53 protein-coding genes and 3 pseudogenes (1 of these 56 running past the window's edge) are annotated in these 54,296 nt (G+C 63.7%); 26 read left to right on the forward strand and 30 right to left on the reverse strand.

The annotated features are described in order from the left end of the window. From CC207_RS12025 to nhaA, 3 genes and pseudogenes are all read right to left on the reverse strand, one after another. Positions 1-373, reverse strand: a pseudogene (locus tag CC207_RS12025) (MFS transporter); the annotation flags it as partial. A 178-nt stretch (positions 374-551) separates the two neighbouring features. Then, positions 552-2,039 carry a SulP family inorganic anion transporter gene (locus tag CC207_RS12030; RefSeq protein WP_088852246.1) on the reverse strand — a complete coding sequence of 496 codons (1,488 nt, stop codon included), beginning with the start codon at positions 2,037-2,039 and terminating at the stop codon, positions 552-554. Positions 2,040-2,403: 364 nt separating this feature from the next. After that, positions 2,404-3,762 carry a Na+/H+ antiporter NhaA gene (gene nhaA, locus CC207_RS12035; protein ID WP_088852167.1) on the reverse strand — a complete coding sequence of 453 codons (1,359 nt, stop codon included), beginning with the start codon at positions 3,760-3,762 and terminating at the stop codon, positions 2,404-2,406. 236 nt (positions 3,763-3,998) lie between these two features. Here nhaA and CC207_RS27580 point away from each other — a divergent pair, with 236 nt between their 5' ends. Both CC207_RS27580 and CC207_RS12045 read left to right on the forward strand, forming a co-directional pair. Further along, entirely contained in the window at positions 3,999-4,226 is a 228-nt protein-coding gene (locus CC207_RS27580) for a hypothetical protein (RefSeq protein WP_088852168.1), read from the forward strand. A gap of 194 nt (positions 4,227-4,420) precedes the next feature. Beyond that, entirely contained in the window at positions 4,421-4,825 is a 405-nt protein-coding gene (locus CC207_RS12045; RefSeq protein WP_088852169.1) for an antitoxin Xre-like helix-turn-helix domain-containing protein, read from the forward strand. A 160-nt stretch (positions 4,826-4,985) separates the two neighbouring features. On the opposite strand, the gene CC207_RS12050 is transcribed toward CC207_RS12045, so the two are convergent. From CC207_RS12050 to tcmP, 3 genes are all read right to left on the reverse strand, one after another. Beyond that, the gene (locus CC207_RS12050; protein ID WP_088852170.1) at positions 4,986-6,320 is read right to left on the reverse strand and encodes a three-Cys-motif partner protein TcmP; all 1,335 of its coding nucleotides are present in this window, start codon (positions 6,318-6,320) and stop codon (positions 4,986-4,988) included. 17 nt (positions 6,321-6,337) lie between these two features. Next, the gene (locus CC207_RS12055) at positions 6,338-7,081 is read right to left on the reverse strand and encodes a phage Gp37/Gp68 family protein (RefSeq protein WP_088852171.1); all 744 of its coding nucleotides are present in this window, start codon (positions 7,079-7,081) and stop codon (positions 6,338-6,340) included. A 185-nt stretch (positions 7,082-7,266) separates the two neighbouring features. Further along, positions 7,267-8,502 carry a three-Cys-motif partner protein TcmP gene (tcmP, locus tag CC207_RS12060; RefSeq protein WP_088852172.1) on the reverse strand — a complete coding sequence of 412 codons (1,236 nt, stop codon included), beginning with the start codon at positions 8,500-8,502 and terminating at the stop codon, positions 7,267-7,269. 487 nt (positions 8,503-8,989) lie between these two features. On the opposite strand from tcmP, the gene CC207_RS12065 reads away from it, so the two are divergent. Continuing rightward, positions 8,990-9,199 carry a hypothetical protein gene (locus CC207_RS12065; RefSeq protein WP_256582074.1) on the forward strand — a complete coding sequence of 70 codons (210 nt, stop codon included), beginning with the start codon at positions 8,990-8,992 and terminating at the stop codon, positions 9,197-9,199. An 18-nt stretch (positions 9,200-9,217) separates the two neighbouring features. Next, on the forward strand, positions 9,218-9,427 hold the full coding sequence (locus tag CC207_RS12070; RefSeq protein WP_088852173.1) for a hypothetical protein: 210 nt from the start codon (positions 9,218-9,220) through the stop codon (positions 9,425-9,427). Between the two features lie 200 nt (positions 9,428-9,627). On the opposite strand, the pseudogene CC207_RS12075 reads toward CC207_RS12070, so the two are convergent. The 8 genes and pseudogenes from CC207_RS12075 to CC207_RS12110 form a co-directional block, all read right to left on the reverse strand. Then, positions 9,628-10,479 (reverse strand): annotated as a pseudogene (locus CC207_RS12075) (YifB family Mg chelatase-like AAA ATPase); the annotation flags it as partial. Positions 10,480-10,636: 157 nt separating this feature from the next. Continuing rightward, the gene (locus tag CC207_RS12080; protein ID WP_036985631.1) at positions 10,637-13,150 is read right to left on the reverse strand and encodes a TonB-dependent receptor; all 2,514 of its coding nucleotides are present in this window, start codon (positions 13,148-13,150) and stop codon (positions 10,637-10,639) included. Between the two features lie 81 nt (positions 13,151-13,231). Then, positions 13,232-14,173 (reverse strand): FecR domain-containing protein, encoded by a 942-nt coding sequence (locus CC207_RS12085; RefSeq protein ID WP_028688627.1) that lies wholly within the window; start codon positions 14,171-14,173, stop codon positions 13,232-13,234. Continuing rightward, the gene (locus tag CC207_RS12090) at positions 14,170-14,652 is read right to left on the reverse strand and encodes a sigma-70 family RNA polymerase sigma factor (protein ID WP_028688626.1); all 483 of its coding nucleotides are present in this window, start codon (positions 14,650-14,652) and stop codon (positions 14,170-14,172) included. Before CC207_RS12090 ends, CC207_RS12085 begins: the two co-directional genes overlap by 4 nt. Positions 14,653-14,913: 261 nt before the next feature. Beyond that, on the reverse strand, positions 14,914-15,273 hold the full coding sequence (locus tag CC207_RS12095; RefSeq protein ID WP_088852175.1) for a DUF2493 domain-containing protein: 360 nt from the start codon (positions 15,271-15,273) through the stop codon (positions 14,914-14,916). Positions 15,274-15,283: 10 nt separating this feature from the next. Beyond that, entirely contained in the window at positions 15,284-17,995 is a 2,712-nt protein-coding gene (gene mgtA, locus CC207_RS12100) for a magnesium-translocating P-type ATPase (protein WP_088852176.1), read from the reverse strand. A gap of 816 nt (positions 17,996-18,811) precedes the next feature. Beyond that, a pseudogene (locus tag CC207_RS12105) lies at positions 18,812-19,009 on the reverse strand (molybdopterin-binding protein); the annotation flags it as partial. A 24-nt stretch (positions 19,010-19,033) separates the two neighbouring features. Next, entirely contained in the window at positions 19,034-19,297 is a 264-nt protein-coding gene (locus CC207_RS12110) for an accessory factor UbiK family protein (RefSeq protein ID WP_028688623.1), read from the reverse strand. A gap of 406 nt (positions 19,298-19,703) precedes the next feature. Between CC207_RS12110 and glnK the strand changes: the two genes are divergently transcribed. The 3 genes from glnK (at position 19,704) to sutA (ending at position 22,185) form a co-directional block, all read left to right on the forward strand. Beyond that, on the forward strand, positions 19,704-20,042 hold the full coding sequence (glnK, locus tag CC207_RS12115) for a P-II family nitrogen regulator (RefSeq protein WP_002555808.1): 339 nt from the start codon (positions 19,704-19,706) through the stop codon (positions 20,040-20,042). 47 nt (positions 20,043-20,089) lie between these two features. After that, positions 20,090-21,424 carry an ammonium transporter gene (locus CC207_RS12120; RefSeq protein WP_028688622.1) on the forward strand — a complete coding sequence of 445 codons (1,335 nt, stop codon included), beginning with the start codon at positions 20,090-20,092 and terminating at the stop codon, positions 21,422-21,424. 431 nt (positions 21,425-21,855) lie between these two features. Beyond that, positions 21,856-22,185, forward strand: coding sequence for a transcriptional regulator SutA (gene sutA / locus CC207_RS12125; RefSeq protein WP_023632536.1), 330 nt, complete (start codon positions 21,856-21,858; stop codon positions 22,183-22,185). A gap of 114 nt (positions 22,186-22,299) precedes the next feature. Here the strand turns inward: sutA and CC207_RS12130 are convergent, their stop codons facing one another. The 6 genes from CC207_RS12130 to CC207_RS12155 are packed head-to-tail and all read right to left on the reverse strand — an operon-like array spanning position 22,300 to position 26,913. After that, on the reverse strand, positions 22,300-22,995 hold the full coding sequence (locus CC207_RS12130; RefSeq protein ID WP_028688621.1) for an HAD family hydrolase: 696 nt from the start codon (positions 22,993-22,995) through the stop codon (positions 22,300-22,302). Beyond that, positions 22,992-23,891, reverse strand: coding sequence for a tyrosine recombinase XerC (gene xerC, locus CC207_RS12135; RefSeq protein WP_028688620.1), 900 nt, complete (start codon positions 23,889-23,891; stop codon positions 22,992-22,994). Before xerC ends, CC207_RS12130 begins: the two co-directional genes overlap by 4 nt. Further along, a complete protein-coding gene (locus CC207_RS12140) occupies positions 23,891-24,601 on the reverse strand; it encodes a DUF484 family protein (protein ID WP_028688619.1) in 711 nt (236 codons plus the stop codon). The genes xerC and CC207_RS12140 overlap by 1 nt, the downstream gene beginning before the upstream one ends. A gap of 13 nt (positions 24,602-24,614) precedes the next feature. Beyond that, positions 24,615-25,445 (reverse strand): diaminopimelate epimerase, encoded by an 831-nt coding sequence (gene dapF, locus CC207_RS12145; RefSeq protein WP_028688618.1) that lies wholly within the window; start codon positions 25,443-25,445, stop codon positions 24,615-24,617. Positions 25,446-25,449: 4 nt separating this feature from the next. Next, a complete protein-coding gene (lysA, locus tag CC207_RS12150) occupies positions 25,450-26,697 on the reverse strand; it encodes a diaminopimelate decarboxylase (protein ID WP_062359926.1) in 1,248 nt (415 codons plus the stop codon). 9 nt (positions 26,698-26,706) lie between these two features. Beyond that, complete coding sequence (locus tag CC207_RS12155; RefSeq protein ID WP_050703271.1) at positions 26,707-26,913, reverse strand: lipoprotein; 207 nt, start codon at positions 26,911-26,913, stop codon at positions 26,707-26,709. A 207-nt stretch (positions 26,914-27,120) separates the two neighbouring features. Here CC207_RS12155 and cyaY point away from each other — a divergent pair, with 207 nt between their 5' ends. From cyaY to rnk, 3 genes are all read left to right on the forward strand, one after another. After that, complete coding sequence (gene cyaY, locus CC207_RS12160; RefSeq protein ID WP_028688616.1) at positions 27,121-27,453, forward strand: iron donor protein CyaY; 333 nt, start codon at positions 27,121-27,123, stop codon at positions 27,451-27,453. A 1-nt stretch (position 27,454) separates the two neighbouring features. Further along, complete coding sequence (locus tag CC207_RS12165; protein ID WP_028688615.1) at positions 27,455-27,673, forward strand: DUF1289 domain-containing protein; 219 nt, start codon at positions 27,455-27,457, stop codon at positions 27,671-27,673. 156 nt (positions 27,674-27,829) lie between these two features. Beyond that, positions 27,830-28,240, forward strand: a complete 411-nt coding sequence (rnk, locus tag CC207_RS12170; protein WP_028688614.1) for a nucleoside diphosphate kinase regulator — start codon at positions 27,830-27,832, stop codon at positions 28,238-28,240. 45 nt (positions 28,241-28,285) lie between these two features. Here the strand turns inward: rnk and CC207_RS12175 are convergent, their stop codons facing one another. From CC207_RS12175 to CC207_RS12185, 3 genes are all read right to left on the reverse strand, one after another. Continuing rightward, entirely contained in the window at positions 28,286-31,150 is a 2,865-nt protein-coding gene (locus tag CC207_RS12175; protein WP_062359925.1) for a class I adenylate cyclase, read from the reverse strand. A 166-nt stretch (positions 31,151-31,316) separates the two neighbouring features. Continuing rightward, positions 31,317-31,568 (reverse strand): TIGR02647 family protein, encoded by a 252-nt coding sequence (locus tag CC207_RS12180; RefSeq protein ID WP_028688612.1) that lies wholly within the window; start codon positions 31,566-31,568, stop codon positions 31,317-31,319. A 51-nt stretch (positions 31,569-31,619) separates the two neighbouring features. Then, positions 31,620-31,922: a hypothetical protein gene (locus tag CC207_RS12185; protein ID WP_028688611.1), complete on the reverse strand. Its 303-nt coding sequence runs from the start codon at positions 31,920-31,922 to the stop codon at positions 31,620-31,622. 146 nt (positions 31,923-32,068) lie between these two features. On the opposite strand from CC207_RS12185, the gene CC207_RS12190 reads away from it, so the two are divergent. Then, entirely contained in the window at positions 32,069-32,728 is a 660-nt protein-coding gene (locus tag CC207_RS12190; RefSeq protein WP_088852177.1) for a glutathione S-transferase, read from the forward strand. 122 nt (positions 32,729-32,850) lie between these two features. Here CC207_RS12190 and argH read toward each other — a convergent pair whose 3' ends face one another. After that, positions 32,851-34,245, reverse strand: coding sequence for an argininosuccinate lyase (argH, locus tag CC207_RS12195; RefSeq protein WP_028688609.1), 1,395 nt, complete (start codon positions 34,243-34,245; stop codon positions 32,851-32,853). 297 nt (positions 34,246-34,542) lie between these two features. On the opposite strand from argH, the gene CC207_RS12200 reads away from it, so the two are divergent. The 7 genes from CC207_RS12200 to CC207_RS12230 all read left to right on the forward strand — a co-directional run bounded on the left by CC207_RS12200 (position 34,543) and on the right by CC207_RS12230 (position 41,037). Further along, on the forward strand, positions 34,543-35,292 hold the full coding sequence (locus CC207_RS12200) for a LytTR family DNA-binding domain-containing protein (RefSeq protein WP_028688608.1): 750 nt from the start codon (positions 34,543-34,545) through the stop codon (positions 35,290-35,292). A gap of 167 nt (positions 35,293-35,459) precedes the next feature. After that, positions 35,460-36,401, forward strand: a complete 942-nt coding sequence (hemC, locus tag CC207_RS12205) for a hydroxymethylbilane synthase (RefSeq protein WP_028688607.1) — start codon at positions 35,460-35,462, stop codon at positions 36,399-36,401. After that, positions 36,398-37,165 (forward strand): uroporphyrinogen-III synthase, encoded by a 768-nt coding sequence (locus CC207_RS12210; protein ID WP_028688606.1) that lies wholly within the window; start codon positions 36,398-36,400, stop codon positions 37,163-37,165. The genes hemC and CC207_RS12210 overlap by 4 nt, the downstream gene beginning before the upstream one ends. Positions 37,166-37,211: 46 nt before the next feature. Then, positions 37,212-38,312 (forward strand): uroporphyrinogen-III C-methyltransferase, encoded by a 1,101-nt coding sequence (locus CC207_RS12215; RefSeq protein WP_028688605.1) that lies wholly within the window; start codon positions 37,212-37,214, stop codon positions 38,310-38,312. Continuing rightward, a complete protein-coding gene (locus tag CC207_RS12220) occupies positions 38,309-39,547 on the forward strand; it encodes a heme biosynthesis protein HemY (RefSeq protein ID WP_028688604.1) in 1,239 nt (412 codons plus the stop codon). The genes CC207_RS12215 and CC207_RS12220 overlap by 4 nt, the downstream gene beginning before the upstream one ends. Positions 39,548-39,838: 291 nt before the next feature. Further along, entirely contained in the window at positions 39,839-40,336 is a 498-nt protein-coding gene (locus CC207_RS12225; RefSeq protein WP_028688603.1) for a disulfide bond formation protein B, read from the forward strand. Between the two features lie 230 nt (positions 40,337-40,566). Continuing rightward, positions 40,567-41,037, forward strand: coding sequence for an Rsd/AlgQ family anti-sigma factor (locus CC207_RS12230; RefSeq protein ID WP_028688602.1), 471 nt, complete (start codon positions 40,567-40,569; stop codon positions 41,035-41,037). Between the two features lies 1 nt (position 41,038). Here CC207_RS12230 and CC207_RS12235 read toward each other — a convergent pair whose 3' ends face one another. Then, positions 41,039-41,704, reverse strand: coding sequence for an FKBP-type peptidyl-prolyl cis-trans isomerase (locus CC207_RS12235; RefSeq protein ID WP_028688601.1), 666 nt, complete (start codon positions 41,702-41,704; stop codon positions 41,039-41,041). Positions 41,705-41,928: 224 nt separating this feature from the next. Between CC207_RS12235 and CC207_RS12240 the strand changes: the two genes are divergently transcribed. Next, positions 41,929-43,011 (forward strand): AlgP family protein, encoded by a 1,083-nt coding sequence (locus CC207_RS12240; protein ID WP_088852178.1) that lies wholly within the window; start codon positions 41,929-41,931, stop codon positions 43,009-43,011. On the opposite strand, the gene CC207_RS12245 is transcribed toward CC207_RS12240, so the two are convergent. Continuing rightward, positions 42,987-43,466, reverse strand: coding sequence for a TIGR02444 family protein (locus tag CC207_RS12245; protein ID WP_062359917.1), 480 nt, complete (start codon positions 43,464-43,466; stop codon positions 42,987-42,989). The genes CC207_RS12240 and CC207_RS12245 overlap by 25 nt on opposite strands. A 50-nt stretch (positions 43,467-43,516) precedes the next feature. Between CC207_RS12245 and CC207_RS12250 the strand changes: the two genes are divergently transcribed. The 3 genes from CC207_RS12250 (at position 43,517) to CC207_RS12260 (ending at position 46,726) form a co-directional block, all read left to right on the forward strand. Beyond that, on the forward strand, positions 43,517-45,427 hold the full coding sequence (locus CC207_RS12250; protein ID WP_088852179.1) for an ATP-binding cassette domain-containing protein: 1,911 nt from the start codon (positions 43,517-43,519) through the stop codon (positions 45,425-45,427). Next, the gene (locus tag CC207_RS12255; protein ID WP_062359913.1) at positions 45,427-46,014 is read left to right on the forward strand and encodes a mechanosensitive ion channel family protein; all 588 of its coding nucleotides are present in this window, start codon (positions 45,427-45,429) and stop codon (positions 46,012-46,014) included. The genes CC207_RS12250 and CC207_RS12255 overlap by 1 nt, the downstream gene beginning before the upstream one ends. Positions 46,015-46,093: 79 nt before the next feature. Next, on the forward strand, positions 46,094-46,726 hold the full coding sequence (locus CC207_RS12260) for a LysE family transporter (protein WP_028688596.1): 633 nt from the start codon (positions 46,094-46,096) through the stop codon (positions 46,724-46,726). 28 nt (positions 46,727-46,754) lie between these two features. On the opposite strand, the gene CC207_RS12265 is transcribed toward CC207_RS12260, so the two are convergent. After that, a complete protein-coding gene (locus CC207_RS12265; RefSeq protein ID WP_028688595.1) occupies positions 46,755-47,507 on the reverse strand; it encodes a slipin family protein in 753 nt (250 codons plus the stop codon). Positions 47,508-47,510: 3 nt separating this feature from the next. Beyond that, positions 47,511-48,854 carry a nodulation protein NfeD gene (locus CC207_RS12270; RefSeq protein WP_062359909.1) on the reverse strand — a complete coding sequence of 448 codons (1,344 nt, stop codon included), beginning with the start codon at positions 48,852-48,854 and terminating at the stop codon, positions 47,511-47,513. A gap of 96 nt (positions 48,855-48,950) precedes the next feature. Here CC207_RS12270 and CC207_RS12275 point away from each other — a divergent pair, with 96 nt between their 5' ends. The 3 genes from CC207_RS12275 (at position 48,951) to CC207_RS12285 (ending at position 50,421) form a co-directional block, all read left to right on the forward strand. Next, positions 48,951-49,409 (forward strand): aminoacyl-tRNA deacylase, encoded by a 459-nt coding sequence (locus CC207_RS12275; protein ID WP_088852180.1) that lies wholly within the window; start codon positions 48,951-48,953, stop codon positions 49,407-49,409. 60 nt (positions 49,410-49,469) lie between these two features. After that, complete coding sequence (locus CC207_RS12280; protein ID WP_028688592.1) at positions 49,470-49,712, forward strand: DUF2789 domain-containing protein; 243 nt, start codon at positions 49,470-49,472, stop codon at positions 49,710-49,712. Between the two features lie 70 nt (positions 49,713-49,782). Continuing rightward, positions 49,783-50,421 carry a hypothetical protein gene (locus tag CC207_RS12285; RefSeq protein WP_028688591.1) on the forward strand — a complete coding sequence of 213 codons (639 nt, stop codon included), beginning with the start codon at positions 49,783-49,785 and terminating at the stop codon, positions 50,419-50,421. 6 nt (positions 50,422-50,427) lie between these two features. On the opposite strand, the gene CC207_RS12290 is transcribed toward CC207_RS12285, so the two are convergent. After that, on the reverse strand, positions 50,428-50,865 hold the full coding sequence (locus CC207_RS12290) for a CBS domain-containing protein (protein WP_028688590.1): 438 nt from the start codon (positions 50,863-50,865) through the stop codon (positions 50,428-50,430). A 146-nt stretch (positions 50,866-51,011) separates the two neighbouring features. After that, positions 51,012-52,742 (reverse strand): dipeptidase, encoded by a 1,731-nt coding sequence (locus CC207_RS12295; RefSeq protein ID WP_088852181.1) that lies wholly within the window; start codon positions 52,740-52,742, stop codon positions 51,012-51,014. Positions 52,743-52,968: 226 nt separating this feature from the next. Between CC207_RS12295 and CC207_RS12300 the strand changes: the two genes are divergently transcribed. Continuing rightward, positions 52,969-54,296, forward strand: partial view of a DUF3857 and transglutaminase domain-containing protein gene (locus CC207_RS12300; protein ID WP_088852248.1) — the 5' portion only. It continues 517 nt past the right edge of the window; the window shows 1,328 of its 1,845 coding nt (coding positions 1-1,328); the start codon lies at positions 52,969-52,971; the stop codon falls past the right edge of the window.

The raw sequence follows: 54,296 nt of genomic DNA on the forward strand, positions 1-54,296 counted from the left end.
ACACCGGCAGCGCCACGACGAACCAGACGTCTCGGGCACCGAAGAGAAACAGCCGTGCGGCCGAGAGGATGTTGATGGTTCGGCTCTTGGCCAGCATCTCGCGTAACTTGGGTTTGGCCTTGGCTTTGCCCAAGTCCTTTTTCAGCAGCACCAGACTGCCGATCCAGATCAGGGCCAGTACTGCCGCCATGGCCAGCACCGCCAGGGTAAAACCGAGCAACGCGAGCAGTGCTCCGCCGAGGAAAAAACCACACCTTGTAAGCGCGTTCTTCGAGCCCGTCAGGATGGTCACCCATTTGTAGAGGGTGCCTTGCTGGCTGTCCGGCACCAGGAGCTTGATGGAGCTCCTGGCGCTCATCTTGTTCAAGTCCTTACCTCGAAACACTGAAAAAGTGTTGGATCAGGACTACACTTAGGGCTCATCCATGTAGTCCCCTTGGCCGCCTTCGGGCGGTTTTTTTCGCCCGTCCGAACTCCTTCCAATCGGCCCGCTCAGTGGGCTGGCTGGCCATCTACGGGCAGCTTCGATTGAGATAACCTTGTTTCAGCGCTTAGTGGCCCATCAAACTATCGATACCATCGGGTTTATCGTGTACGCCAAAGCGATCTACCAGTGTGGCTGTCGCCCGATTCATTCCGATTACGTCCACCGCAATGCCGTTGCGGCGCAGCTTCAAGACCACCCTATCCAGGGCACCTACTGCCGTGATATCCCAGAAATGAGCTTCGCGCAGGTCGATGGTCACGGTGTCCATTTCCTCACGGAGGTCGAAGGCGTTGGTAAAGCGCTCTGCAGAGCCGAAGAAGACCTGGCCGACCACGTAGTAGGTCCGGTGCTTATGCTCTGGATCGACCTTGGAAGTAATGTCAAGGTAATGGGCAATCTTGTTGGCGAAGAACATGGCGGCCAACAACGTGCCGGCGATGACGCCAAACGCCAGGTTGTGGGTGGCGACCACGACCACCACAGTTACGACCATCACAATGTTGGTCGATAGCGGGTACTGCTTCAGGTTGCGGATCGACTGCCAGCTGAAGGTGCTGATGGACACCATGATCATCACCGCCACCAGTGCCGCCATTGGGATGCTGGCCAGCCAATCGCCAAGGAACAGCATCATCGCCAGCAGTAGCACTCCGGCACTTAAAGTGGACAGACGTGTGCGACCACCCGATTTCACGTTGATCATCGACTGGCCGATCATCGCGCAGCCGGCCATCCCGCCAAGCAGCCCTGCTGTGATGTTCGCGATGCCTTGTCCTTTGCACTCGCGGTTCTTGTCGCTGTCCGTTTCCGTCAGATCATCCACGATGGTGGCAGTCATCATCGACTCCAGCAGTCCAACGACAGCCAGCGCCGCCGAGTAAGGCAGGATGATGAGCAAGGTCTGCAGGTTCAGCGGGACTTCCGGCCACAGGAAGATGGGCAGGCTATCCGGCAGCGAGCCCATGTCGCCTACGGTGCGGATATCCAGGCCGAGGTACATCGCGATCGCCGTCAGTACCAGAATGCAGACCAGTGGTGAGGGCAACAGCTTGCCCAGAACAGGTACGTACGGGAATAGGTAGATGATCCCGAGCCCGGCAGCGGTCATGGCGTAGACCGGCCAGGTCACATTGGTCAGTTCAGGGAGCTGGGCCATGAAGATCAGGATGGCCAGCGCGTTGACGAAACCGGTCACGACGGAGCGTGAGACGAAGCGCATCAACTCACCCAGGCGCAGATATCCGGCGAGGATCTGCAGAACGCCGCACAGCAGCGTTGCAGCGAGCAGGTATTGCAGGCCGTGATCTTTGACCAAATTGACCATGAGCAACGCCATGGCTCCTGTAGCAGCGGAGATCATGGCGGGTCTGCCACCGACGAATGCGATGACCACGCAGATGCAGAAGGAAGCGTAGAGACCTACTTTCGGATCGACGCCGGCGATGATGGAGAAGGCTATGGCTTCAGGAATCAGGGCAAGTGCGACAACAAGGCCTGCGAGTACATCCGCACGGATATTTGATAGCCACGTGGCTTTAAGCTTTTCGAGCATGAATTCACCCAAGGCAAGGCGCATGCAGCCCGGACGGCAAACGTCAGGCAAGCATGAGCGTGCATTTCAATTGAGTTGTGAGATGGCTTTGGCTGCGAATATTTTTCAGGCGCAGCCGAGTACGACCGCAGCTAGAAGGCGGTCAGGTGTTGCGAGGGGGCGGGAAACTAAGGCGGCGTAGGCAGCCAGTTAGTACGAATCAAGGTTTTTCCCAGAGGTTGTCTGAAGATAGACCGGCAGCATGGTAGAGGATTTTGTCCGAGCGGATCAACCGCAGCCGCCCGGATGAGCGACCGCACTCTCGGCGCACCAGGGCAACCTGCCGGAGCTTCAATGTCCGACAGGTCGGTATACGAGGCTTGAGTTAGGCTGCTTCCGCTGAGCTGCCAGGGTGCGTCCGACGCACTTTCAGCATTCCCCAAGCAATGCCGATGACAGCAGAAATCACCGATCCGGACAGTACTCCGACCTTAGCCGCGCCGAGCAAGCTGGCGTCGGCGAACGCCAATGTGGCAATGAAGATCGACATGGTGAAGCCGATGCCGGCCAGCAAGCCGATCAAGGTAATGCCGCTCCAGCTAACTCCCGCCGGCAGTGTGCACCATCCCAGGCGGACCATCAGCCAGCTTGCACTCAAAACGCCTAGCGGCTTGCCCGCCACCAATGCAATACCGATGCCGAGCATCACCCAATGAGGCGCCTCGCTCGACAGATCGATCCCGCCCAAATTTACTCCCGCATTGGCCAGGGCGAACAACGGCATGATGGCGTACGCCACCCAGGGGTGTAGCGCACTTTGCACCCGAACCACCGGGGGCAGGAGCTCACGCTGGGCCAGGCGCAGTCGCTTCAGCGGGTCCATCAAATCAGTGGCATCTTGCTCCGTGGCCTTGGCACGACCTATCAACTCACCTGAGAACCGTGCAATGGCATCCAGCGGGCGCTCGCGCATGGGTATCGCGACGACTGGCGTCATCATCCCGAGAATCACACCTGCCAGCGTAGGGTGGGCTCCTGTCATCAGTATCCCGATCCAAGTGATGGCTCCGGGGATGACATAGGCATAGGCGGAACCAATCCCAATCTTCTGCAGACCGATAACCAGCAAGAGGCCTACCGCTGCGACCGCAAAACCTGAGTAGTCCAGACCGCCCGAATAGAAGAAGGCGATGATCAAAACAGCAATGATGTCGTCGATGATCGCGAGGGCCAGAAGGAATACACGGATGTTCGACGGAATCGACTTGCCCAGTAGAGCCAGTACACCGACGGCGAACGCAATGTCTGTGGCGGTTGGCACCGCCCAGCCGTTTTGTTGCGGTGCCTGGTGATTGAAAACGAGGTAGAGCAGCGCTGGTACGGCAACGCCACCAAGCGCCGCAGCCATTGGTAACGTCGCCTGACGTAGGCTGGACAATGCCCCTTCATGGATCTCGCGGCGAATTTCCATCCCTACCACCAGGAAGAAGATGGTCATCAGACCGTCGTTGATCCAGAAGTGCAGGGATTGCGATACGACGTACGTTCCAAAGCCGAATGACAATGGGGTATGCCAGAGCGCCTCGTAGCTGTCTGCGGCTGGGGAATTGGCCCAGATCAGTGCGCAAACGGCGACGACCAAAAGGACGATGCCACTGACGGCTTCGATATGTAGGAAACGTTCCAGGTTGGCAAAGGCACGCTCGGCCATTTGCTGGGCGCGGGGGAGCTCAGGTGTCTGCATCGGCACAGTTACTCGCGCGCGGCGGCCCGACCGGCGTTGCTTTTAACCTGCCTCACCGCCCTATGCGGCTAGCACCCAAGTGAGAGTCTACTGGAATCGCTTGGGTAGGGCTAACCGCGGACTGACGTCAAAAAAGTGCTGACTTGCCACTCATCGTTTGAACGAGCAATCTGCCTGTACTCCCGTGCCAGGTGCCGCTAGTACTGAAATAGAGAATCGACTGGGGAGGCGCCAAAATGCTACCAAGATTCGTCATCGTTCCAGCTGTTCCCGCTGAAAGCGGGCGCGTAGGCACTCGTTTCTATGCAGAGACCATTTCTGGTGGTTTCGATATATACGACAACAAGGAAAAGCAACGCCTAAAACCGAGTTATTTATCTAGGCATGAGGCAGACTATGCGTGTCAAAAAATGAACATCGAGTGGGAGGAGCCCGATTGCTACGGTGAACCACGGGCCAGATGAACATTTAGAGCTCTTATAGAACTAAGTGTAGCGATACACACGTTGCTTTCCTCAATTGGGTCCTCATCACGTAGGTCTGAGGTGAAGGGCTGAAACAGGTGAGTTGGGCAGGACATGGACGGCTGGTGCTCATCAGTTCTTCACTCATGGCATCAGAGGTAAATTGCCTGATGGCGGTAGGAGTAGGCAGCGTTATGGGCAGCGGGCGTTTCAACCAGGAGCAGTCTTCGGTAAGTCTGAAAGTGGCGCTGCGCATCATTGCCGGCTGGCAGGCCTCCCCGGCCCAAGCCTGCAGAATTCTGCGCATATCGCACTCTACATACCGTCGCGCTTCTCATGATTGCGGTGCTGGCCGAAGGCTCGATCAAGATCAGCAGCAGCGTATAGGCCTGGTGCTGGCCATCCACGCATCGTTGCGGACCACGTTTGCCAATCAGGCTAACGTCAAAGGATTCCCTGGGTTCAAAAACGAGAATGAATTCTTCGGGGGCCGCTCTCCTTTGGAGATCATGGCGCAAGGCGACATGATCTCGCTCTATGAAACCTACAAGCGCATTGATCAGTTACCGCGGATCGGCGTAGGTACGACAGCCCTCTGAAATTCCACAGTTCAGCGCAGCCGGCTGGCTGTTCACAGAGCGTTTGTAATTTCTCGATATCGACAGCTATGGGTGGGCAAGCCCGTGCAACCGCTCAGGCTTGGTCGCCGCTGGAATGAGTCTCGGTGCTGATTGCATTGATCTGGCCTTTTTCCGGTAATCAGTCGTCTTCGATCTCAGTTTTCCCCTTCTGGACCATCGAGATGGGAGGCAAGAAAAACATGGACCGCTGCGCCGCAGGCATCAAGATATCGGAGGATTTGATGCTGCTGCCTTTGCGCCGCCTGGTACCACTGTCCTTGTCGAAAACCTCTATGTCCTTGCACAGAATTGGCATGTGAAGGGCTTCACGAACGATGCTCTCGTTGGCCATCGTGCCGTTGGCCATGCTCCTCATCATCGAGCCGAACGTTTGGACAGGCTGTTGGTAGATCTGTCGGGGCAGTAGCTCTGAGAGCTCAGTCTCGATGCGTTTTCCGGTGACGCTGTCGAAGAAGTGCTCTTCACCAAAGCCAAGGTTGTGTTGATCTGTAATCTGGATATCGCGCTTGGTGTCGTAACCCACAAATAACGCGGGCGTCATGGAGTGCGAGAAGTGGTTACCGTACTTCCAATGAATTTCCTTCATCACGGCATTTGCGCGATAGCTCTTGGCGAGATGAATAAACCAGTAGGTCCTAGGGTTAGCGCCATATGGCGTTATGAAAAATACCGTCATGAACTCTGCGCCGCTTTCTTTCAGTATGCCCTCTGCTAGAAAACGTTGAATGAGGTGCTGCCATTCATGGCGCATCGTAGCTTTGAAAGAGGGGAGCTTTTCCCAAGGAATGTATTTTTCAAGGTCGATGTTCTGGAGCGCCTTACGGTTTTCCTCGCGCTCGGAAAGATAGTCAATCAGGCTGTCAACGTTGAATGTTAGCAAAACCTCCGCGTTTCCCACCTCCTGAAAGATGGTACGGATGCTGGAAAAAGGAACATCTTTGTAAGCGTATTGATCCAGCAAGAATAGTGCGCGCTCGGAGAATTTGAATTTTTTGATTTGACTGATTAGCGCCGGAAGAGCGTTGGTGAAGCGTGACTTTAGGGGGAATATGTCCTTATTTATTAAGTGAGAATAGCCCTTCTCGTTGAGTATCGCGTTCAGGTAATTGATGTTGTCTTTCTTGATGTCTATGAAGTAATACTTCGCGACCACTTCGCGGGCGAGCTTTCTCAGAATGTTAATTTCCGCAACTGTCTGGCGCACAGTGTCCAGTGCGATGATCGGCGATCCATAATGAACGCCTACGCCGTCATCGTCTTTGTAAACGCCACCTCCGCAGAAGCCATCAATTATGTTGATCCCGATTCGAGGGATCATCTGGTTGCTCATCAATACCGTAATGTAGGACCGAATATAGTCCTGAATGATCTTGTGCTTGACCTTGCTGTGTGGGTCGATCTGAGGATATGTCCCGGTGGAAATATTCCATTTGTACTTTTCATCCTTTGCCATCCGGTAAATCCTTTAACTCAGGCTAAATTCAACAGAGGTATCTCATCCCAGGTCTGGCCGTTCAGCAGCCGCCCGTTTGCTTTTTTAGAGCGCTTGACGCCATCCGCCCCCCATCCGCCCCATTGCTTGAAGAAGAATGCGGAACCGGAGATATCGCACTGGCGATGAATGTTGTCGACCCACTCTTGCTGCATGGGACGCGCCTTTGCACCTGACTCGCCTCCAACAATCACCCAGTGGATATCGGTCAGATCTATTTCACCGAGATCTTCGAGCAGCGGTTCTGCCGAGAGGAAGCGGATTGTGGCGTTCACACGACGCAAGCAATCGATACGAGGAACGCCATAGGCCTTGTCTTCGACCGATACGCCAAGCCAGGCGTTGGTAGGTGGAACGCGCTTGCTGAAGTAATCAGCCAACCGTTCCGCGCGCTTGGTCAGGATTTGAAAGGTATGTTGCGTCGCCTCACGAATGACGTCAAAAACCTGATCGATGTAGTGATCCGGGACTTTTTCGTGAAATAGATCCGACATTGAGTTTACAAAATAAATGGTCGGTTTTTTTCGCTGAAGTGGTTCGCGTAGTTTCTCCGGGCGCAAGCTAAGCTTGAAACCATTTTCATAGCCTGGAGTGCCCATGGCCTGCAGCCGGTGAGCCATGTTTTCGGCATAACAATGCTTGCAGCCCGGCGATACCTTGGTGCACCCCACGATGGGGTTCCAAGTCATTTCGGTCCATTCTATGCTCGTCTGGGTACTCATTGCACTGTAACTCCTGTCGTGCACGATGCTCATGTAAACCGGGCGCGACTCAAATGACTATCACCTTGGTGCTTTGCATTTCTGTTCGTGGCCCTGCCAAGTTAGAAGCATAACACACATACCCTATAAGCTCAGCTAAATATGGCTCTGTTGATATATTATTTGGCTAGTAATTTGGTGTGTGTTCAAACTTTCTTGTCGTAGGCTGATTTTGAGGTTTCTGATAAATGCAAACAAGTGATTTTTGGAGAAGGTGATTCTGCACAGAGTACCCATCGTTCACTTTTGCTTGGCCAGTTTGGCCTTACCGGATTCTTTGTCCGCCTTCGAACATTTGCATCCAGGTTTATGACTTTCTCTTCTTTGATGAGGTCTTTAAAAGCCAATTGCAGGTCTGTTGGATAGAGTTCAGTTTCCACAAGGAAGTTTGCCCAGCAATCATTGTCCACCAGCAACGGTGTGCTAGAAAGACGTGTTAGCAAATACTTTCTTGCGAGCATCCTGTTGTCCCGAACGTTGACTGGCTCGGGCTGATCTTCAGGTGAGGAGAAGAGGTCATAAACAGGGAGCCTCTTGCTCGCTTGCTGCCTGAGCTTGGTCTCGAACTGACTGACGCGCTGAACCATTTCCATCTGCTCGGCGGCCTCTTTGAAGACAATGAGCCCTTTGGAATGTCGAGTGAGGTAGATCAGGAAGTACAGGACGCGGTCCATGCCCGGCCGCTCAACGGTGACGTGCGCAGTTCTGCCGTTGTACAGATCCCCAACCACCTGGCGGTACTGGGAAACAATGATGTGCTGCCGTTCGGTTGCGGTCTCCTTGCCTGAGAACGTGATTGGCTTACCAAGTAATTCCTCAACGTTCGCTTGCTGAGCCGTCATCGACATCGCTCGGTTGAGGAAGTCGTACATCAAGTTGATGAGAAACTCGGTTCTGTTCAACGCCAATAGAGGCGCCAGTACCGGCGCATTGATGACCTTCCGCCAGCCTTTGGGGTCAATGAAGAAGAAGGTAAACCCAAGTTTTGCCCAGCTCGCGATATCATCGATTTTCGTCGTGTAGTCGCCGTGGATGCAACTAGCGTCTACGACGCTGCCCGTGTTGTTGGACAGAAATTTTTGCAGCTTAGCAAAAGCCTCATCATTCTTCTCGATATACAGGGCGCGAAACTTCACCTTTGCGCCATGCCGCTCCTCAAGCGACTTTGCACAATCTTTCATCAGGCTCAACGAGATACCAATGGAGGTGTCGCGCAAGTCATCAGACTCTTCCGACCAGGGGCCAGCGAAGCAGTCGACATAATTGATCACCTGCTCACTGCGGCCGATGATCATGATCAGCCGCTGCAAGTAAGTTCTCAGAATGGTGTGCTTGACGTACGCCTGCTCTCTACCCAGATATTCCATTGGTATCAAAGACATTTCACTTCCTTGTTGACCCATCTTGGTCGCCTACCACGGATCGGCTAATCACGTTGAGCGGCGTCTTAGTGGCGATACGATATCTTAGCCTGGGTTAGGTGGCTACGGCCGGTTCCCGCGGTGCGCCGGGAGGTCGATTGCTGCCGTTGATCGTCACCAAAATAGCAGGGCCCAACCTGTGTGATGGCTGGATCAGCGATCCTTATCGGAGCACTGGTGGAATCCCTCGCGACACAGCGTGTAATCGAGTGATTGAGATAAGTGGGCGCGAGGCTACTGCGGCTGCACTGCGGAGAGTAAGGCCTGAAGAATCTCTGACGACGGCTGTAGTAGTGAGGTCGCTGTTCATGGATCGTTTGCGCGCGCAACTACCTATAGCCCACCGCCACAGGCAGCTACGGGGCGATTGCGGTCGCAGCTTCCCGGATGAGCTCGCCAGCTACCGTTAGACTCTATACTGTTCTAGTCAAACCACGAGGGCAGCGGCGTGAAGAGAACCATCGAGGGAATGGTTGCAGCAGGTGAAGAGCTGATTCAGAAAGCGATCGATGCGCAGCGACGTCTTCGACAAGCGGAGGAAGATGGCGCCTCGCCTGACGAGCTCGAACTTTTCAGAGAGGTTTCGTATTTGCGCTTTCGATTGGTGACTGAATACCAGCTCATCAACTGCGGCAAAGCTCCGCACATCCTGCATTGACGCCCAGGAGAGTGATTCGTGAAGCGAGATGTGACGAAAGTTCTGCTTCCAGATCACCAAGCCTTCTCCGATGCGATAGAGGCCATGAAGTGCTACCAGGAAGCAAAGGATGCTGGGGCGTCACCTGAAGAGGTTGAACACCTCAAGATCCTGGCCGAGTCACTGTTCCAAGCCATCAACCACTACCAGTTGCGAGTGCTCGGCGGCCCTGACTACACGAACCATTGACTGCTACCCGCTGATCGGGCGTTACCTGGGAGGTCGCTGGCCTGCGGATACTGCCGCTGCCAGAGGCTAGGCAGCCCATCGCGCGGCCATGGTGCTCTTATGGGCCGCCACCTACCTACCGCACTGATCACTATTCACCGGATAGTACTTGCGTGCAGCGAGTCGCATCAATTTCGAAAATTTCGCATTTATTTCGAAAGCCTACAGCCCCCGCCGACCAGCGCCGGACCTGAGGCCGAATGGTGCGGATGGCGGAACGGCCGCTGTGGCCAGCTATCGAGCGGGGCGTGGCCGCTGACCGAGCGGATCGCCGCCACCTCCAGTGCCTCGCGCTCGTCCAGCGGCGGCAGCAGCCCGGGCAGACGACTGGCAAGCAAGGTCTTGCCAGTGCCCGGGGGACCTGTGAACAACAGGTTGTGCGCACCGGCCGCGGCTACCAGCAGGGCGCGCTTGGCCGCGATCTGGCCCTGGACTTCGCTGAGGTCCGGATAGGGGCGTTGCTCCAGCAGCAGGCCATTGGCCGCGTAGGGAGACAGCGCGGGCTGGCCGTTCAGGTGGGCCACCAGCTCGCGCAGGTGCCCCATCGCATACACCACCAGGCCGCTGGCCAGGCTGGCCTCCTCGGCATTCTCCCGTGGCACCACCAGCGCCCGACCCGCATCCCGGGCCGCCAATGCCGCAGGCAGCACGCCCTGTACCGGGCGCAAGGCGCCCGACAGGGCCAGCTCACCCAGGCATTCGATATCGTCGAGGGTGGCCACCGGCACCTGGCCATTGGCGGCGAGGATGCCCAGGGCGATGGCCAGGTCGTAGCGGCCACCGTCCTTGGGCAGGTCGGCGGGGGCGAGGCTCTGGGTGATGCGCCGGGCCGGGTAGTCCAGGCCGGAGTTGACGATGGCGCTGCGTACCCGGTCCTTGCTCTCCTTGACCGTGGTTTCCGGCAGGCCGACCAGGGTAAGCGTGGGCAGGCCGTTGGCCAGGTGGGTTTCGACGCTGACGGCGGGGGCCTGCACACCCACCTGGGCGCGGCTGTGGACGAGGGCGAGGGACATGGGCACTCCGTGTTTGCGTGTAAGGGGCCGCGTCCTGCGGCCCGGCAAAGCTTAGTGGTGCTCCTGGGGAGGCGGACGAGAAGAGTGCATCGAGTTTTGTCCGGCCCGCCTCCATGGCTGTCGGCACCTGCCTGGTTTCATGAGGCAGGTCGCGCACTCATTCGAACACGCCGCGCAAGGTCAGCACGAAGTTGCGCGGCTCGCCGTAGTAGTTGCCGTACTCGGACGTGCCGACGCTGGCGTAGTACTTGCGGTCGAACAGGTTGTTGCCGTTCAGGGCCAGGGTCCAGTGATCGTCGACCTTATACTCGACCATGGCGTCGTAGACCGCGTAGCCGCTCTGGCTGAAATCGAACGGAGTTTCACCCACGGTGTTCCAGTTGGCGTCGAAGCGGTAGGCCTTGCCTTCGACGTAGCTGGCGCTCTGGGCGGTTACCCCGGCGCCGACGCGCCATGCCGACCAGTCGCCCGGCAGGGTGTAGACCGACCAGAGCTTGAACAGGTGCTTGGGCGTGACGGTGGTGTACAGCGTGTCCTCGCTCTTGTCGTCCATCAGGTTGAGGGTATAGCCGGCGATTACATCCCAGCCCGGCAGGACTTCGCCGGTGGCCTCCAGGTCGATACCCTTGCTGACCACCTTGCCCTGGCCGATGAAGCAGCAGGAGGCGCTGTAGCTGAACGGTGTGTCGGGGTAGGCGGGGTCCTTGATCGCCTGGTGTTCACGCTTGGTGTAGAACAGCGCGGCGCTGAGGTTGAGCGCGCCATCGAACAGCTCGCCCTTGATCCCGGTCTCGTAGGTCTTGCCGGTCATCGGGTCGAGGGAGGTGCCGGACTTTTCCGGGCCCTTGAGTTTCTGCGCCTGGGGTTTGTAGATCTCGGCGTAGCTGACGTAGGTCGACCACTGGTCGTCGAGCGCGTAGATCAGGCCACCGAATGGCACCAGGGTGGTCGGCTCGCTGTGCGAGACCTGGTCCTGGCGAGCCCAGTCCCCGGAGCCGTCGCGGTTGCGCGTGGCGTAGGCCTGCTCGAAGGTATAGCGCTGGGCGCGGGCGCCGATCACCAGCTTGAGCGGGTCGGTCAGCTGCAGGCGCAGGGTGGAGTAGAGACCGTACTGCTTGCGCTTGTTGGGGTAGTAGTCGCGGTAGAAGGCATGGTTGGTGGCCTCGGTCGGCAACGGTGTCGACTGCGGGTCCCACAGGTCGATCATGCCGCCCAGGCCGACCTTGCCCTGGGCCGCGCGCCAGCGGCTGGTGACCTCCTGGTAGTCGCCACCCACCAGCAGTTCGTGTTGGCGGCCGAAGGCGTCGAAGGTGCCGGAGAGGTTGACGTCGAACACCGACTGCTTGCTCCAGCTGGAGACATAGCTGCCCCACCAGTAGGGGCCGGTATTGCTGTTCTCGTCAACGGAGCCATAGGGGATCACGCCTTCGGTGGAGCCTTCGTTGTACGAATAGGTGTAGGAGGTGTTGAGCTTCCAGTCATCGGAGAAGCGATGGTCGAGCTTGGCGAACAGCTCGCGGGTGTAGCTGTCGTTCCAGGCGCTGTTGGTGGTGTACCAGGTGTGCCGCGGCAGTTTCAGGTCGCCGCCGGTGCTGTAGCGCGGCAGGCCGTCGCCCACGCCGTTTTCATGGACCTTGTCGTAGCTGCCGCCGAAAGTGAGCATGGTGTCGTCGCTGACGTCGGCCTCGAGCACACCATAGAAAAACGGCCGTTCGGTGCTGCGGTTGTCGAAGAAGTACTGGCGGTCCTGGTAGGCGACCACCATCCGTCCACGCAGCTTGCCGTCGAAGGCCAGGGGACCTGTGGCATCCACTTCGCTGCGGTAGTTGTCCCACGAGCCCGCCGAGGCTTCGAGCTTGAGCTGGTAGTGATCGAGCGGGCGCTTGCGCACCAGGTTGACGATGCCGCCCGGGTTGCCGGTGCCGCCGAGCAGGCCGCTGGCGCCGCGCAGCACTTCGACATGGTCATAGGCGGCCAGGTCGTACTTGCGCTGGCTGTAGAAGGTGCCCAGGCCGTTGCCGATGTCCATCGGTGCCGTGCCGTCGATCTGCAGGTTGTCGATCGCAAAGCCACGGGAGATGAATTCCTGGGTGTTGAAATTGACGTTGCGCAGGGTGATGCCGGGGGTGAATTTCATCGCGTCGTCAAGGCTGACCATGCGCCGGTCCTCGATCAGCTGGCGGCTGACCACCGATACCGACTGCGGGGTGTCCTTCAGGCTTGTCGGGGTCTTCGAACCGACGCTCACCAGCCCGGTGGTGTAGGAGCGCGTGCCCTCGGTGGCCTGGCCCATGCCTTGACCCTGAACCTGCGTGCTGCCGAGTTCCAGGGCGCCGCCACCGCTGGCGGCGAGCTGCAGCGCCCAGCTGCCGTCGGCGGCCTGCACGGCCTTGAGCCCGGTACCTTCGAGCATCAGGTACAACGCCATGTCGGTGGGCAACTGGCCGCGCACCGGCCTGGCCTGCTTGCCCTGCACCAGCTGCGGGTCGTACGGCAGGCTGATGCCGGCCTGCTCGGCGAAGCGGTTGAGTGCTTCGGCCAGTGGTGCGGCGGGCAGGTCGTAACGGCGCAGCGGCTGTTCGGCCAGCACGGGGTGGGCCAGGCCGATGCCGGCGCCAAGTAGCAGGGCCTGGGCGAGCAAGGTGGGGCGGTAGCGGGACAGCAGATCCATCGAAAGCTCCTGGGAATTGGCAGGTGTTTTTCCTGTTTGTCGAAGGAGCGGGGAAAACCCGTAAACGAGAATCGATTTTCTTTACGCCGGAAGGATGCGCACCCACAACGCGGTGCGCCATTGCAGGCGCACCGGCCAGGTGTGGGCCAGGCTGCGCAGGGCATTGTCGGTGTCGTCGAGCTGGAACACCCCGGAAACACGCAGGCCGGCCACCGCCGGGTCGCAGCCGACCCAGCCTTCGCGCTGGCGGGCCAGGGTATCGGCCAGTTCGGCCAGGGGCATGTCGTTGGCGATCAGCAGGCCACGGGTCCAGGCCGAGCCCTGGGCCTGGGGATTGGCCAGGGGCTGCGCGCCATGGTGGTCGATGCGGTACTGCTCGCCGGCCTTGGCCAGTTGCTGGGCTCGCCCGGGCACCTGGATCGCGACCTGGCCCTGGTCGATGGCCAGGCGCGTGTTGCCGCGCGCCTGGCAGACATCGAACGCCGCGTCGAACGTCCACAGGCTGGCCTCGGCGCTGGTCACACACAGGGGGCGTTGCCGGGTGTCGCCCTGCACGCGGACATAGACCTGCCCTTCAAGCAGTTCGACCCGGCGTTCGGTCGCGCTGAAGCGCACGTTGACCGCGCTGCGGCTGTTGAGCTGCAGCTCGCTGCCATCGGCCAGCTGGACATGGCGGCGTTCTGCGGTATGGGTGCTGTAGTCGGCCAGGCTCAGGCGCCAGGGTGAGTGTTGCAGTGCCGTACCGCTGAGGCCCAGCCCCAGCAGGCCGAGGGTGAGCAGCTTGAGGGCCTGCCGGCGATCCGCCCGCTCGGGCGCCGTCAACGCACGCAGGGCAACGCCCTCGGGCAGCTCGCGGGCCTGGCTGAAGCAGGCCTGGGCTTCCTGTAGGGCCTGCCAGGTGGCTTCATGGCGCGGGTCGCTCTGGCGCCAGACCAGGCAGGCGGCACAGAGTGCCGGCGCATGCTGCGCCGACTCGAGCCTGACCAGCCAGCCGATGGCCTGGTCGAGCACGTCGTCGCTCATGGTTCCAGCCTTGCCAGGTAGCAGTGGCGGATGGCCTTGACCATGTACTTCTCGACACTGCTCAGGCTGATCCCCAGGTGATGGGCGATTTCCTGGTAGCTCATGCCTTCCAGGCGCGACAGCAGGAAGGCCATGCGCACCTTCGCCGGCAGGCCATCGAGCATGGCGTCGATCTGCATCAGCGTCTGGAGCAGGATCAGCTGGCGCTCGGCCGAGGGCGCCTCGGGCTCCGGCAGGCTGGCCAGCGCCTGCAAGTACGCGATCTCCAGCTTGTGCCGGCGCTGGCGGTCGATCATCAATCCTTTGGCCACGCTGCTGAGCCAGGCCCGCGGTTGGCGCAGCGTCGGGATCAGCTCCGGCCGGCCGAGCAGTTGCACGAAGGTGTCGTGGGCCAGGTCGGCGGCGTTGTCGGCATGTTGCAGGCGTCGCCGCAGCCAGCCCAGCAGCCAGGCGTGGTGATCCTGGTACAGCGCATCCATGGCCTGGCGCGGCGGCGGAAGTGAGGGTGAGGGCACGACGAGCCTCTCCTGCAAAAGGAATGAGCGAGATGCAGATGGGAATCGCTCTCAATCCTACGGGGTTTGCAGTCGTGTGCTCAAGAGGTAGTCAGTCCTTTGTGGGCTTGTCCCGCGAGGCAATCACCGCGTTGCATGGCACCGGCATTGCCGGTGTTCGCGGGGTAAGCCCGCTCCCACGTGTACAGTCCTGGCCCCCAGAGCGAGAGGGTGCCGATCGTCAGGTCAGTGTGACCGTGGCTGCCTGCCACAGATCACCGGAATCCCCGAACCCCGCGCCCGTGTCAGCAGCTCCTCGGTATCGTCCCCGCCCGGCAGCGCCAGCACCAGGTCGGGCCGGCTGTCGCGCAGCATGAAGACGTTGCGCAGGCGCTCGGCCAGCTTGCCGTGCAGCTGCCAGTTGGGCGGGTAGCGCACGATGTCGGCGCCCTGTTCGCGGGCCCAGCCTTCGATCTCGCCACCCAGGTGCTGGCTGCCGCCGTGGATCAGCACCCGGATCGGTTGCTGGCGCTGGAGGGCGTCCAGCGCCTGGCGGCAGCGTTGGCTGTCGGCGTAGTTGCGCCCCGCGCAGATCAGTACGCGCATGCTCACCCCCTCAGAACCACTGGCCGAAGCGGCGGATGTACAGGGTCTTCATGCCCTGGGCCACCAGGCAGTAGCCCAGCAGGGTGGCGGCCAGCCACGGGAAGTATTCCCACGGCAGTGGCACCAGCCCGACCATCGCCCCCAGCGGCGAGAACGGGATGTAGATGCCCAGGCACATGACCAGGCCGGTGGCCAGGATCACCGGCAGCGCCGCGGTGCTCTGGAAGAACGGCACCTTGCGGGTGCGCAGCATGTGCACCACCAGCGTTTGCGACAGCAACCCCTCGATGAACCAGCCGGACTGGAACAGCGCCTGCATTTCCACGCTGTTGGCGGCGAACACGTACCACATCAGGGCAAAGGTGGTGATGTCGAAAATCGACGAAGTGGGGCCGATCCACAGCATGAAACGACCGATGTTGCGAGCATCCCACTTGCGTGGCTCACGCAGGAATTCCTTGTCCATGCGATCCCACGGTAGCGACAGCTGGGAGAAGTCGTACATCAGGTTCTGCAGCAGCAGGTGGATCGCCAGCATCGGCATGAACGGGATGAACGCGCTGGCCACCAGCACCGAGAACACGTTGCCGAAGTTGGAGCTGGCGGTCATGCACAGGTACTTCATGATGTTGCCGAAGGTTTCGCGGCCCTTGAGCACGCCTTCTTCCAGCACCATCAGGCTCTTTTCCAGAAGGATGATGTCGGCCGACTCCTTGGCAATGTCGGTGCCGCTGTCCACCGAGATGCCCACGTCGGCATCGCGCAGCGCCGGGGCGTCGTTGATGCCGTCGCCGAGGAAGCCCACGGTGTGGCCGTTGGCCTGCAGCGCCTTGAGCACCCGCGATTTCTGCAACGGAGTGAGCTTGGCGAACACCGTGCGCTCTTCGACCAGCGCCTTGAGCTGGATGTCGTCCAGGCGCTCGATGTCCTGGCCGAGCAGCGGCTGGCCGGGTTCCAGGCCCACTTCGCGGCAGACCTTGCAGGTGACCACCGGGTTATCGCCGGTCAGCACCTTGACCTTCACCCCCATCTCGCGCAGGGCAGCGATGGCCGGGCCGGCGGTTTCCTTGGGCGGATCGAGGAAGGTCAGGAAGCCGCGTATCACCAGCTCGCGCTCGTCATCGGTGTGGTACTGGGGCTTGCCGGCGGCGGCCGGAATGTCGCGGGTGCCGACCAGCAGCACGCGAAAACCGTCCTGGTTGTAGGCGCTCGCGGTGGCCAGCAGCTGCTGGCGTCGCCCGGCGTCCAGGGCGACCCGCTGGCCGGCTTCTTCCACATGGGTGGCGATGGCCAGCATTTCCTCGACGGCGCCCTTGCTCACCAGCAAATGATCGCCCAGGGCATCCTGGACGATAACCGACAGGCGCCGGCGGATGAAGTCGAAGGGCAGCTCGTCGACCTTGGCGTAGGCATAGGGTGGTTGGAAACCCTGGTCTGCGCCGGCAAAACGCAGCACGGCCTGGTCCATCAGGTTCTTCACGCCGCTCTGGTGGTGGCTGTTGAGCCAGGCCAGTTCCAGCAGGCGCGGGTCCTTGTGGCCGCTGGGGTCGACGTGGTGCTCGAGGATGATGCGGTCCTGGGTCAGGGTGCCGGTCTTGTCGGTGCACAGCACGTCCATCGAACCGAAGTTCTGGATGGCGTTCAGGCGCTTGACCACCACCTTGCGCCGGGCCATGGCCACGGCGCCCTTGGCCAGGTTGGCGCTGACGATCATCGGCAGCATTTCCGGGGTCAGGCCCACGGCCACGGCCAGGGCGAACAGGAAGGCGTCGCTCCAGTCGCCCTTGACCACGCCGTTGAGCATGAACACCACTGGCACCATCACCAGCATGAAGCGGATCAACAGGCGGCTGACGCTGTTCACCCCGCGGTCGAAGGCGGTCTGGCTGCGCGAGCCGACGATGGCCTTGGCCAGCGAACCGAAGTAGGTGCGCTTGCCGGTGGCCACCACCACGGCGCGGGCGCGGCCGCTGACCACGTTGGTACCCATGAAGCCGATGTTGGGCAGATCCAGCAGGCCGCTTTCATCGTTGGCGTTGTCGGCTGCGGACTTCTGCGCGACGTGACCGAGGGTGTCGTACTTCTCCACCGGCAGCGCTTCGCCAGTCAGCACGGCCTGGCTGATGAACAGGTCGCGGGACTCGATCAGGCGGATATCGGCGGGGATCATGTCGCCGGCGGCCAGTTGCACGATATCGCCGGCCACCAGTTCGTTCATCGGCACTTCGCGCAGGCGCGCCGGCTGGTCGTGGCGCTCGCGGCGCAGCACGGTGGCGGTGGTGCGGACCATGGCCTTGAGCGCATCGGCAGCCTTGCCCGAGCGGTACTCCTGCCAGAAGCGCAGCAGGCTGCTGAGGCTGACCATGGTCATGATGATGATGACCTTGGTCAGGTCCGCTTCTTCCAGGTCGCCTGCGCGTACCGGCAGCCAGTAGTCGGTGACGAAGCTGATGCCGGCGAGGGTGAGCAGCACGTAGATGAAGGGGTTGTGCAGGGCCTTGAGCAGTTGCACCAGGGCCGGTTGCGGCTTGTCATGGGCAACCTGGTTGGCGCCGTCGCGCTGCAGGCGCTTGGCGGCTTCGTGCTCAGTCAGGCCCAGCTCGCTGGCGTCGAGGTTGGCCAGGGTCACGGCCAGGCCGTTGCGTGCCTCGCGGGCGGCGCGCATCGACAGGCGGGCATCGTCGCCGGCTTTGCTGCGGGTGTTGCGGTCTTTTACGGTCATTTGGCTGTGCTCCTGCCGCAGGAGGCGGCACGACACACAGTCGACTCACGGTAGGGAAGGTGAGTGAACGTGTCCCGTGTCGCAATGATTCAAACAATGAAAAACGTGGTTTTTCCGACGTTTACGTGTTCGCTGGCGAATGCCGGAAATTAGATCGGCAGCGAACTTTCGACTGGCTGATTCCATGGTCGGTTAATTCCTTTGCTAAATGGCGGGCAATAGAACGCCAACAAACTTTAATTATTTAAAGTTCGGAAGTTTCTGACGATCTATATGGCGTCAGTTCAGCGAACGGACAGCATCGCGCGCGTCACTGAAGGCAGTAACGGGCGCGCTATCGACTGGGCGGTTCCAGGGACGAGGACAGGCCCCAGCCGAGGACAGGACGGTGCGGGGCCTTGGGCACACAGGTGCGCAGGCGAGGGGTGGCGATATCGAGGTTCATGAGCTTGCCTCCGACCGGGCGGGCACCCGGGGCGGCAAGCTACGGCGGAGCAGCAGGCTCTGGCGCGGCTTGCCCGACCTAGGGGCGGGCCCGGAGTTCCGGTTCAAGTGCCTGGCGGCCAAAGGCTGCCAGACAGCGACTAGATACTGTGTCCATTGAATTCTTCGTGAGTTGAAATAAAGGCCCGCTTTTCGGGGCGGGTGAACTTTATGCAAAGCATAGCGGGGAAGTCAACCGGGAAGGCGTAACTTAAATATGTTTCATCTGCTGGGCGGGGAATTAATGCAATACCTTGCGCAAGTGTTATCGCAGGGCAAGCCCGCTCCTGCCTGGTCAAGGCAGAAGCGGGCATTCGATCAAGGCTTGGCGCCCAGGATGATGTGCGAGGCCTTGACCAGCGCCACGGCCTGCTTGCCGACGTTGATGTTGAGGTTGTGCAGGCTGGCCATGGTGACCACCGCGACCAGCTTCTCGCCGCCGCCCAGGGTCAGTTCGACCTCGGCATTCACCGCGCCTGGCTTGATGGCGCTGACCGAACCTTCAAAGACATTCCGGGCACTGACTTTCATGGCTAACACTCCCTGTATCGATTGTTAGTCTGCGGCGGGCGGCGCCATCCGTGCTTCCAGCTCGGCAACCTGCTTTTCCAGGGCCTCCAGGCGGGCGCGGGTGCGGGCCAGCACCACCATCTGGCTGTCGAACTCCTCGCGGCTGACCAGGTCGAGCTTGCTGAAGGCACCCTGCATCAGCACCTTGAACTGGCTTTCCAGTTCGGCGCGGGGCGCGGCGGTGTCACCGCTGAACAGGCGCGAGGCCTGGTCGCTCAGGGCATCGAGGAAGGCTTTGGGCGCGAGCATGTCTGGTATCCGCTGATCACTGAAAGGGCAGCAGTGTAGCACGGGGCTCCGGGCCACTTGCGCTGCACGCTTTTCGCGCAGGGCGGCCAAAGGTAGCGCACCGATTTTGTGCGCTTTTTCCTTGCTGGCGATTGGCCAATCCCTGCCGGTTCACGCAACTACCTGTTTTCCCGTGACTTACGCTAACTGGCAAGGTTTCTGCAAAGACCTGAGCGAGCCATGCACTGATGCAGTCCCTTGTGACCAGGCAGTGCGCAGGCGGAGCCGGAAGGTTCTTCGTCACAGCCGGATCGTGCGTCGGCGGGGAGGATGGAGCCGACGACGCGTTACAAAGCCAGGCGCTGCGCTTAGACTTGAGACGGGTTTGTTTTCCTGGGGCAAGTCCACCAAATCGGGAGAGAGTTTCATGAAGCTAGTCACTGCCATCATCAAGCCGTTCAAGCTGGACGACGTGCGCGAGTCGCTGTCGGAAATCGGCGTGCAGGGCATCACCGTGACCGAAGTCAAAGGCTTCGGCCGGCAGAAGGGTCACACCGAGCTGTATCGCGGCGCTGAATATGTGGTCGATTTCCTGCCCAAGGTGAAGATCGATGTCGCCATCGACGACAAGGACCTCGATCGGGTGATCGAAGCCATCACCAAGGCGGCCAACACCGGCAAGATCGGCGACGGCAAGATCTTCGTGGTCAATCTGGAGCAGGCGATCCGCATCCGTACCGGCGAGACCGATACCGACGCGATCTAAGCGCCAAACCAAGCCTCACCAAACCCAACGCCCCAGGAGAAAACAACATGACTCTGCGCAAGATCGCAGGGCTAGGAGCCCTATTGTCCCTCGTAATGCCAGGGCTGGCCCTGGCCGAGGAAACTGCCGCCCCCGTGCTGAACTCCGGCGACACCGCCTGGATGCTCACCTCGACGGCACTGGTCCTGTTCATGACCATCCCGGGCCTGGCCCTGTTCTACGGCGGCATGGTGCGCTCGAAGAACGTGCTGTCGGTGATGATGCAGTGTTTCGCCATCACCGGGTTGATCAGCATCCTGTGGGTCATCTACGGCTACAGCCTGGCTTTCGATACCGCTGGTATGGAAAAGGGCGTGCTCAACTTCAATTCCTTCATCGGTGGCTTCTCCAAGGCCTTCCTCAACGGCGTCACGCCGTCGGGCCTGACCTCGGCCACCGCGCTGTTCCCCGAGGCGGTGTTCATCACCTTCCAGATGACCTTCGCCATCATCACCCCGGCGCTGATCGTCGGTGCCTTCGCCGAGCGCATGAAGTTCTCGGCAATGCTGATCTTCATGGGCGTGTGGTTCACCCTGGTCTATGCGCCGATCGCGCACATGGTCTGGAGCGGTGACGGCGCGCTGATGTGGGACTGGGGCGTGCTGGACTTCGCCGGCGGCACCGTGGTGCACATCAACGCCGGTATCGCCGGCCTGGTCTGCTGCCTGGTGCTGGGCAAGCGCAAGGGCTACCCGACCACGCCGATGGCCCCCCACAACCTGGGCTACACCCTGATGGGCGCGGCCATGCTGTGGATCGGCTGGTTCGGCTTCAACGCAGGTTCCGCCGCCGCGGCCAACGGTACCGCCGGCATGGCCATGCTGGTGACCCAGATCGCCACCGCCGCCGCCGCCCTGGGCTGGATGTTCGCCGAGTGGATCTTCCACGGCAAGCCAAGCGCACTGGGCATTGCCTCGGGCGTGGTCGCCGGCCTGGTCGCCATCACCCCGGCCGCCGGCACTGTCGGGCCGATGGGCGCCCTGGTGATCGGCCTGGTGTCCGGCGTGGTCTGCTACTTCTGCGCCACCAGCCTCAAGCGCAAGCTGGGCTATGACGACTCCCTGGACGCCTTCGGCGTGCACGGCATCGGCGGCATCATCGGTGCACTGCTCACCGGCGTGTTCGCGGCACCTGCCCTGGGCGGCTTCGGCGCGGTCACCGACATCGCCGCGCAGTTCTGGATCCAGGCCAAGGGCGTGATCTTCACCGTGGTCTACACCGCCATCGTCACCTACGTGATCCTCAAGGTCCTCGACCTGGTGATGGGCCTGCGGGTCAGCGAAGAAGAAGAGTCGGTCGGTCTCGACCTGGCTCAACACAACGAGCGCGGCTACAACCTGTAACCGCGATGCTGGAAAACTTGCCCGGTTCGCCGGGCATTTTTTTGCCTGTAATTTACCGTTTGGCCTGGGGCAAACGGTTTCCCTGCGCTGATCGCGACCCGGGGTTAAAACTTACAAGCCATCGGGTGTTTCTGGTGCTTTGCTTTTTCTGCGAGCGCGCTAGAATGCGCGCCGAAGGAAGCTGGACGAGTAGTCCACACACTTCGCTACCCTTTGCTAGGCTTGCCAATAGCCTGTGGCCAGCAAGGGCTCAAACAATTTTGTCAGGCCTTGCCAGGAGCAGGGCCTGCAGGGTGCCGGGCCCCCCATGAGGGGGTGGACACCCAGGGCAGTGGCCAATCCACGGCCAGTTGAATTTTCACTGGAGGCTGCCGGTCTACGGCTGCACCGGTCTATAACTAACCTGCTTTTCGCAAGTCATGAGGTAGAACATGAGCGACGACGATCTGGAAAATGATGACCTCGAAGTAGGCGACGAAGACGAGGCTGATGACGGCCTTGAAGCGGCCGCTGACGACGGCGCGGAAGACGCCGGCGACGATGACAGCAGCCCGGCTCCTGCGGCCAAGGGCAAGTCCAAGGCGGCGGTCTCGGTAGACGAGATGCCGAGCATGGAAGCCAAGCAGAAAGAGCGCGATGCGCTGGCCAAGGCGATGGAAGAGTTCCTGTCGCGCGGTGGCAAGGTGCAGGAAGTGGAGGCCAACGTGGTCGCCGATCCGCCCAAGAAGCCGGACAACAAGTACGGCAGCCGCCCTATCTGAGTGGCTGAACGCAAAAAAGCCCGCCGTCGCTGCGGGCTTTTTTGTGCCTGTCAGGTTGGCACGGTCTCTGTAGGAGCATTGCCTGAAGATGTGGGATGGGGAATGTGAAGCCAGTCAGCGCCAGCGCGACAGCACGTCGGGCAACTGCGACAGCCGCTGAATCTCCGCATCCGGCGCCTGTTCGCCGCTCCAGGGCTTGTGCTGCGGGTTGAACCATACCGCCCGCAGCCCGGCGCGCTGGGCGCCGGCGATGTCGTCACCCGGATGGTCGCCGACGTGCACCGCCGCCCCTGCGTCCACCTCACCGCGCTTCAGCGCTTCGAGGAACGGTGCCGGGTCCGGCTTGCCTATCCCTAGGTCCTCCGCGCACAGCGCGAAGCGGAAGTAGTCCGCCAGGCCGAGCCTGCGCACGTCGGCATTGCCGTTGGTGACCACGCCGAGGGTGTAGTGATGGCGCAGGATCTCCAGCACCGGTTGCACCTCGGGGAACACCTCGACCTGGTGCCGGGCATGCAGGAACACCTCGAAGCCCTCGTTGGCCAGCTCCCGGGCGTGCTGTTCGCTGTAGCCGACCTCTTCCAGGGCGTGGAACAGCACCCGTCGGCGCAGGGCGCTGATGCGGTGCTTGAGGCCCGGTTCGGCCTGCACCAGGCGTTCGCGGATGGCGAACAGGTGCTCGACCGGCACGCCGCCGAGGATCGGCGCGTTGGCTTCGAGCCAGTCGCGCAGGACGACTTCGGCGCTGGCGATGACCGGCGCGGTGTCCCAGAGGGTGTCGTCCAGGTCGAAGGTGATCAGCTTGATGCTCATGAGTCCGTGTCCTTGCTGCGTTTGGCCCGAGGGTGGGCGCTGTCGTACACCGCGGCCAGGTGCTGGAAGTCCAGGTGGGTGTAGATCTGCGTGGTGCTGATGTCGGCGTGGCCGAGCATCTCCTGCACCGCGCGCAGGTCCTGGGACGATTCCAGCAGGTGGCTGGCGAAGGAATGGCGAAGCATGTGCGGGTGCAGGTGCTGGCCGAGCTCGCGCTCGCCGGCGGCCTTGACCCGCAGCTGGATGGCGCGGGGGCCGAGGCGCTTGCCCTGGCGACTGAGGAACACCGCGCCGTCCCGCGGGCCGGCGATGCCGCGCAGCTTGAGCCACGCCTGCATCGCCTCGCGGGCCTTGCGGCCGACCGGCAGCACGCGGCTCTTGCCGCCCTTGCCGTGCACCTGTACCAGCCCGGCGGCCAGGTCCAGGTGTTCGAGGTCGAGCCCGGTCAGCTCCGACAGGCGCAGGCCGGACGAGTAGAACAGTTCGAGGATCGCCTGGTCGCGACGGGCAATGAACTCGTCGTCGACGCCGCCATCGAGCAGTTGCAGGGCACGGTCGGTGTCCAGCACCTTGGGCAGGCGCCGTTCACCCTTGGGCGGCGCCAGGCCGTTGGCCGGATCGTGCTGGCAATGGCCTTCGCGGTTGAGGTAGCGGTACAGGCCGCGCACCGCCGAGAGCAAGCGCGCCAGGCTGCGCGAGGACTGGCCGTGATGGTGCTGACGGGCGACCAGCTGGCGCAACTGCTGGACCTGCAGGGCGCTCCAGCCGGCGATGCCCTGGGTGTTGCAGAATTCGATGACTTTCTCGAGGTCGCGGCGGTAGGCCAGCAGGGTGTGCTCGGACACCTGGCGCTCGTTGCGCAGGTGAGCGCAATAAGCCTCCAGCTGGCGTTCCATCAGCGTACCGAGCGCAGCGTCTGGGTGAAGCGCGGCACCACGCGGCCAAGCACTTCGGCGATGTAGCTGAGGAACAGGGTGCCGACGCTGCTCTTGTAGTGCTGCGGGTCGCGGCTGCCGATCGCCAGCACGCCGTGCAGGCCCTGGTACTCAAGGGTGGCCACGGCGCTGGAACCGACTTCCTTGTGCTGGGCATCGCCGAACAGGAAGGCCAGTTCATGCTCGCGCAGGCTGCCGCTGATGGTCTTGCCGCCGCCGATCAGCCCGCCGATGGCCTGCTGCGCCTCGGCCCCGGATACCCAGCGGCCCACGGGCGCGGCGTTCTCGCCGAACAGGATCAGGCTGACGAAGGGCACCTGGAATTCCTGGCGCAGGCTGTCCTCGACCGCCATCACCACCTCTTCGAGGGTACCGGCGTCGAGCAGGTCGAGGATCAGCCGGCGGGTCTTGTCGAACAGCCGGTCGTTGTCACGGGCCACGTCCATCAACTGCGACAGGCGATGGCGCATCTCGATGTTGCGGTCGCGCAGCAGCTTGAGCTGGCGCTCCACCAGCGACACGCTGTCGCCGCGCTGATGGGGGATGCGCTGTTCGAGCAGCAGCTCGTCGTGCTCGGCGAAGAAGGTCGGGTGGGCGCGCAGGTAGGCGACCACCGCTTCGGCATCGAGCTCTCGGGCCTGCGGGGATGCAACGTTAGGCTGATCGGTCATGGCGGATACTCGCTTAGAGACGAACTTGTCCTTCGAACACGCGGACGGCGGGGCCGGTCATCAGCACCGGCTTGCCGGGGCCGGCCCACTCGATGCTCAGGCGGCCGCCCGGCAGGTCGATGGTCACCGGCGAGTCCATCCAGCCCTGGCTGATCGCCGCCACGGCCGCGGCGCAGGCGCCGGTACCGCAGGCCTGGGTCTCGCCGGCGCCACGCTCCCATACCCGCAGGTTGGCGCGGTGGCGGTCGACCACCTGGATGAAGCCGGCATTGACCCGCTGCGGGAAGCGCGGGTGATGCTCGATCTTCGGGCCCAGCTCATGGACCGGCGCACTGCGCACGTCGTCGACGCGCAGTACCGAATGCGGGTTGCCCATGGACACCGCGGCGATCTGGTGCACCTGGCCATCGACTTCCAGCGCATAGCTGATGGCCTGCTCGTCGGCGATGAACGGGATCTCGGCCGGGGCGAAGCGTGGCGGCCCCATGTCGACGCAGATCTGGCCGTCGTTGCGCACATCGAGCTCGATGATGCCGCCCTTGGTCTCGACGCGAATGCGCTTCTTGGCCGTCAGGCGCTTGTCCAATACGAAGCGAGCGAAGCAGCGCGCGCCGTTGCCGCACTGCTCGACTTCGGAGCCGTCGGCATTGAAGATCCGGTAGCGGAAATCCACATCCGGGTTATTCGGCGCCTCGACGATCAGCAGTTGGTCGAAGCCGATACCGGTGTTGCGGTCGCCCCATTGCTTGGCGTGCTTGGGTTGGATGTGCGCGTGCTGGCTGACCAGGTCGAGGACCATGAAGTCGTTGCCCAGCCCGTGCATCTTGGTGAAACGCAGCAGCATGGGCTCACTCCGGCAGCAGGCTTTCGCCGGCGAACAATTCGGCGACGGTCTCGCGGCGACGCACTTCGAAGGCCAGGTCGCCATCGACCAGCACTTCGGCGCAACGGCCACGGGTGTTGTAGTTGGAGCTCATGACGAAACCATAGGCGCCCGCCGAGCGGACGGCCAGCAGGTCGCCCTCGGCCAGGTCCAGCACGCGGTCCTTGCCCAGGAAGTCGCCGGTTTCGCAGATCGGGCCGACCAGGTCGTAGGCCCGGCCTTCACCTTCGCGGGGCTTGACCGCGCTGACGTCCATCCAGGCCTGGTACAAGGCGGGACGGATCAGGTCGTTCATGGCCGCATCGATGATGGCGAAATCCTTGTGCTCGGTGTGCTTGAGGTATTCCACGCGGGTCAGCAGCACGCCGCCGTTGGCGACGATGTAGCGGCCCGGCTCGAACACCAGGGCCAGGTCGCGCTCGCCGACGCGCTCGCGAATGGCGGCGATGTAGTCGGCCAGCAGCGGTGGTTGCTCGTCGCGGTAGCGCACGCCGACACCGCCGCCGAGGTCCAGGTGGCGCAGGTGGATGCCGCACTCGGCCAGGCGGTCGACCAGCACCAGCAGGCGGTCGAGGGCGTCGAGGAAGGGCTCGACGGTGGTCAGTTGCGAGCCGATGTGGCAGTCGACGCCGACCACATCCAGGTTCGGCAACTGCGCGGCACGCACGTAGATAGCCTCGGCGTCGGCGATGGCGATGCCGAACTTGTTCTCTTTGAGACCGGTGGAAATGTACGGATGGGTGCCGGCGTCGACGTCCGGGTTCACGCGTAGCGAAACCGGGGCCGTCTTGCCCATTTCGGCGGCAACGACCTGGAGGCGCTCGAGCTCGTCGGTGGACTCGACGTTGAAGCAGTGCACGCCCACTTCCAGAGCGCGGCGCATGTCGTCACGGGTCTTGCCGACCCCGGAGAACACCACGCGATCGGCGCGCCCGCCGGCGGCCAGGACGCGCTCCAGCTCACCGCCGGAGACGATGTCGAAGCCTGCGCCGAGGCGCGCCAGCAGGTTCAGCACGCCCAGGTTGGAGTTGGCCTTGACCGCGAAGCAGACCAAGTGCTCGACCCCTTGCAGGGCGTCGGTATAGCTGCGGTACTGGGCCTCGATATGGGCGCGCGAGTACACGTAGGTGGGCGTGCCGAAGCGTTCGGCGATCGCCGTCAGGGCCACCCCTTCCGCGAACAGCTCGCCGCCGCGGTAGTTGAATGCGTCCATGGGATTTCCTTACTGCGCGGGCGACTCTTCTGGCTGCTCTTGCGGCTGCACCAGCACCGGTTGCGGCTGGACAGGCTTGGCATGCTGGTGCGATTTGCGCGGGCCTTTGCCGTCCTTGCCGTCTTCAGGCAGGTACAGGGGGCCTTTCTGACCGCAGGCCGAAACGAGGCAGGCAACCGCGACCAGCGCCGCGAGGGAGGAAATCAGGCGTTTCATGGGTGAAATCCTTGGAAATATGCAGTATTGCGCCCGAGTATACCGAGCGCCCACCTGATTGCCTATGCAAGGGTCAGCCCCGCTCGGCGGGCATGGGCGACCGAAGGACATGCGGCTTTTTCTTACCGCGATTAGCTTGTAGCTTGAGGCGTTCGCCCTTATCGTGCCCGGCTTGCGTGTGTACAGCCATTTTTCGAGGTCCCTGCAATGAGTTTGAGCGAAGCGCGTTTCCACGACCTGGTCGATGCGACCCAACAGGCCCTGGAAGACCTGTTCGATGAAAGCGGCATGGACCTGGACATGGAGAACTCCGCCGGCGTTCTCACCGTCAAGTTCGACAACGGCAGCCAGCTGATCTTCAGCCGCCAGGAGCCGCTGCGCCAGCTGTGGCTGGCGGACAAGTCCGGCGGCTTCCACTTCGACTACGACGAAGAGAGCGGCAAATGGGTCTGTGAGAAGAGCGAAGAACTGCTGGGCGAGATGCTCGAGCGCATCGTCTGGGAACGCGCCGGCGAGAAGCTGGACTTCGACGAGATCTGAGATGAGCGACCTGCCCCGGCCACCCAAGCCGCTCTACAGCAACGTGAGCCCGGCGGTGCCATCACCTTGTATCAGCATATGTCGGCTGGATGAGCACAAGGTCTGCACCGGCTGTCACCGCCATGTCGAGCATATCCGCGAGTGGCGCTCGGCCGATGACGAGCGGCGCCGGCAGATCTGCCGCGAGGCGCTGGCCCTGAAATCGCGAGCACCGGCATAGGCACAACGAAGGTGTGGGCTTGAGTATTTGCCCCGCTGTGGTAGTGTCAGGGTCTGCGTCGATGACGCCACAGTATTTTGCAAACCCCGCCCTTGGGCGGGGTTTTGCTTTATCTGCCTGTTGAAAATTGCCTGTTCAAAGGAGTCTGACTGGATCATGAGCACCAAGCCTTCCCTCATCCTCACCCGCTTGGACGTGCAGCGTCTCGAGCGCCTGCTCGACGACCTCGATGAAAGCACCCCAGGTGTGCTCGCCCTGCAGGACGAGCTGGACCGTGCCGAGCAGGTGGTCGGGCATGAAGAGGTGCCGGCCGGCGTGGTGACCATGAATTCGCGGGTGCACTGCCGAGAGAGTGCCAGCGGCAAGGATTACCACCTGACCCTGGTGTACCCGAAGGATGCCGGCCCCGAGGGCAACGTATCGATTCTTGCGCCGATCGGCTGCGCCCTGCTCGGCCTGTCGGTGGGCGACCAGATCGACTGGCCGGCGCCGGGCGGCAAGACCCTCAAGCTGGAGCTGCTGGCGGTCGAGTACCAGCCGGAGGCGGCAGGGGATTTCGATCTCTGATACTGCGCATTCCCCTGTAGGAGCGGCCCGTCAACGCCGAGAGAGTCAGGGCTCCAGCCGCGCCTGCAACTGTTCCAGCCCATCGTTGAGCGCCTGCTCCAGCTCGCGCTTGTAGCGCAGGTACAGGCTGGTGGACCCCTGCTCGTCCTCCAGCAGCTCGGACAGGTCGAGGTCGGTGATGTAGCAGCGGTAACGGCCGCTGCTGCGCCGCTGGCCCAGGATCTGCCGGGCGACCACGGCATACAGCTGGTCGCCATGCTCCAGTTCGGAAAACTCCTGCTGGTCGCAGTAGAGCGTGACATGCACCCCGTCGCCGGTACCCGCCTGGAGGATCGCCTGGACCTCGTAGTAGGCCTGGTTCTGGCTGTCCATTGGCGTCTGTCGCGGCTCCAGGCTGCGTGCCTTGCCGAGGCCGGATGGCAGCAACTGGTAGTAGAGGATATCCAGCGACGCCAGCGGCAGGCTGTCCAGGGGCAGTTGGGCATCGCGGCGCATCAGCATCGATTGCAGGAAGCGTTGCAGCGGCAGCAGCAGGTGCTGCTCGTCCTGCAGCGGCAGCCGTTGCTGCCAGAGCGCGTTGTGCTCGTCGAGCACATACAGGTCGGCCCAGCCTTCGAACAGCCGGTAGAACACCTGGATACAGCCGGGGCGGCCCTGGGCCAGGACCAGCGGCAGGTCATGGTCCTGCAGGGCATGGGCGTCCAGGTGCAGCGGGCTGTAGCGGCTGCGTTCCTCGCCGAGGGCCGCCAGCACCGCGTCGTGGTCGGCGAGGCTGGCCAGGGTGATCTGCCCGGGCTGCAGGTCGAGGATGTGGGTGTGCTGGGCCACCTGCAGCAGGTAGCGGTGATTCAGGCCCTGGTCGAGCAGCAGCTGCACGGTGTCGAAGATGTCCTCGACCCGTTGGCTGATAGCCTGGGCGCGGTTGTGGCAGTAGCAGCGCACCCGCACCCGCGGGCGGTGGCTGCGCAGGCCCAGGCTGTTGAGGAAGTCGCGCAGGCAGCGCACCAGCGCATGCTCGCCATCGTAGCGCTGCACCAGGACCTCGTTCCAGCTGTTGAGGGTGATCTGGTCGAGGGTCAGCACCAGGTTCTCGCGCACCCCGGCGTAGCTCAGCGAGTCGGTGCGCTCGGTGGTCATCAGGATGTTCAGGTCGCGGTGATGGCGCAGCGGATCGACCCCGACATTCACCAGCAGCAGGATCTCGTCGGCCACGCTCGGTTGCAGCAGGCGCACCTCGCTGACCGTTTCCAGGGGCAGGGGGATGCTCTGTTGCAGGCTGCCGATCAGGTTGAACAGCTCGAACTCGCTCAGGTCGCTGGCGCCAGGGTGCAGGGCCAGGCGTGTGCCGCTGTCGATCACGCCGTTGCGATGGGCCCAGGTGAGCAGCTCGAGCAGTTCGCGGCAGCGCTTGATCGGGCTGAAGTGCTCCCACTCGTGCACGCCGAGGTTGCCGTTGTACAGGCCCCAGTGGTGGGTGCCCGGCTCCTTGCGGTTGGGCGAGTGCACCAGGGTCAGGGTGTCTTCGGCCAGGTCCGGGGCGATGCCCGGGTTGATCACCTCGATCTTGCCGGCCCGTCGCTCGAAGGCGGCGTACAGGCGCCGGCCGAGGACGTTGAGGTCGCGCTGGTCGGCGCGGCTGTTGGCGTTCTGCTGGCGGGCGAACTGGGTCAGGAAGCGGTAGCTGTGGTTCAGCTCGGCCACCAGCTCGCGGCGCTCGACGGCCACCTGGCGCACTTTCCACTGGCTGCGGCTGTCGAGCAACGCCAGCTGGCGCTCGTCCCAGCCCCATTCCTCGGTCAGGCGCCCGAGCAGCTGGCGCTGCCAGCCGCCGCTGCGGGTGCGGCCCAGGTCGCTTAGCTTCTTGTTCACTTTCAGGTACAGGCTGCGCCGCACCAGCTCCAGGCGCGCCGATTCGCCACGCTGAAGCAGGTAGCGTTCGATGCGCCGGTAGACCATGACGTAGGGGTCGAGCTCGTCCAGGTCCAGCTGGTTGGCGAACACGGCCTGCTTGTAATCCAGGCTCAGGCAGCGCACCTGCGGGTGTTCGCTGGCGTAAGCTTCGGTGAGCAGCAGCTTGAGCAGCGATTTGTAGGGCGAGTCGATGCCCTTGAACAGCTGCCACAGCCCGGCACCGACATACTCGCCAGGCGGTATGTGCGCCAGGTTGCCGAGGTCCAGGGCGTCGGTGATGCGGATGAAGCGCTTGGCCAGCAGGGTCTGGGTAAAGTCGCGGTAGTTATGCTCCTGGTACACCGGCACCAGCCACCACAGCGGCGTACGCCCGGCCAGCCAGATGGCGGTGCGGTAGAACTCGTCGAGCAGCAGGTAGTGCTGGGTGGTGCCGCAGTCGTCGGAGCTGAGCTGGCTGTCGCGCTCGCCCCGGACGAAGCCGCGTGGCTCGATCAGGAACAGGTGCGCCTCGGCGCCCTGGCTGGCGGCCCAGGCTTCGAGCAGCTGGCATTTGCGGCGCAGGTCGGCCAGGGCCTGCTCGTCCAGGTCGGGGGCGTGGCAGACCCAAAGGTCCATGTCACTCTGCTCGGCCTGAGCCAGGGTGCCCAGGCTGCCCATCAGGAACAGGCCGTGGATTGGTTGCTGCGGCTTGCCGTGGCGTGGTTTGTAGGTGAACGAGCGGGTCAGGCGCTGGGCCTCGGCTAGCAGGTCGCTGTCGGGCTCGAAGCCGGATACGCCGGCGGGGGTGGTGCCCGACACATAGCCCGGCAACAGCGGGTGATTGACGTGGAAGAACAGCGGCAACAGGGTGAGGACCAGTTGCTGGCGCGTGGACAGCCCTTCCATGGCCCGTGCCAGGCGGCCCTGGTTGATCTTCAGGAAGCGCGCGCGCAGCTTGGACAGCTCCTTGCGGTCGATGCCTTGGTCGAGATCGGGGCGGATTTCATGGGGGTGGTACATTGCGCACTCAGGCAGGCCGGGGGAGCACTGGCGAGTTTAGCCTGAGTGGGGCGCTCGGATAAGGGGTTGCTGGGTTTTTGACGTCAGATTTGCAGCGCCTGTGCAAGCCATCGACGGTAAGCCCGCTCCTGCAGGTCTGCCGAGCTGCAGGAGCGGGAGCAGGGGTTCAGGCCGGCTGGGCGGATTTTGATTTGAGGATGGTCAGCAAAAGCCGGACGCTCTCAGCAGCATCGTTACCAAGGCTGGTGAGGTAACCGCCATCGGGTTGGTCGGTGAGCCCTTTGTCATGCAAGCGCTTGGCAGCGGCGACCAGGGCGGGGGAGGCGTCGCTGCTAACCTTGATGCCTTCCTGGTGGTTATCCAGGTTGAACTGAGAAAGGACTTCCAGTTCGGCGATCAGTTCGGGGGTAAAAGGCATGGGCAACTCCTGACTTCGAGACAAGGATGGAAGTCAGGAGTGTAGTCAGGCTTATTCGATGTCGCCTTGATCCGCCTCAGGTGGCAGCTCCGGCAGGGCCCGCAGGGCGGTTTCATACCATTCGGTGTTGAACGGACGGTCTTCGTCGAGCATGGCGTCGATTTCGATGGCCAGCACATGGGCCATGAGATTGAGGATGTCCTCGCGCTCGTAGCCGACCAGGGTCAGCTTGTTGAAGGTGGCCTTGGCCGCCGCGGGTTCGCCGCTTTCGATCTGGTTCTCGATGGCCTGGGTGAGGGTAGCCTCGGTGAAGGCTTCTTCGTCGTTGCCGTCGATCTCGTCGTGCTCGCTCATGGCGGTACTCCTGTGGTGAAGCGCATAGTGTGCCATGTCTGGGTTGGCAATGCCCGGCCATCAACGCCGAGCATGCCACTGGTCAAGGGCCGGGCAGGGGGCTATAACAGCCGGGCCAACCCCATACGGCCTTGGAGGCTGTCTCAATGCTCAAGCTTCATGGATTCGCAGTCAGCAACTACTACAACATGGTCAAGCTGGCCTTGCTGGAGAAGGGCGTGCCCTTCGAGGAGGTGCCGTTCTTCGGTGGTCAGTTGCCTCAAGCCCTGGCCGTCAGCCCTCGCGGCAAGGTGCCGGTGCTGGAGACCGAGCACGGTTTCATCAGCGAAACCGGGGTCATCCTCGACTACATCGAACAGACCCAGCCGGGCAAGGCGCTGCTGCCGGCCGATGCCTTCGGGCAGGCCAAGGTGCGCGAGCTGCTGCGGGAAATCGAGCTGTATATCGAGCTGCCGGCGCGTACCTGCTACGCCGAGGCGTTCTTCGGCACGGCGGTGGAGCCGCTGATCAAGGAGCGGGCGCGGGCGGACCTGCTGGCGGGCTTCGCCACCCTCAAGCGCAACGGGCGGTTCCAGCCATACGTGGCCGGTGAGCAACTGACCATCGCCGACCTGATGTTCTGCTTCTCGGTAGACCTGGCCTGCGCGGTGGGCAAGAAGGTGCTCAGTATCGACTTCCTGGCGGATTTCCCGCAAGCGAAGGCGCTGTTGCAGTTGCTGGGCGAGCACCCACACATGGCGCGGATCGCGGCGGACAAGGACGCGGCGATGCCGGCGTTCCTGGAAATGATCAAGAGCAAGCGCTGACTGGCGTCGGGGCCTTTTGCTGGCAAGCCGGCTCCCACGGATACAGCGAAGCGCTGAGGGCTGTGTGATCGGAGTGGGAGCCGGCTTGCCGGCGAAAGGGCCGCAAAGCGGCCCCTGACTGCTTAGCGAGAAGCCAGCAAGGCCTTGCCGCGCGCGACGGCCGCGCGCACCTGGGCCGGCGCGGTGCCGCCGATGTGGTTGCGGGCGTTGACCGAACCTTCCAGGGTCAGCACTGCAAACACGTCCTGCTCGATCTGGTCGCTGAACTGGCGCAGTTCGTCCAGGCTCATCTCGGCCAGGTCCTTGCCGGTATCGACACCGTACTTCACCGCATGGCCGACGATCTCGTGGCAATCACGGAACGGCAGGCCGCGGCGCACCAGGTAGTCGGCCAGGTCCGTGGCGGTGGAGAAGCCGCGCAGGGCCGCTTCGCGCATGATCGCGTGCTTGGGCTTGATCGCCGGGATCATGTCGGCAAAGGCACGCAGTGAGTCGCGCAGGGTGTCGGCGGCGTCGAACAGCGGCTCTTTATCTTCCTGGTTGTCCTTGTTGTAGGCCAGCGGCTGGCCTTTCATCAGGGTCAGCAGGCCGGTCAGGGCGCCGAACACGCGGCCGCTCTTGCCGCGCACCAGCTCCGGCACGTCTGGGTTCTTCTTCTGCGGCATGATCGAGCTGCCGGTGCAGAAACGATCAGGCAGGTCGACGAACTGGAACTGGGCGCTAGTCCACAGCACCAGCTCTTCGGAGAAGCGCGACAGGTGCATCATCGCGATGCTCGCCGCCGAGCAGAATTCGATGGCGAAGTCGCGGTCCGAGACGCTGTCCAGCGAGTTGCCGCCCACGGCCTCGAAGCCCAGCAGCTTGCAGGTCAGTTCGCGGTCGATCGGGTAGGTGGTGCCGGCCAGGGCGGCGCTGCCCAGGGGCATGCGGTTGGCGCGCTTGCGGCAGTCCACCAGGCGCTCGTAGTCACGGCTGAGCATCTCGAACCAGGCCAGCAGGTGGTGGCCGAAGGTCACCGGCTGCGCGGTCTGCAGGTGGGTGAAGCCGGGCATGATGGTCTCGGCCTCGCGCTCGGCCTGCTCCAGCAAGCCCTGCTGCAGGCGGGTGATCTCGGCCAGGATCAGGTCGATCTCGTCGCGCAGCCACAGGCGGATGTCGGTGGCCACCTGGTCGTTGCGGCTGCGGCCGGTGTGCAGCTTCTTGCCGGTGATACCGATGCGGTCGGTCAGGCGCGCTTCGATGTTCATGTGCACGTCTTCGAGGTCGACGCGCCAGTCGAAGGAGCCGGCCTCGATTTCGCCCTGGATGGTCTTCAGGCCATCGATGATGGTGTCGCGCTCGGCATCGGTGAGGACGCCGACCTGCGCCAGCATGGTGGCGTGGGCGATCGAACCCATGATGTCGTGGCGGTACAGGCGCTTGTCGAAATCGACCGAGGCGGTGAAGCGGGCGACGAAGGCGTCGACGGGCTCACTGAAGCGGCCGCCCCAGGACTGATTGGTCTTGTCGGTGCTCATGGATTCACTCGTTGAAGGCGTGAACGGAAAAAGTGCGCCGATCATAGCAGGGTTGCGCCCGCCGCCGCAGGGCGCTGGTCGCGAGAATCGTCCCGTTACAAGGGGGTGCGGCATATTCAACGATTGAACGGCAGTGTTCCACGGAGCGTCTACAGTTGGACAAAGGACTGGCGGTGAATCTGCCAGACCAGTGAATCTTTGGCCTTCGCACCGGTCTGTAGCGTGACCGCGTTTCGGTCGCCCCACACTTGTCTACGCTATACCCGTGCGAGACTCACTCAGGAATCCAGCGCAATTATGAATGTCCTGATCGTTGATGATGAACCCCTGGCCCGCGAGCGCCTGAGCCGGCTGCTTGGCGAGCTGGAGGGGTACACCGTGATGGAGCCCAGCGCCACCAACGGCGAGGAGGCCCTGACCCTGATCGAAAGCCTCAAGCCCGATGTGGTGCTGCTGGATATCGGCATGCCGGGCCTCGATGGCCTGCAGGTCGCCGCCCGGCTGTGCGAACGCGAGTCGCCGCCGGCGGTGGTGTTCTGCACCGGCGACGATGAGTACGGCAGCGAAGCTTTCAGGGACAGCACCCTGAGCCATGTCGACAAGCCCATCCAGCCGCAGGCCCTGCGCGACGCCCTGCGCCGGGCAGAAAAACCCAACCGGGCCCAACTGGCCGCGCTGACCCGCCCCGCCAGCGATGCCGGTGGTGGCCCGCGCAGCCATATCAGTGCCCGTACCCGCAAAGGCATCGAGTTGATCCCCATTCCCCAGGTCATCTACTTCATCGCCGACCACAAGTACGTCACCCTGCGCCATGAGGCGGGCGAAGTGCTGCTTGACGAGCCGCTCAAGGCCCTGGAGGACGAGTTTGGCGAGCGTTTCGTGCGCATCCACCGCAACGCGCTGGTTGCCCGTGAGCGCATCGAGCGCCTGCAGCGCACGCCGCTGGGGCATTTCCAGCTCTATCTCAAGGGCCTGGACGGCGACGCCCTGACCGTCAGCCGCCGCCATGTGGCGGGGGTGCGCAAGATGATGCAGTCCTTGCACTGAATACCTGTTCGTAGCGTGGGAGCGGGCTTGCCCCGCGATGAGGTGTTGCCCGCCATCGCAATCGCGGGTCATGCCCGCTCCCGCGTGGCGCTTTGCTGATCTGAATCTGCGGGCACACCCAGAGGAGCTGTTATCATCGACCGCATTTCTCTGGATCGGTGCGCTTCATGTCCACTCGCGAAATCCGCATTGCCACCCGTAAAAGTGCCTTGGCCCTGTGGCAGGCCGAATACGTCAAAGCCCGCCTGGAGCAGGCGCATCCTGGTCTTCTGGTGACCCTGGTGCCGATGGTCAGCCGCGGCGACAAGCTGCTCGACGCGCCGCTGGCGAAGATCGGCGGCAAGGGCCTGTTCGTCAAGGAGCTGGAAACCGCCCTGCTCGACAACGAGGCCGACATCGCCGTGCACTCGATGAAGGACGTCCCCATGGACTTCCCCGAGGGCCTGGGCCTGTACTGCATCTGCGAGCGTGAAGACCCGCGCGACGCCTTCGTTTCCAACACCTTCGCCAGCCTCGAGGCCTTGCCGGCCGGCAGCATCGTCGGCACTTCCAGCCTGCGCCGCCAGGCCCAGTTGCTGGCGCGCCGGCCCGACCTCGAGATCCGTTTCCTGCGCGGCAACGTCAACACCCGCCTGGCCAAGCTCGATGCCGGCGAGTACGACGCCATCATCCTCGCCGCCGCCGGCCTGATTCGCCTCGGCTTCGAGGACCGCATCACTGCCTCCATCAGCGTCGATGACAGCCTGCCGGCGGGCGGCCAGGGCGCGGTGGGCATCGAATGCCGCAGCGCCGACGCCCAGATCCATGCCTTGCTGGCGCCGTTGCACCATGCCGACACCGCCGATCGGGTGGTGGCCGAGCGCGCCCTGAACAAGCGCCTCAATGGCGGCTGCCAGGTGCCGATCGCCTGCTACGCGGTGCTCGAAGGCGAGCAGCTGTGGCTGCGCGGCCTGGTTGGCCAGCCCTCCGGCGGCACCTTGCTGGTGGCCGAGGCCCGGGCGCCGCGTGCCGATGCCGAGCGCCTGGGTGTGCAGGTCGCTGAAGACCTGCTCGGGCAGGGGGCCGAGGCGATCCTCAAGGAAGTCTACGGCGAGGCCGGCCACCCGTGAGCCCCTGGCGCCTGCTGCTGACCCGCCCTGAAGAGGACTGTGCGGCGCTGGCGCAGACCCTGGCCGACGCGGGCATCGCCAGCGCCAGCCTGCCGTTGCTGGTGATCGAGGCGATCGCGCCGGCCCCTGAGCAGTTGCAGCGCCTGCGGGCGATCGCCGAGGCCCACGCCATCATCGTGGTCAGCAAACCGGCGGCCCGCCTGCTGCTGGAGCAACTCGCCCAAGCGGGAGTGACGCCGCCGTTCGCCGGCTGGTTCACGGTGGGCGAGGCAACCGCGCGGATCCTTCAGGAGCGCCGGTTGCAGGTGGCCTTCCCGGCTGTCGGCGACAACAGCGAAGCCTTGCTCGCATTGCCCGCCCTGCGCGAGGCTATCGCCGTGTCGGCACCCCGCGTCCTTATCGTGCGCGGCGTCGGAGGTCGTGAACTGCTGGCCGAGCGTCTTGCCGAGCAAGGTGCTAGTGTCGATTATCTGGAATTGTATCGCCGCTGCCTGCCGCACTACCCTGCCACGACCCTCGCCCAGCGCATCGATGGGGAACGCCTCAATGGCTTGGTGGTCAGCAGTGGGCAGGGTCTGGAACACTTGCAGCGACTGGCGGGTGCGGATTGGCCGCGGTTTTCCCGCTTGCCGCTGTTCGTGCCCAGCCCCCGGGTGGCCGAGCAGGCCCGAGCGCTCGGGGCGAAAGACATTGTGGATTGCCGTGGCGCCAGCGCCGCGGCCTTGCTGGCAGCCGTGCAGCGAACCGCTGCGCCTGCCCCTTAAGGCGCTAAGCTAGAGAGCTATGCGCCACCATGCAAAGGATGGATACGTGAGCGAAACTGTCTTGTCCAACACTGAACAGCCCGCGGCGCCCGAGGCGCCGCAATCCGCCACCGCCAAGCCCGCCCGACGCTCCGGCAACGGCCTGGCGCTGCTGGCCCTGCTGCTGGGCGCCGCCGGCGTCGCGGTCGGCGGCTGGAGCGTCTGGCAGGTCCGTCAGCTGCAAGGCAGCGAGCAAGGCCAGGGCGAACACCTGCAAGCCCTCAATCAACGCGCCGACGCGCTGCAGCAGCGCGAGCAGCAGCTCAGCGCGCAGCTGGCCAGCTTGCCGGCAGCCAGTGAGCTGGAAGACCGCCGGCGCCTTGTGGCGCAATTGCAGGGCGACCAGCAGCGCCTGAGCCAGCGCCTGGAAACCGTGCTCGGCGAAAGCCGCAAGGAGTGGCGCCTGGCCGAGGCCGAGCACCTGTTGCGCCTGGCCACCCTGCGCCTGTCGGCGCTGCAGGACATCACCAGCGCCAAGGCGCTGGTCGAAGGTGCCGATGAGATCCTCCGCGAGCAGAGCGACCCGGGCGCCTTCGCCGCCCGCGAGCAACTGGCCCGCAGCCTGGCGACGCTGTCCAGCACCGAGCAGCCGGATCGCACTGGGCTGTTCCTCAAGCTCGCCGCGCAGCGTGAGCTGGTGCAGCAGCTCAGCGCCCAGTCGCCGGAGTTCGACAGCAAAGCCGACGCCATGGGCGCGCTGACCGCCGATGGCGACGGCGCCAGCCGCTGGTCGCAGTGGTGGGCGGAGATCTCCAAGTACTTCCAGATCGAGTTCAATGCCGACGACAACGTCCGCCCGCTGCTGTCCGGGCAGTCGCTCAACCAGCTGCGCCTGGCCCTGAGCCTGACCATCGAGCAGGCGCAATGGGCGGCGCTCAACGGCGAGGCCAAGGTCTATGCCCAGGCCCTGGACGACGCGCGCAGCGTGTTGCTGGCCAACTTCAACCCGGACAACCCGCAAAGCAAGGCGATGCTCGACAGCTTCAACCAGCTGGCCGAACAGCCGGTGTCGGTGGTCACGCCTGACCTGAGCGAGAGCCTGGCCGCGGTGCAGGCCTACATCCAGCGTCGCCACCTACCGGCCGCCGCCGAGGGGGCCAAGCCATGAAGCGAGTGTACCTGCTGGCGGTGCTGGCGATCGTCGTTGCCGCGGCGCTGGGCATCGCGATTGCCAAGCATAGCGGCTACGTGCTGATCGCCTACGGCGGCTTCCGCTATCAGTCCGGGCTGTGGGCGGCGCTCGGCGCGCTGGTTGGCATCATCGTGCTGCTGTTGCTGCTGCGTTACCTGGTCGGCCTGGTGCTGACCTCGTCCGGGGTGGTCAACCCGTGGTCGCGGCGCAACCGCAGCCGCCGTACCCGCATCGCCGTCGAACAAGGCCAGCTGGACCTGGCCGAGGGGCGCTGGGCGAGTGCCCAGCGCCACTTGCAGCGTGCCGCCGAGTCCGACCGCCAGCCACTGCTCTACTACCTCGGTGCCGCTCGCGCCGCCAACGAACTGGGACGGGTGGAGGAGCGTGACAACCTGCTCGAACGTGCCCTGGAGCGCCAGCCCCAGGCGGAGCTCGCCGTTGCCCTGACCCATGCCCAGTTGCAGATGGACCGGGGCGAGAGCGAGGGTGCGCTGGAGGCCCTGCAGGCGATGCAGGAGCGTCACCCGCACAATGCCCAGGTGTTGCGCCTGCTGCAGCGCCTGCACTTGGAGCGCGGTGACTGGCCGGCGTTGATCCGCCTGCTGCCGGACTTGCGCAAGCACAAGGTGCTGCCCGCGGCGGAGCTTGCCGACCTGGAGCAGCGCGCCTGGGGCCAGAACCTGGGCCTGGCGGCGACTCGTGGCGAGGATCCGCAGACGGCGCGCCAGGCGCTCGAGCGCGCCTGGCAACAGCTGACCAATGCTCAGCGTCAAGAGCCGCAACTGGTGTCTGCCTATGCCGAACAGCTGCGTCAGGTCGGTGCCCAGGGCGAGGCCGAGCAGGTGCTTCGCGGCGCGCTCAAGCGCGGCTACGAAAGCCACCTGGCACGCCTGTACGGGCTGGTGCGCGGCGACGATCCGGCGCGCCAGTTGCAGACGGCCGAAGGCTGGCTGAAGGAGCATCCGCAGGACCCGAGCCTGCTGCTCACCCTCGGCCGGCTGAGCCTGCAGAACCGCTTGTGGGGCAAGGCGCGTGATTATCTGGAGAGCAGTCTGCGCATGGAGCGCAATCCGGAAACCTGCGCCGAGCTGGCACGCTTGCTGGCAGGGCTTGGCGAGACCGAGCGCAGCAATCAGCTGTTCCAGGAAGGGCTGGGGCTGCTGGATGAGCGCCTGCTGGCGTTGCCGCTGCCGGAGGGTGTTCGGGCCTGAGGGCTCACTGGCCACGTGACGTACTGTTGCGCATCGCGGGCATGCCTGCCGGTGCAGGTGCGATGTTTTGCCAGCGGCGTGTTGCATTTTCTGATGAGCGATGACTCAAGACGCGCCCTCTGCGGGGAGGGCGTTGAATCTTCCTTCCTTCGCGTCGGAATATTCCCACGCTCCACAAAAATGATTCTCTAGCCATTCAGCGACTTGTCTGCACTGTAGCGCCTTGATACAAAGCGCTCCTTTCCTCTACCGTTTCAAACCACTTCCTTCATTTTCGGATCACATCTACCCATGTCGCTGGCCTGCTTGCGCAGCTCGTTCCTTCCCGCCTTCCTGGCCGCCGTAGTGGTGCTGGTTGCGTCGTTCCGTCTCGAGAACGTGGTTGGCCTGGATCCCTGCGCGTTGTGTTTCAGCCAGCGCCTGATGCTGGGCTGTTTTGCGCTGACCTGCCTGGTCGCCACGCTACACACCGGCGCCCGCCGCTGGCATGCCCGGCTGGCGCTGCTGTTCGCGTCGGCTGGCGCCTTGCTGGCGGGGCGGCATGTCTGGCTGCAGGCCGAGCCGCTGCCGGTCAGCGGTTGCCACCTGCCCCTGGCGCACCTGGTCGAACGCCCGTGGAGCGAGATTCTGCAGGCGTTCCTGCTGGGCAGCCCGGACTGCGTGTCGGTCAACTGGAGCTTCCTCGATCTGACCCTGCCGGAATGGAGCCTGCTGGCCTTCCTGTTGCTGGCGGCGGTGCCGTTGTCGTGGCTGGTGCTGTATCGATTACGCCAGGACGCGGCGGGTTGATCCACGGCAATGCACCGGGCATTGCGCGACCAGCGGTGGCCGGCAACGGGATTAAACGCTTGTATGAACTTTGTCTGCTGCGTACCTTGAAGGGCAGGTCGCGCGGGAATAATCTCGCAGCACGCTTACCGAAAATACAACTGCTCGATGCCGTTTGCTGACGTCACCTTTGTGCCACGGTGTTGTGTCGCGAGGTGCAGCGGCATCTACCCAGAAGGGAAGAGATCGCCATGCTCGATAGTTGCCAGAACGCCCAGGAACGCTGGGGCGGTGTTCACAAGCTGATCGATCGTTGGCTGGAGGAGCGCCAGGAACTGGTGCAGGCCTTCCGCGCGTTGCGCGATGCCAAGCCGGCCTTTGCCGACAAGCACCACAACGGCGGATTCTGCGAGGTCCTCGTCGACTACGTCTCGGCGTGGCACTTCGAGGTGTGCGAACAGCTCATCAGCGAGGCCAAGGCTTTTGGCGACGAGCGTGCGCTGGAGCTGGCCGAGGAAATCAACCCGCGGATCAACGACATCACCCAGATCGCCCTGGCCTTCAACGACCACTGCGCCAAGGGCGAATGCACCGACACCGAACGCTTCGCGGAAAAGCTGGGCAAGCTCGGAAGCCTGTTGCACGAGCGTTTCGAGCTGGAAGACTGCCTGATCGAAGTGCTGCACAACGCCCACAAGCAAGAGGACGCGGTGCAGGCCTGATTCAGTCGGCCACGTCCAGCAGTTCGATCTCGAACACCAGTGGGGTATAGGGTGCGATCAGGTCACCCGCACCGTCGGCGCCGTAGGCTTGCGCCGACGGGATCACCAGGCGCCATTTCGCCCCCGCCTTCATGCGTGGCAGCGCCACCTGCCAGCCCTCGATCACCGAGTCCAGCTTGAACCATTGCGGTTGCAGGTTCTGGTCGAACACCGTGCCATCCGGCAATTTCCCTACATAGCGCACCTGCACGCGACCGCTGGCCTTGGGTTGTGCGCCGCTGCCGCTGGCCAGCTCGCTGTAGAGGATGCCCTCAGGCAGTTCGCGTACCCCGGCCTTGGCCCGTTCGCCGGCGATGAAGCGTTTTTCCGCTTCCACCAGCTTGTCCACCTGGGCCTGTTCGGCGGCGGCGTTGGCTTGCGTCTCGTGCTGTTCGAGGATGGCCTGCATGCGTGACTTGGCAATGCGGGGCGGCTGGCCCTGATAGGCCTGGCGCAGGCCTTCGACCAGGGCGTCGAGCTGCAGGCCGGGGACTTCCTGGCGCAGGCGCTCGCCCAGGCTGGCACCGAGGCTGTAGGCCAGGTCGCTGTCGTTGGCGGGGGCGGTTTCGGCGTTGGCCAGGGCGAGTGGCATCACCAGGCACAGGCCCAGAGTCAGATAACGAGGCATGAACGGTTCCTGCGGCAAAGAGCGCAAAGTATGCCAGCGTTGTTGGGCGAAGATGTGTAAATATCGGCAGTGCACTAATGGGCAACTACACTTGTTTCCAGCTGCAAGACAACAACTTTGCCCAGGCATGCAACGCGGCGCTACTGAGACTGTCAACATGCCCTAGCGGCGGTAGCAGCAGAAGCATAGTATGAGCCGCACTCTCGTCAGCCAGGAGGTAAACCATGTCGGCCAAGAAGAAAGCAGTCAGTACGCCGTTGCACCTGCTCCAGCAACTTTCCGGTAGCTTGCTCGAACATTTGGAAGATGCCTGCTCCCAAGCGCTGGCGGATGCCGAGAAACTGTTGGCCAAGTTGGAAAAACAACGTGGCAAGGCCCAAGAGAAACTGCACAACGCTCGTTTGAAGTTGCAGGACGCCGCCAAGGCCGGTAAAGCCAAGGCTCAGGGCAAGGCGCAAAAAGTCGCCGGAGAACTTGAGGACTTGCTCGATTCGCTCAAGGATCGCCAAGCGCAAACCCGTACTTATATCCAGCAACTCAAGCGCGATGCCCAGGAAAGCCTGAAGCTGGCCCAGGGTGTCGGCAAGGTGCGTGAGGCCGCCGCCAAGGCCTTGGACTCGCGTACTGCGGCACCGAAAGCCGCCGCGAAAGCTGCAGCCAAACCAGCGGCCAAGCCTGCTGCCGCCAAGGCACCGGCGAGGACTGCTGCCGCTAAACCTGCCGCCAAGCCAGCGGCCAAACCGGCTGCCGCCAAGGCACCGGCGAGGACTGCAGCCGCAAAACCTGCCGCCAAGCCAGCGGCCAAACCGGCTGCTGCCAAGGCCCCGGCGAAGACTGCAGCCGCAAAACCTGCCGCCAAGCCAGCGGCCAAACCGGCTGCCGCCAAGGCCCCGGCGAAGACTGCAGCCGCGAAACCTGCCGCCAAGCCAGCGGCCAAGCCTGCTACCGCCAAGGCCCCGGCGAAGACCGCCGCCGCGAAACCTGCTGCCAAGCCAGCGGCTAAACCAGCTGCTGCCAAGGCACCGGCAAAGACCGCTGCAGCGAAACCAGCAGCCAAATCAGCGGCCAAGTCTGCTGCCGCCAAGGCCCCGGCCAAGCCAGCAGCGGCCAAGCCCGCCGCCAAACCTGCAGCCAAGACAGCAGCCAAACCGGCCGCTGCCAAGGCTCCGGCCAAGCCTGTAGCCAGCAAACCAGCCGAAAACCAGCCAGCCACGCCGACCGCCAGCACCACCCCGGCGCCTGCGAACAGCGCGGCCACGCCTGCGGCAACCGCCACACCGGCTCAGTCGTCGACTTCGGCGTCCTGAAGCTCACGGGCCGCGGCGCGCAGTTGATGCAGCGCGTCGTGGTCCCGGGCCTGGTCCGGCGCCAGCCGGGTCAGCCAGTCCTGCGCGGCGCCCGCTTGCGCAGGCCACTCGTGCGCCAACGCCTCCAGGCGCTCCAACAAGGTGCGTTCAGCCTGTAACTCCAGCGCCTTCACCTGCTCACGCATCACACTCAGTCGCGGGTCGGCCAGCGCCTGCTCGCGCCATTGCCGGCGTAGCATGCGTAGCGGCGTCACCACGTCGCGTTGCCAGGGGCCGGCAAGGGCCTTCAAGGCGGTAATCCTTTGTTCATCGGCGGCCACGCCGCGGGTCTGCAGCCAGGTGCCGCAGAGCAGCAGGCAGACATCGCCGCCCAGTTCCTGGAGGGCCAGGCTGGCGGCTTCGACGCCTGGCCGGGCATACAAGGCCAGGGCGTGATTCCACAGGTCGGTGTGCATGGTTTCACTCGCGCCAGTGATCGGCGAAGCTGGTAGACTCCGCGACCATCATGATCAGACTATCGAACCTCACTTTACAGCGTGGTCCCCAGCGCCTGCTAGAAGGCGCCGAGATGACCCTGCACACCGGTCACAAGGCCGGCCTGATCGGCGCCAACGGCGCCGGTAAATCCAGCCTGTTCGCCCTGCTGCGCGGTGAGCTTTCGCCCGATGCCGGCGATTGCCTGCTGCCCGGCGACTGGCGCATCGCCCACATGCGCCAGGAGGTCGACACCCTTGACCGCATCGCCGTGGACTATGTGCTCGACGGCGACGCCCGCCTGCGCAAGGTGCAGGCGGAGCTGGCCGCCGCCGAGCAGGCACACGACGGCACCGCCCTGGCGCGCCTGCACAGTGAGCTGGACAGCGCCGACGGCTACACCGCCGATGCCCGCGCGCGCAAGCTGCTGGCCGGCCTGGGCTTTACCAACGAGCAGATGGACCGCCGCGTCGGCGACTTCTCCGGTGGCTGGCGAATGCGCCTGAACCTGGCCCAGGCACTGATGTGCCCGTCCGACCTGCTGCTGCTCGACGAGCCCACCAACCACCTGGACCTCGATGCCATCCTCTGGCTGGAAGAGTGGCTCAAGGGCTACCCGGGCACGCTGCTGCTGATCTCCCACGACCGTGATTTCCTCGATGCAGTGGTCGACCATGTGCTGCATGTCGAGCAGCGCAAGCTCAATCTCTACAAGGGCGGCTACAGCGCCTTCGAGCGCACCCGCGCCGAACGCCTGGCGCAGCAGCAGCAGGCCTACGAGAAGCAGCAGGCGCAGCGCGCGCACATGGAAAAGTACATCGCCCGCTTCAAGGCCCAGGCCACCAAGGCCCGCCAGGCACAGAGCCGGATCAAGGCCCTGGAGCGCATGGAGGAGCTGTCGGCGGCCCATGTCGATTCGCCGTTCGACTTTGTCTTCCGCGAGTCGGAGAAGATTTCCAGCCCGTTGCTCGACCTGTCCGAAGGACGCCTGGGCTATGGCGACAAGGCCATCCTCGAGAAGGTCAAGCTGCAACTGGCGCCGGGTGCGCGGATCGGCCTGCTCGGCCCCAACGGTGCGGGCAAGTCGACCCTGATCAAGAACCTCGCCGGCGAGCTGCAGCCGCTGTCCGGGCGCCTGGTGCGCGGCGAGAACCTCGCCGTCGGCTACTTCGCCCAGCACCAACTCGACTCGCTGGACGACAAGGCCAGTCCGCTGCTGCACCTACAGCGCATCGCCCCGGGCGAGCGCGAGCAGACCCTGCGCGACTTTCTCGGCGGCTTCGATTTCCACGGCAACCGTGTCGACGAGCCGGTGGTGAATTTCTCCGGTGGCGAGAAGGCCCGCCTGGCCCTGGCGTTGATCGCCTGGGAGCGGCCGAACCTGCTGCTGCTCGACGAACCGACCAACCACCTCGACCTTGAGATGCGCCTGGCGTTGACCATGGCCCTGCAGGAGTTCGCCGGTGCCGTGGTGGTGGTGTCCCACGACCGTCACCTGCTCAAGAGCACCACCAACGACTTCCTGCTGGTGGCCGACGGCAAGGTCGACACCTTCGACGGCGACCTGGACGACTACAGCCGCTGGCTGGTCGAGTACCGCCAACGCAACGCGCCGGTGAGCAGCGCGCCCGCGAACCCGGACAAGACCGACAAGAAGGCCCAGCGCCAGGCCGCTGCGGCCCTGCGTCAGCAGTTGGCACCGCACAAGAAGGCGGCCGACAAGCTGGAGGCCGAACTCAACCAGGTGCACCAGCAACTGGCCGAGATCGAGACGACGTTGGGCGACAGCGGTCTGTACGAGACCACGCGCAAGGATGAGCTGCGCGACTTGCTGGCCCGTCAGACCAAGCTCAAGCAACGCGAAGGCGAGCTTGAGGAAGCCTGGATGGAAGCCCTGGAAACGCTGGAAAGCATGCAGGCCGAGCTCGAGGCGCTGTCCTGATGGAGGCGCTGCGTTCGCTGCTGCCGGGGCAGTGGATGGACTCGTTCTGGCTGGGGCTGCAGATCCTGCTGATCCTGATCGCCGCCTTCGTCCTGCAGCGCATGGTCGCGCGCGGCCTGCGCAGCCTGGGCGAGCGCTACCCGTTGCCGCACGAGCTGATGGTGCCGGTGCGCGGCGCCCTGCGCTGGCTGATCATGGGCAGCGCGCTGCTGTTCGTGCTCGAGCGCATGGGGGTGTCCGCCACGGTGCTGTGGACGGCATTGTCGGGCTTCGTCGCGGTGGCGGCGGTGGCGTTCTTCGCCATCTGGAGCGTGCTGTCCAACCTGCTGTGCGCGGTGCTGATCTTCACCGTCGGACCGTTTCGCATTGGCGATGTGGTCGAGCTGGTCGATACCCTCGACAAGCCGGGGGTGAAAGGCCGGGTGATCGCCATCAACCTGCTGTACACCACGCTGATGGAAACGCCGGAAGCCGGTGGAGCGCTGGTGCAGGTGCCGAACAGCCAGTTCTTCCAGAAGGCCGTGCGGCGTTGGCGTGGCACTGAAGCCGCCGTGGCGGCCAAGCCTGAGGCGATGGAAACCGATTGAAGCCGCAGAATTGTCTGGTTATTTTTTCGCCAACACCTTAGCTTAGCGGTTTGCAAAAGCTGTTAGAGCGAGGTGTGCGATGTCGATGGAAACGTGGTTGGCCTTCTTTGCCGCGTGCTGGGTGATCAGCCTGTCGCCGGGCGCCGGGGCAATCGCCTCGATGTCCAGTGGGCTGCAGTACGGCTTCTGGCGTGGTTACTGGAACGCCCTGGGCCTGCAATTGGGCCTGATCGTGCAGATCGCCATCATCGCCGCCGGTGTTGGCGCCATCCTCGCCGCGTCGGCCACCGCCTTCCAGGTCATCAAGTGGTTCGGCGTCGCCTACCTCGTCTACCTCGCCTACAAGCAATGGCAAGCCCTGCCGATGGACATGAGCGACGAGTCCGGCGTACGACCGATCGGCAAGCCGCTGAGCCTGGTGTTCCGCGGCTTCCTGGTCAACGTCAGCAACCCCAAGGCGCTGGTGTTCATGCTGGCGGTGCTGCCGCAGTTCATCAACCCGCACGAGGCGCTGTTGCCGCAGTATGTGGCGATCACCGTGACCATGATCAGTGTCGACATGCTGGTGATGGCTGGATATACCGGGCTGGCTTCGCGGGTGCTGCGCCTGCTGCGCACGCCGAAGCAGCAGAAGCGCCTGAACCGTACCTTTGCCGGGTTGTTCATCGGTGCGGCGACGTTCCTCGCTACCTTGCGTCGCGCGCCGCTTTGACGCGTGATGGGGCCTCCCAGAGGCCCCATCAGCGCTGCTTGTCCACCAGCCCCTTGAGCAGATCCACCGGCAGCGGAAACACGATGGTCGAGCTCTTGTCCCCGGCGATCGACCCCAGCGTCTGCATGTAGCGCAGCTGCATCGCCCCCGGCTCCTTGCCCAGCATCTGCGCGGCCTGCATCAGCTTCTCCGAGGCCTGCAGCTCGCCTTCGGCATGGATCACCTTGGCCCGTCGTTCGCGCTCGGCCTCGGCCTGGCGGGCGATGGCGCGGACCATCGACTCGTTGAGGTCGACATGCTTGATCTCGACGTTGGCCACCTTGATGCCCCAGGCGTCGGTCTGCGCGTCCAGCACCTCGCGGATATCCGAATTCAACTGCTCGCGCTCGGCCAGCAGTTCGTCCAGCTCGTGCTTGCCGAGCACGGCGCGCAGGGTGGTCTGGGCCAGCTGGCTGGTGGCGGTGAGGAAGTTCTCGACCTGGATGATCGCCTTCTGCGGGTCGAGCACGCGAAAGTACAGCACGGCATTGACCTTGACCGAGACGTTGTCGCGGGTGATCACGTCCTGGGAGGGCACGTCGAGCACCACGGTGCGCAGGTCGACCCGGACCATCTGCTGGATGCCGGGAATCAGGATGATCAGCCCCGGGCCCTTGACCTGCCAGAAGCGCCCGAGCTGGAACACCACGCCGCGCTCGTACTCGCGCAGGATGCGCAGGGCCGAGAGCAGCAGTATGCCCAGCAGCACCAGCACGGCGCTGAATCCGAATTGCATGAACATCGTCTACTCTCCTTGCGCCGTGGGCGCAGTGGCGCTGACTTCCAGCGTCACGCCATGACGGGCGGTCACCCGCACGTGCTGGCCCGGCTGCAGCGGTGTCGCGCACTGCGCCTGCCACTGTTCGCCCTGGGCCTGTACCGAGCCGCAGAACGGGTTGTCCGCGCGTACCTGGGTCACCGTCACCAGGCTGCCCACCAGCCCGGCATCGCCGCTGACCAGGGCGCGTCGGCGCGCCTTCAGCGCCATGCCCAGCACGCCGCCGAGCAACAGCGCCGACAACACTGCCAGGCTGACGATCAGCGTCAGCGGAATGCCAAAGCCAGGGGCGTCGGTGTCCATCAGGATCACCGCGCCGACCACGAAGGCGACGATGCCGCCGAAGCCGATCACCCCGAAACTGGGCAGGAACGCCTCGGCGACCATGAACGCCACTCCGAGCAGGATCAACGCCACCCCGGCGTGGCTCACCGGCAGCAGTTGCAGGGCGTACAGCGCCAGCAGCAGGCAGATGCCGCCGACCACGCCGCCGACTCCGGAGCCTGGGTTCATGAATTCGAACAGCAGGCCGTACACGCCGATCATGATCAGGATCAGCGCTACGCTGGGGTTGGTGATCACCGCCAGCAGGCGAGTGCGCCAGTCCGGCAGGTGCTCCACTACATTGGCGCCGGCGGTCTGCAGTGATGCTGGCTGGCCGGCGACAGTCAGCGTCCGGCCATCGAGCTGGCGCAGCAGGTCGGGCAGGTCAGCGGCGACCAGGTCGATCACCTTCAGCCGCTGGGCTTCGCTGGCCGACAGGCTGACCGCCTCGCGCACGGCCTTCTCCGCCCAGTCGGCGTTGCGCCCGCGCAGTTGCGCCAGGCCACGGATGTAGGCCGCGGCGTCGTTGACCTGTTTACGGGCGAGGGTGTCCTGCTCGCTGTTCGCGGCGGGCTTTTCGTCCTTGCCGGGTGCGCCGATCTGTACCGGCGTCGCCGCGCCCAGGTTGGTTCCCGGGGCCATGGCCGCCACGTGGCTGGCATAGAGGATGTACGTGCCGGCGCTGGCCGCCCTGGCGCCGCCCGGGGCGACGTAGGTGGCCACCGGCAGCGTGCTTGCGAGAATGGCCTTGATGATCTGGCGCATGGCGCTGTCGAGCCCGCCGGGAGTGTCGAGGCGGATGACCACCAGTTGCGCGCCCTGGGCCTGCGCCTGGTCCAGCCCGCGCAGGAGGTAGTCGGCGCTGGCCGGACCGATGGCGTCGTCGACGCTCAGCAGCCACACGTTGGCACCGGGCGCGGCCTGGCCGCCCGGGGCGAAGCCCAGGATCAGCAGCAACAGCAGCACGCGCCAGCGCCGGGCGATCACCTGTCGTCACCTCATGCGGACCTGTCCTTGAAGTTTAGTCGTGGCTGCCGGGCCACGGCCTAAACTTGAGGGTGGGGGCAAAACCGGAGGTGCATCATGCGTATGGCCAAGACCCTTCAGCAGCGCCTGGACCAGGCCAACTGCGACTACGACATCATTCCCCATCCCCATTCGGCCACCAGCCTGGAGTCGGCGCGCACGGCCGGCGTACCCGCCGAGCGGGTCGCCAAGTCGGTGATGCTCGATGACCGCCATGGCAACTACATCATGGCCGTGCTGCCGGCCAACCGGCATCTGGACATGACCGAAGTGCGCATGACCGGCGCCTGGCAGCTGACCCGCGAAAGCAACCTGCCGAGCCTGTTCGGCGATTGCGAACGCGGCGCCATCCCGGCCCTGGGCGATGCCTACCACATTCCCATGCTGCTCGATCGGACCCTTACCCGCCAAGGTGATGTCTACCTCGAGGCAGGTGACCACGATCACCTTATCCACATGAGCATGGAGCAATACTTGAAACTGGTGCCGCACGCCGAAGTGCGCGAACTGAGCTGATGCTCGCAACCCACGCCGGGCTGGCGTCGTGGACGACCGGCCCGGCCATAGGAGTGAATCATGGAAGCGCCGATCCACAAGTTTTCCGAACTGTTCAAGCAACTGGGCCTGCCGGACGATGCGCTGGGCATCGACCAGTTCATCACCAGCCATTCGCCGCTCAAGGGGGATGTGAAGCTGGTGGATGCGCCGTTCTGGAACGAGTCCCAGCGCTCGTTCCTCAGGGACAGCATCCTTGAAGATGCCGATTGGGCGGAGCTGTTCGACCAACTCAACGAGGCGCTGCGCCGTCCCCGCCAATAAAGCGCCGAGCGGCACCTGATGGGTGATCGGGGCGTTGCTATGCTCAGGGAAAACAAGAGGGGATGGCGCAATGAAAGATCCCTACGCACCAGGTTTCTGGTGCACCGTGACGATCCTGGGCACCCTGACCGCCGGCTACTTCTACGGTATCCGGCACACCCACACGATGAACCAGGCCGTGCAGTTTCTCTATGCCGCCGCCGCCGTGACCGCGGCGGTGGCGTTGTGCGGGCTGGCGTGGATCGCCTGGCAGCAGCTGCACCTGAACAGGCGCGAAGTCGCCCAGGGACGAACGTTGCTGACCATCTGGAACACCAAGGTCGCCCTGCGCCGGGTCGAGACGGTGTTCGACCGCTATTTCTGGGGCAGCTACTGGCACTCCGGACGCACCTTCGAGGAGGTGATGGGCGAGCTCAAGGGCACGCCGCTGGAGCAGAGCCTGGACGCCCTCAAGCGCCAGTGCCGGGAACTCGACCGGGAAGTGCACGACCACCACCATCACTGGCTGGCCAATGCCCGCGACCTGTCCAGCGTGGCCACGGCCATGGCCCGCGAGCGCTACCAGCTGGACCTGTGCGACGCGCCGGCCCGTGATGGCGGCAACACCGCCGTGCTCAACAGGGATCTGGAAGTGCTGGTGTACACCTGGTCGGCGCGCCTGCGCAGCTTCGACCATCAGCTGGACGAGCTGGAGCGCGCCTATCACTGAGCTGGGTCATTCACCGCGGATGTACTGCTCCAGTTGCAGGATCAGGTTGGCCTGTTCGGCGATGGTTTCCTTCACCAGGTCGCCGATAGACAGCAGCCCGAGCAGCTTGCCCTCATGCACCACCGGCAGGTGGCGCAGGTGGCGGTTGGTCATCAGGTTCATGCAGTACTCGAGATTCTGCTTGGGTTCAACCGTGACCACTGGAGAACTCATGATGTCGCGTACCGGCGTGGCCGCCGAGGAGCGACCCTTGAGCACCAGCTTGCGGGCGTAGTCGCGTTCGCTGACGATTCCCACTACCTGGCCATGCTCCATCACCGGCAGGGCGCCGACGTTCTTCTCCGCCAGCAACTTCAAGGCATCCAACACCGAGTCGTCAGGGTTGATGGTGTAGACGGTGTGGTGCTGGGACTTGGCTTTGAGGATTTGTTCGACGTTCTTCATACGGGCCTCTGTGGGTGCAAATGCGACGTGTCGGAGTAAATAAAGCATCCGGCACGGCGCTCTGCACGGCAATGCAGGAAACGGCATCGAGGTGATTGAAAAACGTCATCGCGGCAAGGGGCCGCAACGCGGCCCCGAGTGGGTCATCAGAGCTTCGGCATCTGCCCGATCCGCGCCACCATCTCGCTGACGACCTGCAGGTCGAGCATGAACTGCTCCACGGTCTTGAACTCGTTGTCGTTGTGCCCGGTGTACTTGACGTCCGGCATGGCCAGGCCGAACTGCACGCCGTTGGGCAGGTCGTGCACCGAGGTGGCGCCGGCGGAGGTGCCGTACTCGTGCTTCATGCCCAGGTTCTCGCTGGCCACGGCCAGCAGGGCCTTGACCCATTCGCCCTCGGGGTTGCGGTACATCGGCTCATCGAGGGTGTAGTCGAACGCCACCGGGGTCTTGCTCTTGGCCTTCCACGCATCGAGCTTGCCGGCGATCTCGTCCTTGAGGGTGTCGAGCGACTTGCCCTTGGGAATGCGCAGGTTGACGGCCAACTTCAGCGCCTTGTCATCCAGGCCGACGAAGGTCAACGAGGTGGTCAGCGGGCCCATGAAGTCGTCCTTGAAACCGACGCCGAGCTTGTTGCCCAGGTAGTCCAGGCCCCAGTTGTCGGCAGCGTAGCGGGCGGCGTCGGTGATGTGGTTGTGCTTGAGCGGCACGTCCTTGCCCAGGCCGTTGAGGAAGTCGAGCATGCGCGCCACTGGGTTGACCCCGGACTCGGGCTCGGAGGAGTGCGCCGACACGCCGGTCACGGTGAGCAGCACCTGCTTGCCGTCGACCTTGGCGTCGATGCTGAAGTCGCCGCCATGGCGTTTGACGTAGGCCGCGCCGGCCTTGTTCAGCGCCTTGGCCAGGTCGGCCGGCTTGTCGCCGGTCAATGTCGCCACCGAGCTGCCGGGGATCTGGTTGGTGGCCAGGCCGCCGGTGAGGTTGATCACCTCGGCGCCTTTGCCGTCACCGGCACGCTTGGCGAAGGTGGCCATTACGGTGCCATAGCCTTTCTCGGCGATTACCACCGGGTAGCCGCCGTCCAGCGCCAGGTTGTAGTCGGGGGTGGCGTTGCGTTCAAAGTAATAAGGGATGGCGTCGCCGGTGGTTTCCTCGGTGGTGTCCACCAGCAGCTTGAACTGGCGGGCCAGCGGCAGCTTCTCGTCCTTGGCCACCTTCAGCGCGTACAGCGCGACGACGATGCCGTTCTTGTCGTCCTCGGTGCCGCGGCCGTACATGCGGTCGCCCACCAGGGTGACCTTGAACGGGTCGAGCTTGGTGCCGTCCTTGAGCTTCCAGTTGTCCGGAGTGACCGGTACCACGTCGGCGTGGGCGTGGATGCCGATCACTTCCTTGCCTTCACCGAGGGTGATCTCGTAGACGCGGTTGTCGATGTTGCGGAACGTCAGGCCGAAGCCCTCGGCCAGGGCCTTGATCTTGTCGGCGATCTTGATGAACTCAGGATTCTCGTGCTGCGGTACACCGTCCTTGCGAACGGTCGGGATCTCCACCAGCTCGCGCAGGGTTTCCTTGGCGGCCTTGCCGTACTTGATGCGGGTGTACAGGCCCAGCAAGCGGCTGATCTCGTCCTGCTGTTCGGCGCTCAACGGCTTGCCGGCCAGGTACAGCTTGAGGGTGTCGTCCAGCTTGTCGGCCTTGGCCAGGTCGCTGCCGGCCAGCTTGCCGAGGAACTGCTTGAAGTCGGCCGGGTCGCTGCCGTCGTAGGCCTTGATGATGGCGGCGGACTGCTGCTGGGAGAGGTTGGCCTGGGCCGGGATCGAGAACATGGCCACGCTGGCCAGCAGGAGCGATGCGGCGGATAGCTTGGTATATGGCATGGGGGTGCGCATTCCTTTGCAGGGGTGGAGGGTGACCGTTTACGCAAACGGAAGATGCCCACGCTATCACCAATGACCACCGGCACGGGAGAGGTGGCAATGTGCTTTTCTGCACAAACGTGCAAGCGTTCATATACGGCGCGGCCTGCAGGTTTATGATAAAAATGCGTATCATTAGCGTTTTTTGTAATAGCCCTCGCGTCACAAGAGAAGGATCCTCATGTTCATGTCTTACCTTGCACCCCTGGCCGGGGTGCTGGCATTCACCCTGGCCTGCATCGCGCCTGCCCAGGCTCGGGACGATGGCACCGACCACTCCGTCACCCTTGAAAAGGTCGTGCAGACCTTCACCGTGCAGCGCGACGGCAGTTTCCAGGTGGCGGTCGAATCGGTCTCGCGCATCAACGAAGAGCGCGCCATCCAGGCCAAGGCCCAGCAAGCACTGAGCTACAACCGTGGGTACGAGACCCTGGAGGTCGACCAGGCCTTCACCCAGAAGCCCGACGGGCGCAAGGTCATGGTCGACGCCTCGCAGATCAAGGAGCAGCAGGAGCAGGCGTCCACCTACGCGCCGATGTTCCAGGACTCCCGGGTCAAGGTGGTGATCTTCCCGGAAGTGGCCGTAGGCGACCGCCTGGTGCTGCGCTACAAGCGCCATCGCACCACCGCGCTGTTCCCCGGCCATTTCGAGGACCTCACCGCGGCGGAATTTCACCCCGTGGAGCAGTTCTCGCTGATCTACGACCTGCCGGCGGACCTGCCGCTGTATGCCGACGCCCGTGGTTTCAAGGCGTCCACGCCCAAGGCCGGCAAGGGCCGCAAGGTCTACCGCTGGGACTTCGTGCCGACCGACAGGGCCAGGATCGAGGCGAGCGCCGTGTCCTACCTGGACTATGGCCAGTACCTCGCGGTCTCGACCTTCAAGGACTACGCAGGGCTTGCCGCCAGCTACCAGGCGCGCGCCGACGTGCAAGTGACACCGGCCATTGCCGCGTTGGCCGGACAATTGACGGCGAACCTGCCCGACGCCCGGGCCAAGGCGCTCAAGCTCAGCGACTGGGTGCGTGAGAACATCCGCTACGTGGCGGTCTATGTCGGTGCCGGTGGCGTGGTTCCGCACGCGGCGCAGAGCGTGCTCGACAACCGCTATGGCGACTGCAAGGACCATGTGGCCCTGCTCGAGGCGCTGCTCAAGGCGGCGGGTATCGAGAGCTCGCCGGCGCTGATCAACCTCGGCAATGCCTACCAGCTGCCGAAGGTGCCGACACTCGGTGTGCTCAACCATGTGCTGACCTATGTGCCGAGCCTCGACCTGTACCTGGATTCGACCGACCCGTCGGTGGCCGCCGGTTACCTGCCGCTGATGGACCTGGACAAGACCACGCTGCTGACCGCCACCGGCGTGTTCGGCAAGACCCCGGCCACCCAGTTCGGCAAGCAGGTCGGTGAAATGCTGTTCAAGGTCAAGGACACGGGTGCCGCGGACTTCACCGGCGACTCGACCATCGAAGGCTGGGCCAGCGAGGTCAACCGCTATGGCGCCAAGACGATGAA

Source organism: Pseudomonas sp. DrBHI1 (genome assembly GCF_002205115.1).
GTDB classification, from domain to species: Bacteria; Pseudomonadota; Gammaproteobacteria; order Pseudomonadales; family Pseudomonadaceae; genus Aquipseudomonas; species Aquipseudomonas mosselii.

What these genes read in the sequence shown, in the direction of transcription:
- CC207_RS12030 (WP_088852246.1), bottom strand. Translation starts at nt 2,039, where the DNA reads ATGCTCGAAAAGCTTAAAGCCACGTGGCTATCAAATATCCGTGCGGAT.
- nhaA (WP_088852167.1), bottom strand. Translation starts at nt 3,762, where the DNA reads ATGCAGACACCTGAGCTCCCCCGCGCCCAGCAAATGGCCGAGCGTGCC.
- CC207_RS27580 (WP_088852168.1), top strand. Translation starts at nt 3,999, where the DNA reads ATGCTACCAAGATTCGTCATCGTTCCAGCTGTTCCCGCTGAAAGCGGG.
- CC207_RS12045 (WP_088852169.1), top strand. Translation starts at nt 4,421, where the DNA reads ATGGGCAGCGGGCGTTTCAACCAGGAGCAGTCTTCGGTAAGTCTGAAA.
- CC207_RS12050 (WP_088852170.1), bottom strand. Translation starts at nt 6,320, where the DNA reads ATGGCAAAGGATGAAAAGTACAAATGGAATATTTCCACCGGGACATAT.
- CC207_RS12055 (WP_088852171.1), bottom strand. Translation starts at nt 7,081, where the DNA reads ATGAGTACCCAGACGAGCATAGAATGGACCGAAATGACTTGGAACCCC.
- tcmP (WP_088852172.1), bottom strand. Translation starts at nt 8,502, where the DNA reads ATGTCTTTGATACCAATGGAATATCTGGGTAGAGAGCAGGCGTACGTC.
- CC207_RS12080 (WP_036985631.1), bottom strand. Translation starts at nt 13,150, where the DNA reads ATGGATCTGCTGTCCCGCTACCGCCCCACCTTGCTCGCCCAGGCCCTG.
- CC207_RS12085 (WP_028688627.1), bottom strand. Translation starts at nt 14,173, where the DNA reads ATGAGCGACGACGTGCTCGACCAGGCCATCGGCTGGCTGGTCAGGCTC.
- CC207_RS12090 (WP_028688626.1), bottom strand. Translation starts at nt 14,652, where the DNA reads ATGGATGCGCTGTACCAGGATCACCACGCCTGGCTGCTGGGCTGGCTG.
- CC207_RS12095 (WP_088852175.1), bottom strand. Translation starts at nt 15,273, where the DNA reads ATGCGCGTACTGATCTGCGCGGGGCGCAACTACGCCGACAGCCAACGC.
- mgtA (WP_088852176.1), bottom strand. Translation starts at nt 17,995, where the DNA reads ATGACCGTAAAAGACCGCAACACCCGCAGCAAAGCCGGCGACGATGCC.
- CC207_RS12110 (WP_028688623.1), bottom strand. Translation starts at nt 19,297, where the DNA reads ATGCTCGCGCCCAAAGCCTTCCTCGATGCCCTGAGCGACCAGGCCTCG.
- glnK (WP_002555808.1), top strand. Translation starts at nt 19,704, where the DNA reads ATGAAGCTAGTCACTGCCATCATCAAGCCGTTCAAGCTGGACGACGTG.
- CC207_RS12120 (WP_028688622.1), top strand. Translation starts at nt 20,090, where the DNA reads ATGACTCTGCGCAAGATCGCAGGGCTAGGAGCCCTATTGTCCCTCGTA.
- sutA (WP_023632536.1), top strand. Translation starts at nt 21,856, where the DNA reads ATGAGCGACGACGATCTGGAAAATGATGACCTCGAAGTAGGCGACGAA.
- CC207_RS12130 (WP_028688621.1), bottom strand. Translation starts at nt 22,995, where the DNA reads ATGAGCATCAAGCTGATCACCTTCGACCTGGACGACACCCTCTGGGAC.
- xerC (WP_028688620.1), bottom strand. Translation starts at nt 23,891, where the DNA reads ATGGAACGCCAGCTGGAGGCTTATTGCGCTCACCTGCGCAACGAGCGC.
- CC207_RS12140 (WP_028688619.1), bottom strand. Translation starts at nt 24,601, where the DNA reads ATGACCGATCAGCCTAACGTTGCATCCCCGCAGGCCCGAGAGCTCGAT.
- dapF (WP_028688618.1), bottom strand. Translation starts at nt 25,445, where the DNA reads ATGCTGCTGCGTTTCACCAAGATGCACGGGCTGGGCAACGACTTCATG.
- lysA (WP_062359926.1), bottom strand. Translation starts at nt 26,697, where the DNA reads ATGGACGCATTCAACTACCGCGGCGGCGAGCTGTTCGCGGAAGGGGTG.
- CC207_RS12155 (WP_050703271.1), bottom strand. Translation starts at nt 26,913, where the DNA reads ATGAAACGCCTGATTTCCTCCCTCGCGGCGCTGGTCGCGGTTGCCTGC.
- cyaY (WP_028688616.1), top strand. Translation starts at nt 27,121, where the DNA reads ATGAGTTTGAGCGAAGCGCGTTTCCACGACCTGGTCGATGCGACCCAA.
- CC207_RS12165 (WP_028688615.1), top strand. Translation starts at nt 27,455, where the DNA reads ATGAGCGACCTGCCCCGGCCACCCAAGCCGCTCTACAGCAACGTGAGC.
- rnk (WP_028688614.1), top strand. Translation starts at nt 27,830, where the DNA reads ATGAGCACCAAGCCTTCCCTCATCCTCACCCGCTTGGACGTGCAGCGT.
- CC207_RS12175 (WP_062359925.1), bottom strand. Translation starts at nt 31,150, where the DNA reads ATGTACCACCCCCATGAAATCCGCCCCGATCTCGACCAAGGCATCGAC.
- CC207_RS12180 (WP_028688612.1), bottom strand. Translation starts at nt 31,568, where the DNA reads ATGCCTTTTACCCCCGAACTGATCGCCGAACTGGAAGTCCTTTCTCAG.
- CC207_RS12185 (WP_028688611.1), bottom strand. Translation starts at nt 31,922, where the DNA reads ATGAGCGAGCACGACGAGATCGACGGCAACGACGAAGAAGCCTTCACC.
- CC207_RS12190 (WP_088852177.1), top strand. Translation starts at nt 32,069, where the DNA reads ATGCTCAAGCTTCATGGATTCGCAGTCAGCAACTACTACAACATGGTC.
- argH (WP_028688609.1), bottom strand. Translation starts at nt 34,245, where the DNA reads ATGAGCACCGACAAGACCAATCAGTCCTGGGGCGGCCGCTTCAGTGAG.
- CC207_RS12200 (WP_028688608.1), top strand. Translation starts at nt 34,543, where the DNA reads ATGAATGTCCTGATCGTTGATGATGAACCCCTGGCCCGCGAGCGCCTG.
- hemC (WP_028688607.1), top strand. Translation starts at nt 35,460, where the DNA reads ATGTCCACTCGCGAAATCCGCATTGCCACCCGTAAAAGTGCCTTGGCC.
- CC207_RS12220 (WP_028688604.1), top strand. Translation starts at nt 38,309, where the DNA reads ATGAAGCGAGTGTACCTGCTGGCGGTGCTGGCGATCGTCGTTGCCGCG.
- CC207_RS12225 (WP_028688603.1), top strand. Translation starts at nt 39,839, where the DNA reads ATGTCGCTGGCCTGCTTGCGCAGCTCGTTCCTTCCCGCCTTCCTGGCC.
- CC207_RS12230 (WP_028688602.1), top strand. Translation starts at nt 40,567, where the DNA reads ATGCTCGATAGTTGCCAGAACGCCCAGGAACGCTGGGGCGGTGTTCAC.
- CC207_RS12235 (WP_028688601.1), bottom strand. Translation starts at nt 41,704, where the DNA reads ATGCCTCGTTATCTGACTCTGGGCCTGTGCCTGGTGATGCCACTCGCC.
- CC207_RS12240 (WP_088852178.1), top strand. Translation starts at nt 41,929, where the DNA reads ATGTCGGCCAAGAAGAAAGCAGTCAGTACGCCGTTGCACCTGCTCCAG.
- CC207_RS12245 (WP_062359917.1), bottom strand. Translation starts at nt 43,466, where the DNA reads ATGCACACCGACCTGTGGAATCACGCCCTGGCCTTGTATGCCCGGCCA.
- CC207_RS12250 (WP_088852179.1), top strand. Translation starts at nt 43,517, where the DNA reads ATGATCAGACTATCGAACCTCACTTTACAGCGTGGTCCCCAGCGCCTG.
- CC207_RS12255 (WP_062359913.1), top strand. Translation starts at nt 45,427, where the DNA reads ATGGAGGCGCTGCGTTCGCTGCTGCCGGGGCAGTGGATGGACTCGTTC.
- CC207_RS12260 (WP_028688596.1), top strand. Translation starts at nt 46,094, where the DNA reads ATGTCGATGGAAACGTGGTTGGCCTTCTTTGCCGCGTGCTGGGTGATC.
- CC207_RS12265 (WP_028688595.1), bottom strand. Translation starts at nt 47,507, where the DNA reads ATGTTCATGCAATTCGGATTCAGCGCCGTGCTGGTGCTGCTGGGCATA.
- CC207_RS12275 (WP_088852180.1), top strand. Translation starts at nt 48,951, where the DNA reads ATGCGTATGGCCAAGACCCTTCAGCAGCGCCTGGACCAGGCCAACTGC.
- CC207_RS12280 (WP_028688592.1), top strand. Translation starts at nt 49,470, where the DNA reads ATGGAAGCGCCGATCCACAAGTTTTCCGAACTGTTCAAGCAACTGGGC.
- CC207_RS12285 (WP_028688591.1), top strand. Translation starts at nt 49,783, where the DNA reads ATGAAAGATCCCTACGCACCAGGTTTCTGGTGCACCGTGACGATCCTG.
- CC207_RS12290 (WP_028688590.1), bottom strand. Translation starts at nt 50,865, where the DNA reads ATGAAGAACGTCGAACAAATCCTCAAAGCCAAGTCCCAGCACCACACC.
- CC207_RS12295 (WP_088852181.1), bottom strand. Translation starts at nt 52,742, where the DNA reads ATGCCATATACCAAGCTATCCGCCGCATCGCTCCTGCTGGCCAGCGTG.